Annotated in this window: 49 protein-coding genes (2 of these 49 cut by a window edge); 32 read left to right on the top strand and 17 right to left on the bottom strand. The window is 65.7% G+C overall.

Annotated features, from left to right (window positions below; translation table 11 throughout):
• Positions 1–441, bottom strand: the beginning of a protein-coding gene (gene paaN / locus TQ98_RS15580; protein WP_044874346.1) for a phenylacetic acid degradation protein PaaN. It extends 1242 nt beyond the left edge of the window; 441 of the gene's 1683 nt are visible here — the first part of the coding sequence; its start codon is at positions 439–441; the stop codon falls past the left edge of the window.
• Between the two features lie 407 nt (positions 442–848).
• Here paaN and paaF point away from each other — a divergent pair, with 407 nt between their 5' ends.
• The 7 genes from paaF to TQ98_RS15615 all read left to right on the top strand — a co-directional run bounded on the left by paaF (position 849) and on the right by TQ98_RS15615 (position 7619).
• Positions 849–1622: a 2,3-dehydroadipyl-CoA hydratase PaaF gene (gene paaF / locus TQ98_RS15585; protein WP_044874345.1), complete on the top strand. Its 774-nt coding sequence runs from the start codon at positions 849–851 to the stop codon at positions 1620–1622.
• Between the two features lie 44 nt (positions 1623–1666).
• Entirely contained in the window at positions 1667–2458 is a 792-nt protein-coding gene (gene paaG, locus TQ98_RS15590) for a 2-(1,2-epoxy-1,2-dihydrophenyl)acetyl-CoA isomerase PaaG (protein WP_044874344.1), read from the top strand.
• 4 nt (positions 2459–2462) lie between these two features.
• Positions 2463–3980, top strand: a complete 1518-nt coding sequence (gene paaH / locus TQ98_RS15595; RefSeq protein WP_044874343.1) for a 3-hydroxyacyl-CoA dehydrogenase PaaH — start codon at positions 2463–2465, stop codon at positions 3978–3980.
• Positions 3973–4422 carry a hydroxyphenylacetyl-CoA thioesterase PaaI gene (gene paaI / locus TQ98_RS15600; protein WP_044874342.1) on the top strand — a complete coding sequence of 150 codons (450 nt, stop codon included), beginning with the start codon at positions 3973–3975 and terminating at the stop codon, positions 4420–4422. Before paaH ends, paaI begins: the two co-directional genes overlap by 8 nt.
• Positions 4415–5620 carry a 3-oxoadipyl-CoA thiolase gene (gene pcaF / locus TQ98_RS15605; RefSeq protein ID WP_044874341.1) on the top strand — a complete coding sequence of 402 codons (1206 nt, stop codon included), beginning with the start codon at positions 4415–4417 and terminating at the stop codon, positions 5618–5620. Before paaI ends, pcaF begins: the two co-directional genes overlap by 8 nt.
• Positions 5621–5725: 105 nt before the next feature.
• Positions 5726–7036 (top strand): phenylacetate--CoA ligase PaaK, encoded by a 1311-nt coding sequence (paaK, locus tag TQ98_RS15610; RefSeq protein ID WP_044874340.1) that lies wholly within the window; start codon positions 5726–5728, stop codon positions 7034–7036.
• A 229-nt stretch (positions 7037–7265) separates the two neighbouring features.
• Complete coding sequence (locus TQ98_RS15615; protein WP_044874339.1) at positions 7266–7619, top strand: DUF1428 domain-containing protein; 354 nt, start codon at positions 7266–7268, stop codon at positions 7617–7619.
• A 310-nt stretch (positions 7620–7929) separates the two neighbouring features.
• Here TQ98_RS15615 and tssA read toward each other — a convergent pair whose 3' ends face one another.
• The 5 genes from tssA to TQ98_RS15640 all read right to left on the bottom strand — a co-directional run bounded on the left by tssA (position 7930) and on the right by TQ98_RS15640 (position 15483).
• Positions 7930–9006, bottom strand: coding sequence for a type VI secretion system protein TssA (tssA, locus tag TQ98_RS15620; protein ID WP_044874338.1), 1077 nt, complete (start codon positions 9004–9006; stop codon positions 7930–7932).
• Positions 9003–12824 carry a type VI secretion protein IcmF/TssM N-terminal domain-containing protein gene (locus TQ98_RS15625; protein WP_044874337.1) on the bottom strand — a complete coding sequence of 1274 codons (3822 nt, stop codon included), beginning with the start codon at positions 12822–12824 and terminating at the stop codon, positions 9003–9005. Before TQ98_RS15625 ends, tssA begins: the two co-directional genes overlap by 4 nt.
• A complete protein-coding gene (locus tag TQ98_RS15630; protein ID WP_044874336.1) occupies positions 12821–13591 on the bottom strand; it encodes a DotU/TssL family secretion system protein in 771 nt (256 codons plus the stop codon). Before TQ98_RS15630 ends, TQ98_RS15625 begins: the two co-directional genes overlap by 4 nt.
• 18 nt (positions 13592–13609) lie before the next feature.
• On the bottom strand, positions 13610–14944 hold the full coding sequence (gene tssK, locus TQ98_RS15635) for a type VI secretion system baseplate subunit TssK (protein WP_044874335.1): 1335 nt from the start codon (positions 14942–14944) through the stop codon (positions 13610–13612).
• A gap of 65 nt (positions 14945–15009) precedes the next feature.
• Complete coding sequence (locus tag TQ98_RS15640) at positions 15010–15483, bottom strand: hypothetical protein (RefSeq protein WP_044874334.1); 474 nt, start codon at positions 15481–15483, stop codon at positions 15010–15012.
• 206 nt (positions 15484–15689) lie between these two features.
• Between TQ98_RS15640 and tssB the strand changes: the two genes are divergently transcribed.
• From tssB to TQ98_RS15695, 11 genes are all read left to right on the top strand, one after another.
• Positions 15690–16238: a type VI secretion system contractile sheath small subunit gene (gene tssB / locus TQ98_RS15645; protein WP_044874699.1), complete on the top strand. Its 549-nt coding sequence runs from the start codon at positions 15690–15692 to the stop codon at positions 16236–16238.
• 31 nt (positions 16239–16269) lie between these two features.
• On the top strand, positions 16270–17748 hold the full coding sequence (gene tssC / locus TQ98_RS15650) for a type VI secretion system contractile sheath large subunit (RefSeq protein WP_044874333.1): 1479 nt from the start codon (positions 16270–16272) through the stop codon (positions 17746–17748).
• Positions 17749–17827: 79 nt separating this feature from the next.
• On the top strand, positions 17828–18325 hold the full coding sequence (locus TQ98_RS15655; protein ID WP_044874332.1) for an Hcp family type VI secretion system effector: 498 nt from the start codon (positions 17828–17830) through the stop codon (positions 18323–18325).
• A 15-nt stretch (positions 18326–18340) separates the two neighbouring features.
• Positions 18341–18781 (top strand): type VI secretion system baseplate subunit TssE, encoded by a 441-nt coding sequence (gene tssE, locus TQ98_RS15660; protein WP_044874331.1) that lies wholly within the window; start codon positions 18341–18343, stop codon positions 18779–18781.
• Entirely contained in the window at positions 18765–20564 is a 1800-nt protein-coding gene (tssF, locus tag TQ98_RS15665; RefSeq protein WP_044874330.1) for a type VI secretion system baseplate subunit TssF, read from the top strand. Before tssE ends, tssF begins: the two co-directional genes overlap by 17 nt.
• The gene (gene tssG / locus TQ98_RS15670; RefSeq protein WP_044874329.1) at positions 20528–21544 is read left to right on the top strand and encodes a type VI secretion system baseplate subunit TssG; all 1017 of its coding nucleotides are present in this window, start codon (positions 20528–20530) and stop codon (positions 21542–21544) included. The genes tssF and tssG overlap by 37 nt, the downstream gene beginning before the upstream one ends.
• 2 nt (positions 21545–21546) lie before the next feature.
• Positions 21547–24093, top strand: coding sequence for a type VI secretion system ATPase TssH (gene tssH, locus TQ98_RS15675; RefSeq protein WP_044874328.1), 2547 nt, complete (start codon positions 21547–21549; stop codon positions 24091–24093).
• Between the two features lie 95 nt (positions 24094–24188).
• Entirely contained in the window at positions 24189–25124 is a 936-nt protein-coding gene (locus tag TQ98_RS15680) for an FYVE zinc finger domain-containing protein (RefSeq protein WP_044874327.1), read from the top strand.
• A gap of 44 nt (positions 25125–25168) precedes the next feature.
• Positions 25169–25831 (top strand): endonuclease/exonuclease/phosphatase family protein, encoded by a 663-nt coding sequence (locus TQ98_RS15685; RefSeq protein ID WP_044874326.1) that lies wholly within the window; start codon positions 25169–25171, stop codon positions 25829–25831.
• Positions 25832–25976: 145 nt separating this feature from the next.
• On the top strand, positions 25977–27983 hold the full coding sequence (tssI, locus tag TQ98_RS15690) for a type VI secretion system tip protein VgrG (protein WP_044874325.1): 2007 nt from the start codon (positions 25977–25979) through the stop codon (positions 27981–27983).
• Positions 27984–27985: 2 nt separating this feature from the next.
• Entirely contained in the window at positions 27986–28531 is a 546-nt protein-coding gene (locus TQ98_RS15695; RefSeq protein ID WP_044874324.1) for a toxin-antitoxin system YwqK family antitoxin, read from the top strand.
• Here TQ98_RS15695 and TQ98_RS15700 read toward each other — a convergent pair whose 3' ends face one another.
• Complete coding sequence (locus TQ98_RS15700) at positions 28532–28927, bottom strand: DUF4280 domain-containing protein (RefSeq protein ID WP_044874323.1); 396 nt, start codon at positions 28925–28927, stop codon at positions 28532–28534. It abuts the gene before it with no gap.
• A gap of 253 nt (positions 28928–29180) precedes the next feature.
• Positions 29181–29528 carry an MTH938/NDUFAF3 family protein gene (locus TQ98_RS15705; protein WP_044874322.1) on the bottom strand — a complete coding sequence of 116 codons (348 nt, stop codon included), beginning with the start codon at positions 29526–29528 and terminating at the stop codon, positions 29181–29183.
• Positions 29529–29686: 158 nt separating this feature from the next.
• Between TQ98_RS15705 and TQ98_RS15710 the strand changes: the two genes are divergently transcribed.
• From TQ98_RS15710 to TQ98_RS15765, 12 genes are all read left to right on the top strand, one after another.
• A complete protein-coding gene (locus tag TQ98_RS15710; protein WP_044874321.1) occupies positions 29687–30097 on the top strand; it encodes a hypothetical protein in 411 nt (136 codons plus the stop codon).
• A gap of 426 nt (positions 30098–30523) precedes the next feature.
• Complete coding sequence (paaA, locus tag TQ98_RS15715; RefSeq protein WP_044874320.1) at positions 30524–31516, top strand: 1,2-phenylacetyl-CoA epoxidase subunit PaaA; 993 nt, start codon at positions 30524–30526, stop codon at positions 31514–31516.
• A gap of 24 nt (positions 31517–31540) precedes the next feature.
• The gene (paaB, locus tag TQ98_RS15720) at positions 31541–31822 is read left to right on the top strand and encodes a 1,2-phenylacetyl-CoA epoxidase subunit PaaB (RefSeq protein ID WP_103102982.1); all 282 of its coding nucleotides are present in this window, start codon (positions 31541–31543) and stop codon (positions 31820–31822) included.
• Between the two features lie 10 nt (positions 31823–31832).
• The gene (paaC, locus tag TQ98_RS15725; protein WP_044874317.1) at positions 31833–32594 is read left to right on the top strand and encodes a 1,2-phenylacetyl-CoA epoxidase subunit PaaC; all 762 of its coding nucleotides are present in this window, start codon (positions 31833–31835) and stop codon (positions 32592–32594) included.
• The gene (gene paaD / locus TQ98_RS15730) at positions 32581–33114 is read left to right on the top strand and encodes a 1,2-phenylacetyl-CoA epoxidase subunit PaaD (protein ID WP_044874316.1); all 534 of its coding nucleotides are present in this window, start codon (positions 32581–32583) and stop codon (positions 33112–33114) included. The genes paaC and paaD overlap by 14 nt, the downstream gene beginning before the upstream one ends.
• 26 nt (positions 33115–33140) lie before the next feature.
• On the top strand, positions 33141–34217 hold the full coding sequence (gene paaE, locus TQ98_RS15735; protein WP_044874315.1) for a 1,2-phenylacetyl-CoA epoxidase subunit PaaE: 1077 nt from the start codon (positions 33141–33143) through the stop codon (positions 34215–34217).
• A gap of 189 nt (positions 34218–34406) precedes the next feature.
• On the top strand, positions 34407–34715 hold the full coding sequence (locus TQ98_RS15740; protein ID WP_044874314.1) for a DUF485 domain-containing protein: 309 nt from the start codon (positions 34407–34409) through the stop codon (positions 34713–34715).
• Entirely contained in the window at positions 34712–36358 is a 1647-nt protein-coding gene (locus TQ98_RS15745; RefSeq protein WP_103102983.1) for a cation acetate symporter, read from the top strand. The genes TQ98_RS15740 and TQ98_RS15745 overlap by 4 nt, the downstream gene beginning before the upstream one ends.
• 40 nt (positions 36359–36398) lie before the next feature.
• Positions 36399–38459: a phenylacetic acid degradation bifunctional protein PaaZ gene (paaZ, locus tag TQ98_RS15750; RefSeq protein WP_044874313.1), complete on the top strand. Its 2061-nt coding sequence runs from the start codon at positions 36399–36401 to the stop codon at positions 38457–38459.
• Positions 38460–38827: 368 nt separating this feature from the next.
• Entirely contained in the window at positions 38828–40153 is a 1326-nt protein-coding gene (locus TQ98_RS15755; RefSeq protein ID WP_044874312.1) for a hypothetical protein, read from the top strand.
• Positions 40154–40195: 42 nt separating this feature from the next.
• The gene (locus TQ98_RS15760; protein WP_044874311.1) at positions 40196–42340 is read left to right on the top strand and encodes a methyl-accepting chemotaxis protein; all 2145 of its coding nucleotides are present in this window, start codon (positions 40196–40198) and stop codon (positions 42338–42340) included.
• 179 nt (positions 42341–42519) lie between these two features.
• Positions 42520–43749, top strand: coding sequence for a DUF3422 domain-containing protein (locus TQ98_RS15765; RefSeq protein WP_103102984.1), 1230 nt, complete (start codon positions 42520–42522; stop codon positions 43747–43749).
• A gap of 386 nt (positions 43750–44135) precedes the next feature.
• Here the strand turns inward: TQ98_RS15765 and TQ98_RS15770 are convergent, their stop codons facing one another.
• Positions 44136–44846, bottom strand: coding sequence for a lipoate--protein ligase (locus tag TQ98_RS15770; RefSeq protein ID WP_044874308.1), 711 nt, complete (start codon positions 44844–44846; stop codon positions 44136–44138).
• Between the two features lie 323 nt (positions 44847–45169).
• Between TQ98_RS15770 and TQ98_RS15775 the strand changes: the two genes are divergently transcribed.
• A complete protein-coding gene (locus tag TQ98_RS15775; RefSeq protein WP_103102985.1) occupies positions 45170–47056 on the top strand; it encodes a multicopper oxidase domain-containing protein in 1887 nt (628 codons plus the stop codon).
• 37 nt (positions 47057–47093) lie between these two features.
• Complete coding sequence (locus tag TQ98_RS15780; RefSeq protein WP_044874307.1) at positions 47094–47762, top strand: SCO family protein; 669 nt, start codon at positions 47094–47096, stop codon at positions 47760–47762.
• A gap of 133 nt (positions 47763–47895) precedes the next feature.
• On the opposite strand, the gene TQ98_RS15785 is transcribed toward TQ98_RS15780, so the two are convergent.
• From TQ98_RS15785 to TQ98_RS15820, 8 genes are all read right to left on the bottom strand, one after another.
• Positions 47896–48645 carry a class I SAM-dependent methyltransferase gene (locus TQ98_RS15785; RefSeq protein WP_044874306.1) on the bottom strand — a complete coding sequence of 250 codons (750 nt, stop codon included), beginning with the start codon at positions 48643–48645 and terminating at the stop codon, positions 47896–47898.
• 119 nt (positions 48646–48764) lie between these two features.
• Complete coding sequence (locus tag TQ98_RS15790) at positions 48765–49919, bottom strand: MalM family protein (RefSeq protein WP_044874305.1); 1155 nt, start codon at positions 49917–49919, stop codon at positions 48765–48767.
• A complete protein-coding gene (locus TQ98_RS15795; RefSeq protein WP_082073280.1) occupies positions 49919–51511 on the bottom strand; it encodes an outer membrane protein transport protein in 1593 nt (530 codons plus the stop codon). The genes TQ98_RS15790 and TQ98_RS15795 overlap by 1 nt, the downstream gene beginning before the upstream one ends.
• An 18-nt stretch (positions 51512–51529) precedes the next feature.
• Entirely contained in the window at positions 51530–52504 is a 975-nt protein-coding gene (locus tag TQ98_RS15800) for a flagellar protein FilC (protein WP_103102986.1), read from the bottom strand.
• Between the two features lie 68 nt (positions 52505–52572).
• Positions 52573–53334 carry a C39 family peptidase gene (locus TQ98_RS15805; RefSeq protein ID WP_044874303.1) on the bottom strand — a complete coding sequence of 254 codons (762 nt, stop codon included), beginning with the start codon at positions 53332–53334 and terminating at the stop codon, positions 52573–52575.
• A gap of 84 nt (positions 53335–53418) precedes the next feature.
• Positions 53419–53871 (bottom strand): DUF6160 family protein, encoded by a 453-nt coding sequence (locus TQ98_RS15810; protein ID WP_044874302.1) that lies wholly within the window; start codon positions 53869–53871, stop codon positions 53419–53421.
• Between the two features lie 229 nt (positions 53872–54100).
• Positions 54101–56812 carry a LuxR C-terminal-related transcriptional regulator gene (locus TQ98_RS15815; RefSeq protein ID WP_044874301.1) on the bottom strand — a complete coding sequence of 904 codons (2712 nt, stop codon included), beginning with the start codon at positions 56810–56812 and terminating at the stop codon, positions 54101–54103.
• Positions 56809–57671: the final stretch of a LuxR C-terminal-related transcriptional regulator gene (locus TQ98_RS15820; protein ID WP_103102987.1), read on the bottom strand. It continues 1852 nt past the right edge of the window; the window shows 863 of its 2715 coding nt (coding positions 1853–2715); its start codon lies off the right edge, out of view; the stop codon is at positions 56809–56811. Before TQ98_RS15820 ends, TQ98_RS15815 begins: the two co-directional genes overlap by 4 nt.

The following is a 57671-nucleotide window of genomic DNA, read 5'->3' on the forward strand; positions in this document are numbered from 1 at the left end:
CATGTAGGCCTGGCCGCTGGTGTGCATCACCGCGTGGGCCAGAGTCGGGCTGAGGGCATTGAGGCGCTGGAGGATTTCCAGGCAAACACCAACCCGCGCCTGGGGACCGGCGTCGCGCCAAGCCGGCAGCGCCGCCTGCATGCGCGACAACAGCGAATCCGCGTCGTACTGGTCGTAACTCACCTTCAGATCGAAGCCGTAGGGCGAACGCTCGGCACCGGCACGGCCTACCGGCTGCGGGCCGGCCAGCGAGAAGTGCTGTCCCAGCAGCGCCTCGAACGCCGCCTGGGCGCCCTTTACCGCGTCTTCCGGGTACTGCTTGAGGCTCTCCGGGAACGGCGACCAGTAACCGCGCTCGCTGATCGCCTGCACGGCGCGCTCAAGGGTGCCGCGATGATGCTCGAACAGTTCCAGGGCGGCGGCACGGGCGTTAGTGGACATGGGGGAATTCCTCAGCAGGACGGGTGAGGCCACGACGTGGCGCAAAGTGATTCGATCAATGGATTATTTTGTATCACATCATTCTGAAACACGAAAGAACCACAGGCTGTATCAGATGACGGACGGCAAGACACCCTGTTCACGGGACCAACGGCGGCGTTCAAGAGCAGCATCCTCAGGCCTTCCACGGATCATGACGGGAATCGCCACGCCGTATTTTGGTAGTAAAGAAACAACATATGAGACACATAAATCATATTTGTCATGGTTGTTTTGTATCGCTTTGTGGGTATACTCCGGCCGAAGTCGCCCCGCCAATGCCTCGGGGAGACACAGGAAGGGGTCCACCCCGCCCCCACTAATAAGAGTGGCCATCGAGGCCGCGCGTGCACCTGAGGACAATCGACATGCCTCGAACCCTTGCTGTCCTGCCGCCCGAGCAGGGTGTCCGTCTGATCACCCTCCAGCGCCCGGAAGCACTGAACGCCCTGAATACCGAATTGCTGGGCGAACTGGCTGCCGAACTGGACGCCGCCGAGCAGGACGCCGAGACCCGTGTCGTGGTCATCACCGGCAGCCGCAAGGCTTTTGCCGCTGGCGCCGATATCAAGGAAATGGCCGAGCGCGACCTGGTAGGCATCCTCAATGACCCGCGTCTGGCCCATTGGCAGCGTATTACCCGCTTCAGCAAGCCGCTGATCGCCGCCATCAATGGTTTCTGCCTGGGCGGCGGCTGCGAACTGGCCATGCACGCCGACATCCTCATCGCCGGTGAAGACGCCCGCTTCGGCCAGCCGGAAATCAATCTCGGGATCATGCCCGGCGCCGGCGGCACCCAGCGCCTGCTGCGCGCCGTCGGCAAATCCCTGGCCATGCAGATGGTGCTCACCGGCGAAGCCATCGACGCCCGCCATGCCCAGCGCTCCGGCCTGGTCAGCGAAGTGACCCAGCCGGAGTTCACCGTCGAGCGGGCGGTGGCCATTGCCCGCGTCATCGCCCAGAAGGCGCCGCTGGCCGTACGACTGGCCAAGGAAGCGCTACTGAAAGCCGAGGACACGGACCTCGCCAGCGGCCTGCGCTTCGAGCGCCACGCCTTCACCCTGCTGGCCGGCACCCGCGACCGCGAGGAAGGCATTCGTGCCTTCCAGGAAAAGCGCCGCCCCGATTTCACCGGCCAGTAATCGCTGACCGTCCGCCCCTTCGAACTCCATAGAGCGCCAAAGCCATGAATTTCGAGCACATCCTGTTTTCCATCGAGGCTGGCGTCGCCACCCTCAGCCTCAACCGCCCGGAGCAACTGAACAGCTTCAACGCCAAGATGCATGGCGAGGTCCGCGAAGCCCTCAAGCTGGTGCGCCAGAATCCGGACGTGCGCGTGCTGCTGCTGACCGGTGAAGGCCGTGGTTTCTGCGCCGGTCAGGATCTGGCCGACCGCAACGTCGCCCCTGGCGCTGCCGCGCCGGACCTGGGCGAGTCCATCGAGAAGTTCTACAACCCGCTGATCCGCGCCCTGCGCGACCTGCCGCTGCCGGTGATCTGCGCGGTGAACGGCGTGGCCGCCGGTGCCGGCGCCAACATCCCGCTGGCCTGCGACCTGGTCCTGGCTGCCCGCTCCGCCAGCTTCATCCAGGCCTTCTGCAAGATCGGCCTGATCCCGGACTCCGGCGGCACCTGGACCCTCCCCCGCCTCGTCGGCATGGCCCGCGCCAAGGCCCTGACCCTGCTGGGCGACCGCCTGACCGCCGAGCAAGCCGAACAGTGGGGCCTGATCTACCGCGTGGTGGACGACGCCGCGCTGCGCGAAGAAGCCCTGAAGCTGGCCCGCCACCTGGCCACCCAGCCGACCTACGGCCTGGCCCTGATCAAGCGCAGCCTCAACGCCAGCCTGAACAACAGCTTCGACGAGCAGCTGGACCTGGAGCGCGACCTGCAGCGCCTGGCCGGCCGCAGCGAGGATTACCGCGAGGGCGTCAGCGCCTTCATGGAAAAGCGCACCCCCGCCTTCAAAGGACGCTGATCCCATGCCCGCCCTGAACCTTTCCGTCCCCGTTGCCGTGATCGGCGCCGGCGCCATGGGTGCCGGCATCGCCCAGGTGGCCGCCCAGGCGGGTCACCCGGTCAAGCTCTATGACAACCGCCCCGGCGCCGCCGCCCAGGCCATCGACGGCATCGACCGCCAACTGGGCCGTGTGGTGGAGAAAGGCAAGCTCTGCGCCGAAGCCCGCGCCGCCATCGTCGCCCGCCTGCAGCCGGCGGAGTCCATCGACGCCCTGGCCGATTCCGGCCTGGTGATCGAGGCCATCGTCGAGAACCTGGAGGTCAAGCGCGGCCTGCTGCGCCAACTGGAAGCGCTGTGCGGCAAGGACTGCATCCTCGCCAGCAACACCTCGTCGCTCTCCATCACCAGCCTCGCGGCCGGCCTGGAACATCCGGGCCGCGTGGTGGGCATGCACTTCTTCAACCCGGCGCCGCTGATGGCCCTGGTGGAGATCGTTTCGGGCCTGGCCACTGATCCGTCCCTGGCCGAGTGCCTGTACGAGACCGCCAACGCCTGGGGCAAGCAGCCGGTGCACACCAAGTCCACGCCCGGCTTCATCGTCAACCGCGTGGCCCGTCCCTTCTACGCCGAAAGCCTGCGCCTGCTGCAGGAAGGTGCTGCCGACTGCGCCACCCTGGACGCACTGATGCGCGACGCCGGCGGCTTCCGCATGGGCGCCTTCGAACTGACCGACCTGATCGGCCATGACGTCAACTACGCCGTGACCTGCTCGGTGTTCGACGCCTACTACGGTGATTTCCGCTTCCAGCCGTCGCTGATCCAGAAGGAACTGGTGGACGCGGGCCGCCTTGGCCGCAAGACCGGTCGCGGTTTCTACGACTACGCCGAAGGCGCCGAGCGCCCGCAGCCGGTCGAGCTGGCCAGTACCGCCATCGTGGACACCTGCGTGGTGGAAGGCAGCCTCGGCGTGGCGGAAGCCCTGGTGCAGCGCCTGGCCGACGCTGGCGTGACGATCGTGCGCCGCGATGGCAACGGCCTGCTGCGCGTCGGCGATGCGGTGCTCGCGCTGTCCGATGGCCGCCTGGCCAGCCAGCGCGCCGGCGAAGACGGTCTCGCCAACCTGGTGCTGCTGGACCTCGCCCTCGACTACGCCAAGGCCACTCGCCTGGGCGTCAGCTGGGCGGCGCACACCTCCGACGTTGCACGGGATCAGGCGGTGGCGCTGCTTCAGCGCGCCGGCCTCAACGTCAGCCCCCTGGCCGACATTCCCGGCCTCGCCGTGCTGCGCACCGTGGCCATGCTGGCCAACGAAGGCGCCGACGCCGTGCTGCAGGGCGTGGGCACCGCCGCCGACATCGACCTCGCCATGCGCGCAGGCGTGAATTACCCGCAAGGCCCGCTGGCCTGGGCCGACGCCATCGGCCTGCCGGCGGTGCTGCGCACCCTGGACAACCTGCAGGCCGCCTACGGCGAAGAGCGCTACCGCCCTTCCCTGCTGCTGCGCCGCCGCGTCGCCGAAGGGAGGAACTTCCATGACTAACCACGAAGCCCTGTCACTGGCCGAAGCCTGCGGCAGCGCACTGTTCGAGCGCGACGCCGCCAGCCAGGCCATGGGCATGCGCCTGCTCTCCGTGGCGCCGGGCCAGGCCCGCGTCGGCATGAGCGTGCGTTCGGACATGGTCCAGGGCCACGGCACCTGCCATGGCGGCTACCTGTTCGCCCTGGCGGACTCGGCCTTCGCCTTCGCCTGCAACAGCTACAACGAGGCCACCGTGGCCATCGGCTGCAGCATCGACTACGTGGCGCCGGCACGCCTGGGCGACACCCTTACCGCCCAGGCCACCGAGCAGAGCCGCAGCGGGCGCACCGGCAACTACGACGTGCGCATCGAGAACCAGAACGGGCAACTGATCGCCCTCTTCCACGGCAAGTCCTACAAAGTGCGCGGCCCGGTACTCGCGCAGGAGACCCCCAATGAATGACGCCCTGATCATCGATGCCGTGCGCACGCCCATCGGCCGCTACGCCGGCGCCCTGTCCGGCGTGCGCGCCGACGACCTCGGCGCCGTGCCGATCCGCGCCCTGATCCAGCGCAACCCGGAGCTGGACTGGAGCGCCATCGACGATGTGATCTACGGCTGCGCCAACCAGGCCGGCGAGGACAACCGCAACGTCGCGCGCATGTCTTCCCTGCTCGCCGGCCTGCCGATGACCGTGCCGGGCACCACCCTGAACCGCCTCTGCGGCTCCGGGCTGGACGCCATCGGCAACGCCGCCCGCGCCCTGCGCTGCGGCGAGGCCGGGCTGATGATCGCCGGCGGCGTGGAATCCATGTCCCGTGCACCGTTCGTGATGGGCAAGGCGGAGTCCGCCTTCTCCCGCCAGGCGGAAATCTTCGACACCACCATCGGCTGGCGCTTCGTGAATCCGCTGCTGAAGGCGGAGTTCGGCATCGACTCCATGCCGGAAACCGCCGAGAACGTCGCCGAGCAGTTCAATATTTCCCGCGAAGACCAAGACGCGTTCGCCCTGCGCAGCCAGCAGCGGGCCGCCGCTGCCCAGGCCAACGGCCGGCTGGCGAAGGAAATCGTCCCGGTGGAAATTCCCCAGCGCAAAGGCCCGCCCAAGGTCGTCGCCCTGGATGAACATCCGCGCGGCGACACCACCCTGGAACAGCTGGCCAAGCTGGGCACACCCTTCCGCCAGGGTGGCAGCGTCACCGCTGGCAACGCCTCGGGCGTCAACGACGGCGCCTGCGCCCTGCTCCTGGCCAGCCCCGAAGCGGCCAAGCGCCACGGCCTCAAGGCCCGCGCCCGAGTGGTCGGCATGGCCACCGCCGGCGTCGAGCCGCGCATCATGGGGATCGGCCCGGTGCCGGCCACCCGCAAGGTGCTGGAGCTGACCGGCCTGTCCCTGGCGGACATGGACGTGATCGAACTGAACGAAGCCTTCGCCGCCCAGGGCCTGGCCGTGCTGCGCGAGCTGGGTCTGGCCGACGACGATCCCCGCGTGAATTCCAACGGCGGCGCCATCGCCCTCGGCCACCCGCTGGGCATGAGCGGCGCGCGCCTGGTGACCACCGCATTGCACGAACTGGAAGAACGCCAGGGCCGCTACGCCCTTTGCACCATGTGCATCGGTGTCGGCCAGGGCATCGCCCTGATCATCGAAAGGCTCTGAAACGGATCGCCAGAGTTCGTACGAACGGATGGGGAGTATGCTGCTCCCCAGCACTCACAGCCTTTGACGCTGGCTGTTGACGACAAAAACAATTCGAGTGAAACCATGAACATGATTGCCAATACCGCCTTGCTTGACCCGATGGAAACCGCCAGCGTCGACGAACTGCGCCAGCACCAGCTGGAGCGCCTGCGCTGGAGCCTGAAGCACGCCTACGACAACGTCCCGCTGTACCGCCAGCGCTTCGATGAAAAAGGCGTGCATCCGGATGATCTGAAATCCCTGGAAGACCTGGCCAAGTTCCCCTTCACCGGCAAGTCGGACCTGCGCGACAACTACCCCTTCGGCATGTTTGCCGTGCCCCAGAGCGAGATCGTCCGCATCCACGCCTCCAGCGGTACCACCGGCAAGCCCACCGTGGTCGGCTACACCCAGAACGACATCGACACCTGGGCCAATGTGGTGGCGCGCTCGATCCGCGCCGCCGGCGGTCGCAAGGGCGACAAGGTGCACATCTCCTACGGCTACGGCCTGTTCACCGGCGGCCTGGGCGCCCACTACGGCGCCGAGCGCCTGGGCTGCACCGTGATCCCGATGTCCGGCGGCCAGACCGAGAAGCAGGTCCAACTGATCCGCGACTTCCAGCCGGACATCATCATGGTCACCCCGTCCTACATGCTGAACCTGGCTGACGAGATCGAGCGCCAGGGCATCGACCCGCACAAACTGGCCCTGCGCCTCGGTATCTTCGGCGCCGAACCCTGGACCGCCGAGCTGCGCCGTGCCATCGAGGAGCGCATGGGCATCACCGCCCTGGACATCTACGGTCTGTCGGAAATCATGGGACCGGGCGTCGCCATGGAATGCGCCGAGACCAAGGACGGCCCGACCATCTGGGAAGACCACTTCTACCCCGAGATCATCGACCCGGTGACCGGCGAAGTGCTGCCGGACGGCCAACTCGGCGAGCTGGTGTTCACTTCGCTGTCCAAGGAAGCGCTGCCGATGATCCGCTACCGCACCCGCGACCTGACCCGCCTGCTGCCGGGCACCGCGCGGCCCATGCGGCGCATGGACAAGATCACCGGCCGCAGCGACGACATGCTGATCATCCGTGGCGTCAATGTGTTCCCGACCCAGATCGAAGAGCAGGTGTTGAAGGTCAGGCAGCTCTCCGAGAACTACGAGATCCACCTTTTCCGCAACGGCAACCTGGACAGCATCGAGGTGCACGTCGAGCTCAAGCACGAGCACGACGGCCTGGGCGAACAGCAGCAACAGGCGCTGTGCAACGAGCTGGGCAAGTACATCAAGACCTACATCGGCATCAGCTCGCGCATCGTCCTGCGCCCCTGCTACTCGCTGAAGCGCTCGGAAGGCAAGGCCTGCCACGTCTACGACAACCGCAACAAATAAGGCCAGCGCCGCATCACAAAAGCCCCGCACATGCGGGGCTTTTGCATTGGCTGTACGCGGGCACCGGCTTCCCATCCGGCGGGCTATGACCGTTGGTCGGGCTGGACAGCGCCACGGGGGCAGGTTTGTCGAATGCCGGCTACCTCTATCGACTCTTAGGCAGATCGGCCGGATGGCTCTGTCCGGCCGACTCCAATCGACAGAACGGAATCCAGGCAGGAGATCGATCATGACCTATGTAGATGGCTTCGTAGTGCCCGTCCCCACCGCCAACCGCGAGGCCTACCGCAAAGTGGCCGAGATGGCCGCTGGTGTCTTCAAGGAGTGCGGCGCCCTCAGCGTCGTCGAGTGCTGGGGCGACGACGTGCCCGAAGGCAAGGTAACGTCCTTCCCGATGGCGGTGAAGTTGAAGGAAGGCGAAACCGTGGTCTTCTCCTGGATCACCTGGCCCTCGAAGCAGGTGCGGGACGCCGGCATGAAGAAAGCGATGGAAGACCCGCGCATGCAGCCCAATCCGAGCAATATGCCCTTCGATGGTCAGCGGATGATCTTTGGCGGGTTCGAGGTCTTGGTGAAAGGCTGATCGGCCGTGAGGCAGGAGGCCGCCCCTTTCGCCGGTCTGGACTGTAGGGTGCGCTGTGCGCACCGGTTCCGGGATCGGCTTCGGCGCTACGCCAAACCGCCGGTGCGCACGGCGCACCCTACCGAATCGACTTCATCCTGCTAGCCCGAGTAGTCGAATCGTCACAGAAAAGCCGGGCCTGGACCGTAGGGTGCGCTGTGCGCACCGATCCGGGGTCGGCCTTGGCACTCCGTCTAACTGTAGGGGCGATTTCAATCGCCAAGCGGACCGCAGGTTCGCCATTCGAGCCTACAAGGAATATCAAGGCCGCCTACTTCAGTACGCCGAGCAGCTTCCACAACCGGCGCGCTTCGGCGTCGGCGCTGATCAACTCTTCCAGCAACTCACCCAGCGGCTGGTTGCCCCATTCAACCGCGCGGCGGATCACGTAGGGCACCGGACTATGGGGCTCGGTACGGGCCAGGTAGTCGGCAATCAGCGCCAGTTGGCGATAGGCATCTTCCCGGCTGCCGGGGGCGCCCGTGAAGGCCGGTGGCATCTCCGCCTCGCTGGGCCCGGGATCTGCCTCGACTTCGGGTTTTGGCGCGGGCACAGGCGGAGTCTGGGATGGCATGGGAATGAACTCCTGCATGAGCGAGCGAATGGCGTTCAGGGTCTGCTGCAGTGGCGCGAAGCTCGGAGCCAGGTCCCCCAGCCAGCCGTCGCACCAGGCGTCCAGGCGATTCAGCTCGACCAGGCTCGTCTCCATGCCGTGGCGAACACGCTCGAAGCTGGCCGTGGGCAGCTGCCTGAGGATTTCGGCCAGCTTGCGCTGTTCCAACCGCGCCGCTTCGGCGGCGGCCTTGTCCGCTTTGCTGTCACTGGCCTGCACCTGGCGCTGCTGAAGTTGCTGCCAACCATGCAGGGTCACGTGGGCAAGGTCGGCCTGTTCGTCGCCGAACAGCGCGCAACGGGTCAGGACGATCTCGCCGTAGCGACGCACCATCCATTCCAGCGGTGCTACGCGCCAGGATCGGTCGCCGTCTTCCGGCTGGGGGTGGAGCGCCTCCGGGTAGCATTCGCAGAGTCCGGCCAGCAGCCCCAGCGCCGGAGCCAGGCCGTCGAGACCACTGCGCAGCAGCCAGGCCTCACCCAGCCAGGCGGCCAGCATCAGGTCCTTGCTGCGTTCGCGCAGCAGCTTGCCTGCCAGTCGCTCCACCGCGGCCCAGTCACCCCGTTTCAGCTCCGCCTGCCAGACCCCGGTGGGCAGGCTGGAATCGTCCTCCCGACGCAAATCGCGCAATTGGTCCCAGGCCGGGTCGTAGCGCAGGCTGGGGCCGCAGGGTTCAGGGCCGGGAATGGGTTCCAGCAGATCGCTGGCGGGGCTGTCGGTCATCGGCAGGCTCATGGCGTCACCTCGGTGCTGACCAGTGAAGCGGCGTGGCTATTGGTGAACGGCGAGCGCGGCGCCTTCACCGGCAATGGCTGGATCGACAACGGCAGCTTGCCGCCCTGGGTCATCAGCGACAGGCGCATGAACATCAGCGCCGGCGGGCTGCCGCCGGGGGCGCCGCTCACCGGTACCTGCAGGGTCAGCGGAAAGTCGGTGTAATCCATGCTCGGCTGGCGCTGCAGGACCACATGGGCGCGCATCAGCCGCAGCAGTGCCCAAGGGCCGCGATACTCCCAGCCCGCCTCCAGGTCGGACACCGCCATGCTTGGTTGCAGGGGGTCGATGCTTGGCCGCTGGTCGCCGTCCTTGGCCCAGCGCAACAGCAACTGCACCGGGTCACCCACGTTCCAGTGCAGGCGCTGCACGTCGCCGGGATACCCCACCTGCTTGTCGCCGGCGTGCAGACCCCAGGCGATCACCTGGTCGGCACCACGCTCGTCTTCGCGGTCGGTGCGCCAGCGCACGTCCAGTTCGACACCCAAGGCGCCTGAGGGGTCGCGTACGAACAGCGGCCCCAGCCAGGTGCGCGCCTGTTTCAGCCGGGCGAGGAAGTCTTCCGCCGCCAGACGGTCATTGGGCTGGCTCCATTTCAGGCCCTCTTCGGCCTGGGCCAGTCGGCTATCGATCAGCTCCACCAGGTGCTGTACGCGGGCCGGGTCGGCGTCGTCAGCCTCCAGGCTGTAGGCAAAGGGAAAGCGATCCGACAGATACTGGTTGAAGTAGTCCGCCAGATCATTCCAGGCCGTGGCCGCCCGCTGCTGCTGGAGCTGGCTGCAGCGCTGCGACGCCTGGTCCCTGAGCACGTGGGTGCGCCGTGCCAGGTCGCCGGCGCCCTGAGACAGGTTGGCAGTGGCCAGGACCTGGGTGCAGGAACCCAGGTCCATTTCGATGAAGTCGCGGCTGACCAATTGCTCGAACAGCGCCGGCGAACTGGTGGGGTTCTGGGCCTTGTATTTGGCCATCTCCTCGCTCAGCCCGGCCAGGCGCGCCACCCTGTCCCGTTCGGCGACAGAGAGGCCGGGCTGCTCGCGGAGCCAAGTCAGGGCCGGTGCCGCCCCTTCGCTGGTGTCGAGGATGACCGTGAACTGCTGGCCGAGGCTGCTCTTCAGATCCTGCACGTCACTGGAGCGGAACAGTTGCAGGCCGAGGTTGCGGCTTCCGTCCCACTGGGAGATGTCGAAACGCTGGGTGAACACCGGCAAGGCATCGATGCTGGCCAGGGCCGCGTTGGTGTCGGCCATGGCCATGCGGGTCAGTTGGCTGCGCAGGGCACCGGCGAGGTCTGCGCGGTCCAGCTCAGCCAGGGCGTTCAACACCAGTCCGGCCTGGTCCACCGGCACGTCGAAGGACTTGCCGGTACTGCCCGGCGGACGCACATCGGAGGCGCTCAGGCTGGCCCAGATCGCCCGTGCGGCGGCCTCTCCGGCGGCCTTGAGCATGCCCTCGCGGTAGTCCGGCGGGATTTTCGCCAGCTCTTGCGAGACGAATGCGTGATAGCTGTCGGCGAAGCCCTGCGCTTGCGCCAACGCGCGGGCATCGACGTTTCGCAGTGTCCGGGTATCCGGCTCGGTGGCGTCCTGGCGCAGGGCCACCACCACGAAATCGCGCTTGAGCAGGCCCTTGATCGCCTTGGCCAGGGCGCCAACGTGGTCCTGCAGCATCAGGGTGCCGCCGGCCTGTCGCTGCAACAGGTTGGTGCGGGTGCCGGCGCCGGCAATCCACTGGCTATGAAAGCCCTTGCGCAGGCGCTCCGCTTCGGTGTCGAGGTTCTGCTCCACCGCAACCCCCAGCAGGCTGCTCTGGCGCACGGTTTCCATCAGGTTGCGATACCCCGGCACCAGCTCCTCGCCATTGCTGTGGCTCCAGGCGGAGTTGGTCAGGGCAATCAGGTCTTCCAGGTTGCCGACCAGGCTGTTGATCTCTTCCAGCTCGGCCAAGGTGTTGCCCTGCCCCGCCTGCAGGTTGTCGAGGTGCACTTTGAGATAGCCCGCCGGGCGCACGAAGTTGTCGGCGAGAAAGTACTGGGTCAGCCAGAGCTTCATCAGCACCTGGAACTGTTCGGTCAGCGCCTGGCGCTGGGCCGGCAGGTCAAGGGGCGCCAGCCCCGGACCACCCAGGCCGCGCAGCGCACGGTCGTAATAGGCACGGTGACGCTGGTCGGCGGTGTTCAGCTCCAGGCCCGCCGCGCTGTTGGCCAGCTGCGTCAGGGGTTCCAGCACACCCTTGTTCCCCGACAGGACATCGGCGAACAGGCGGTTCTGCTGCTCCAGCCGGGCCGCGCCAAAGGCCAGGTTGCGCGCCTTGACGTAGTTCGGCCATTCCTCAGGCTGCTCGCCTTCGACATTGGTGCGCCGGTCACCGACCCGGATCGCCAGCAGCTTGTCCAGCTCCACTCGCTGGAGCTGGACCAGGGGATGCAGCGCCTCGCTACGGGCCATGGAGCGGAGTACGTCATCCATGCGCCCATCCAGGGACGAGAACCAGGACGTGGGATAGACGAGGGATGCGAAATGCCAGCGCGGGGCGTCCTGCAACAGGCGCCAGAAGCCCTGCAGATTGCGCCGCGCCTGCTCTTCGCTGCGTGTCGGGTCCTTGAGCGTCACATGGTTGTTCTGTGCCACTTGCAGCACGCGGGTCAGTTCGCGGGCGTCGCGCTGGCCTTCGTGCCAGACCCAGAGCATCCCCAGCAACCAGAAGGCGCCGATCACCGCCGCCGTACCGGCGATCACCTTTTGCCAGCGCTGGCGCAAACGAAGAATGCGCGGAACGGCCTGGGCCAGCCCCTGCTCGGCGAGGAAGCGTTGGCGCCAGAGCGCACGCGAAAACACCCCCTGTGCCGGCGGCTGGTCCTGGGCCGAGAGCTCCCAGGGGTCGGCATCACGGGTGAAGGCCTGCACTGAACTGAAGTAGAGGCCCCGCAGGCGCGGCGCCTCCCCTTGGGCATTGCCCTGGAACACGGGTTCGAGCAGGGCCCGCAGGTTGCCCCGCAGGCCATCCAACTGGCCCGGCAAACGATAGAGGTCCTCTCCCAACTCACCTTTGAGCGCGCCGACCTCCAGGATCGCCGCCTGTATCGCCTGCACCACCTGGTCCAGGGCGTCATCCAGCCAGTACCCCTGCCAGCCCGCTTCCAGAGCGAAAGGCGAGGACCAGCCCAGCGCATGCTCGCGACCCTCTTCCGGCAGTGCGGCTACCAGCTCCTGGAACCCCGGCAGCTCCTCCAGCCCCGTGATCAGCACATTTACAGGCAGGCTCAGCCCCAGGCGCTGCAGCATTTCCCCGAAACGGCGGCGCGCGGCAAGGGCATCCGCCGCCAGTTGGGCGTCGTCCAGCAGGCGCGATAGCGGGACGGTCCAGATGACACCATCCAGCGGCCGCTGCCCACGTAGACGCAGCAACATGCCGAGCAGCCGGCGCCAGGCAAACGCAGGTGCGGTACCGCCGCCCTCCGGCAGGAACAGGCCCTGAGGCACCACCAGCAGCGCGCCATCCGGGTCGGCCCACCAACGACCGAACCAGGCCGGGCGATCTGCCGGTGCCAGTTGCCAGTCGACGCAGAGCTGGCTGCCTTCCCGCGGATCGCCCACCAGCAACAGCCAGGGCGTCAGGTAGCGTTCCTGGCTCCCCTGGTCATGCTCCATCTTGCGGACAGCGGCGTAAAAGCTGCGGATGGCCGAACCGGACTGGGTACGCAGCCACCAATAGAGCGCTGCCAGGGCAAGCAGGATCAGCAGAACGGCGAGAACGATCAGGGCGATGGCGAAGCCACTCATTCCGACTGCTCCCCGTCATCCAGGGTGGCCGCCAGGTGCAGGACGGGCTCCAGTTCGGACTTGATTTCGCTCCACATCCAATGCCCCGCGCCGGTCAGCACCAGCGCAACGCCGACGATCGCCAGGGCCAGGCGCAGGCCATCAGGCAGCGCCCGCCGCAACGGCAGGCGCATCGGTGCGGCGCGGGTCGGGCGTTCAAGGCTCTGCAAGGCACCGTCGAGAGCCGGTTCGCGCTGCCAGGCGAAGGTGAACAGCGCCTGCCGCCAGCGTTCGTGCATGGCCTGGCCGCGCTCACCGCGCAGCTGGCCATGGAAGCCGAGCACCAGGCATTGGAGGTAGACATTGGCCAGGTCGCGGGTGGCCGGGGCCCGCTCTTTCAGCAGCACACGAATGGCCATCGGCAGCCGTTCGCCAGCATTGCGCGAACCGTACAGGCGCATTTCCAGCGGTCGCGCCTGCCAGGCCAATTGACCGCTCCAACTGCCGAACAGCAGGGACTCATCGAGCAGGGCAACGAACGCATAGACCATCGCCTTGACCTGGGCAGAGCCCGAGTCGCCGACGCTGGCGAACGCGCCACGCCAGAGACGCCGGACGATGCGGGTGGCGGTTTCGGCGGTGCGTTCCACCCGTTGGCCGTCACTGTCGTCAGCGTCTTCCAGTTCGTCCCACGCGCCGCGCCACTCCAGCCAGGCCTGGCGGAATGCAAGGCTTAGGGGTGCCTCGCCAAACTCCGGTGGATACAGGGCCACACTCCTTTCCGGCATTTGCGCGTCCTTAGCGGGTCAGGCGAATTCATGTGCATTGGCGACGAACAGCACCACCTGCCAGGGCCCGACCAATGCCGCCTGGCCGGGCACGACGATGGAGAGCTTCTGCTCGGGATCGAACCACTCACCGGCGGCCTGGACCACGAACAGCCGGGTGTCCTCCCCGACCCCGTAGGCAACCTGCTCGGCACGGCTCATGGACTGCTGCGCCAGACCACTCATGCGCTGGCGAGCGAGGGTGGGCACGTGGCCCTGGGAAGCGACGATGGCCTGCCCCAGCCAGTGGAAGGCCGCCTGCTCGCCAGTACCGGCCGGCATGCGCAGCCCGATCACCAGGCGCTGGCGGCGGGACTGGGTATCGGGCAACTGGATGGAGAAGCCTTGCTCCACCTGATCGAAGGCCAGGCTGCGGTAGCCGACCCGCACGCGGGTCAGGGCGTTCTCCAGCCATTCGAGCACATCGTCGTACCCGCGCTTGAGGTCGAGGAAATCCAGGGGCACGAAAGCTGGCACGCCGGCAACCGGGTCCAGGGCGCACCAGGAGCCGGCCATGCCCACCAGCAGACCGTGCAGGCGGTCCGCTGCGGCCACTCGGCTGTTGAGCGCCGCCTCCACTTCCGGCAGGCGCGCCCAGAGCGCGGCGAGCTGTCGACGGATTTCGTTCATGTCATCACGGTTGCCCGCCTGTTCGGCCTGGCGCAGACGACCGGCGAGGAACAGGCATTTCTCCCGCGCACGGGCGCAGAGTGCCGCCACAGCGCGGCCGAGAACGGATTCGGGAAGGATTCGCGGAGTCGGCGCCACATAGGGCTGGCGGACAAAACCGCCCCCTTCCTTGGCGACACGCAGCAGCGGCAGGCAGACCGAATCGGCGCGGCCGGTGTCCGTCACCAGACGCGCCGCCGGGCGCCAGACCAGGATGGGCTCGGGATGCTCGCCACTGGCCAGGTCCGGCACCGCGTCGCCCACCGCCGATTGCAGGCGCCCACGCAGGGGCAGCACCTGGCCGCCACGACCCAGCGGATTGACGGCGAGGAAGACGGTGACGCTGGAAGTTGCGGACTGCGCGATGGCGGCGCTGACATCCAGCTCCAGCACGGCGCCTTCGCCGGGCCTGACGCTGACCGGCAGACCGTCCGGAAGAATGGCTTCGAGGGCGAGTACGCGCACCAGGCCTGCGCTGAGGGCGGCGGGGTCGAGTTCGAGCTGGGAGACGCCCCAGAACCAGGGATTGCCGGCGTGGGCGAAATGAGCGGCGAGCACTTCCGCGCGCAACCCTTGCAACTGGAAATGCTGGGGCAGCAACTGCATCCCCTCATGCCAGCACACCGCGTCAGGCAGAACTTTCATACCACTCCCCTTCGACGTTCCACGTTGTCGCGAGCTCGACGCCCTGCAGCTTCAGGGGCCTTTCGTCATCGCTCGTTCTCGCTCAGCAAGCGCATTTCCCTGCTATCGAACCGGAGCCAGGCACGGCTCTGCTCATCCAGCCTCAGGCGGTGAGCACCGGGTGTGTTATAGCCGGCGAAGACCAAAAGTCCAGCCGCGCTCTCGCCCGCCAACGGGAACTCCCGCGCCTCCATGAATTGCCCGGGAACCAGCTCCAGGCTCCAGACGGAAAACTGCTGGCGATAGTCGCGGCGGTACTGCTCGCGATCGGTGAACCATTGCTGCGCGGTGATGCCGGAAAGCACCTTGAGCAGCTCGGGATCGCGCACGGCGATGAAGTCGACGGCGATGGGGGTGTCGTCGTTGGCGCGCTTGGCGACGTCCAGGGTCAGGTTGTCGAGTTGGACCCGCGGACCGAGAAGATCGGAGCAGCCTCCCAGCAGCATCGCGGCGGCTAACAAGACGATTTTGGAGGCGGAAATGAAACGTCCGTGCTTCATGGTGGTCAGATTCCGGTTTGCGTTTGCAAATTTATAGACCTGTTCTAGCGTGTCTGAGTAGTTCGTCGGACTGACGAATTAGAGGGATCGCCAAGGACAGGCTTGCGTGTAGTTTCCCCCTGTCGACTCGTGATCCAGCAATGGAGTGCGATGACAGGACATGTCCGATGCATTGCGCTCTCAGCAATGCACCGGAGCCCACCAACATGGCCGAAAGCACGCAGCACAAACTGGATCGCGTACGCCCGCCCCGGGTACAGATCACCTACGACGTCGAGATCGGCGACGCCATAGAGAAAAAGGAACTGCCGCTCGTCGTCGGCATCCTCGCCGACCTCTCGGGTAAGCCCGAACAGCCCCTGCCGAAGCTCATCGAGCGTCGCTTCACCGAGATCGATCGCGACAACTTCAACCAGGTCCTCGCGTCCATCGCGCCGCGTTCCACCCTGCAGGTGGACAACACCATCACCGGCGACGGCAGCAAGCTCAACGTCGAGCTGCGCTTCAAGGACATGGACGATTTCGATCCGGTCAACATCGTCAAGCAGATCACTCCGCTGCGCCGCCTGTTCGAAGCCCGCCAGCGCCTGCGCGACCTGCTCACCAAGCTGGATGGCAACGACGACCTCGACAAGCTGCTGCAGGAAGTGGTGAGCAACACCGATGGCCTGCAGGAGATCAAGTCGGCGCGTCCCGAAGCCGAATCCGCCGCGCCCGAGGGCGAAGGCGAAGCACCGGCCGAACCCCAGGCCTGATCCCTAGCCCGACTTCCAGGAGGAATCGCCCATGGCAACAGAAGCCGGTGCGAACAGCGAGAGCACCACTCAGACCCTGACCCTGCTCGACCGCATCATCGCCGAGGGCCGCATGGCCCATGACGACAGCCAGCAGGACTACGCCCGCGACATGCTCGCGGAATTCGCCACCCAGGTCCTCGACGAAGGCATGGCCATCGACAAGGACACCGTGGCCATGATCAACGACCGCATCAGCCAGATCGACGAACTGATCAGCGCCCAGCTCAACGAAGTCCTGCATCACCCCGAGTTGCAGAAGCTGGAAGCCTCCTGGCGCGGCCTGCACCTGCTGGTGCAGAACACCGAGACCAGCACCCGTCTGAAACTGCGCCTGCTCAACGTCAGCCAGAAGGAACTGCAGACCGACCTGGAGAAGGCCGTCGAGTTCGACCAGAGCGCGCTGTTCAAGAAGATCTACGAAGAGGAATACGGCACCTTCGGCGGCCATCCCTTCAGCCTGCTGGTGGGCGACTACAGCTTTGGCCGTCATCCCCAGGACGTGGCCCTGCTGGAGAAACTCTCCAACGTCGCCGCCGCCGCCCACGCGCCCTTCATCGCAGCCGCCAACCCGAAATTGTTCGACATGAACAGCTTCACCGAGCTGGCCGTGCCGCGCGACCTGGCGAAGATCTTCGAGAGCCAGGAGCTGATCAAGTGGCGCAGCTTCCGCGAGAGCGAAGACTCGCGCTACGTCTCCCTGGTGCTGCCGCACTTCCTCCTGCGCCTGCCCTACGGCCCGGACACCCTGCCGGTGGAAGGCATGAACTACGTTGAAGACGTCAACGGCACCGACCACTCCAAATACCTCTGGGGCAACGCCGCCTGGGCACTGGCCCAGCGCATCACCGAGGCGTTCGCCAAGTACGGCTGGTGCGCGGCGATCCGTGGCGCCGAAGGCGGCGGCGCGGTGGAAGGCCTGCCGGCCCACACGTTCCGCACCAGTTCCGGTGACCTGTCGCTGAAATGCCCGACCGAAGTGGCTGTCACCGACCGCCGCGAGAAGGAACTCAACGACCTCGGGTTCATCGCCCTCTGCCACAAGAAGAACAGCGACCTCGCCGTGTTCTTCGGCGGCCAGACCACCAACAAGGCCAAGCTCTACAACACCAACGAGGCCAACGCCAACGCACGCATCTCGGCCATGCTGCCGTATGTGCTCGCGGCCTCGCGCTTCGCCCATTACCTGAAGGTGATCATGCGCGACAAGGTGGGCAGCTTCATGACCCGCGACAACGTGCAGACCTACCTGAACAACTGGATCGCCGACTACGTGCTGATCAACGACAACGCACCGCAGGAAATCAAGGCGCAGTACCCGCTGCGTGAAGCGCGGGTGGACGTGTCGGAAGTGGCCGGCAAGCCGGGCGCCTACCGCGCGACCGTGTTCCTCCGACCGCACTTCCAGCTGGAGGAACTGACCGCCTCGATCCGCCTGGTGGCCAGCCTGCCGCCGCCGGTAGCCGCCTGACCTGCGCCGCCCGCCGGCGACCCCGGCGGGCGGTCACCCCCCTCTTCTCCAGACTTTCCAGATTCAGGAGTTCCATGCGATGGATGCGATCATTCTCGACCTCGGCGACGACATCAAAGGCGACAGCCTGCTCGAGGGCTTTACCGACAAGATCGAGCTGATGTCCTACAGCCACAACGTGGCCATGCAGGTCACCAACGACGTCAGCAACTCGGAACGCACTTCCGGCCGGCCGCACATCGGCGAATTCACCGTCACCAAGTTCATCGACACCTCCACCCCGTCGCTGAACGAGTACTGCTGCGCCGGCAAGCCCATCACCACGGCGAAGATCACCATCGGCCGCAACGCCGCCGAGGGCGACGGCAAGGTCCTGCCCTTCATCGTCTACACCCTGGACAACGTGGTGCTCTCCAACGTCAGCGTGAGCGGCGGCGCCGGTGGCAAACCGGTGGAAACCCTGTCGATGAACTTCACCAAGATTAAATGGGAGCTCACCGCGCAGAAGGACGACGGCACCAAGGAGGGCACCGCAGCGTCCACCTGGGACCTGGCCGCCAACAAGGTGGCCAAGTAAGGACGCCGCCCGGTCATGTCGGAAGCCGGCCTGCTCCCGCCGCTGTTCGAGCGCCTCGCCGCCCAGGCGGAGGAGGCGCCGGCCTTCGACCGCGAGGCCCTGGCGGAGTCCGTCCGCCAGGAACTGGCGCGGCTGCTCAACACCCGTCGCGCCCGTGCTGAAAGCGGCCGCCCCCTGACCATCCTCGACTACGGCATCGGCGACTGGAGCGCCCTGCAAGCGCGCCGCGGAGATGACCGGCGCCAACTGGTGCGGGAAATCCGCGCCGCCGTACAGCACTTCGAACCCCGCCTGCACCTGACTGAAGTGGACGCCGACGCCGTCCCCGGCCAGCACCAGCGCCTACGTATCCGCCTTGGCGGCAGTTTGCGCAGCGGCCAACGCACCTGGCCGGCGGTGTTCATCATCGACAACAGCGACGAGGGCCTCGAGGTGCGCCATGAGCGACTCGATTGACCCGGAGCTGCTGGACTACTACCAGCGCGAACTCACCTGGTTGCGCCATGCCGGTGCCAGCTTCGCCGCCCGCTACCCCAAGGTCGCCCGACGCCTGGAACTGGCGCCCGACGAATGCCCGGACCCGCACGTGGAGCGCCTGCTGGAAGGCTTCTCCCTGCTGACTGCACGCCTGCAACGGCGCCTCGACGACGACTACGCCGAGTTCAGCGACGCCCTGCTGGAACAGCTCTACCCCCTGGCCCTCCGTCCCCTGCCCTCCTGCGCCATCGTCGAGTTCGAGCCCGACCCGACCCAGGGCAGCCTGGCCGAGGGTTACCGGATGCCGCGTGACACCCCCCTGTTCGTCACCACCAGCCAGGGCGCCAGCGTACATTTCCGCACCACGGCCGACGCAGTGCTCTGGCCCATCCGAATCGGCCAGGCGACGTTGCTGGACGGCGACGAGGCGGTGGCACTGACCGGACGGCCGGACGCCCGCGCAGCCCTGCGCCTGGAGCTGCACTGCCTGGGCGAGTTCGACTGGGCGCAGTTGCCCATCCGCCAACTGCGCCTGCACCTGGCTGCCTCGCCGGTCACCAGTGCCGCCCTGTACGACCTGCTCGGCGCCCACGTCCTCGGCATTCATTGCGGTGTACCCGGTCAGCCACTGCTCCCCTGCCCAGGCGAGCCACAACTGGTGGGCTTTGCCGACGACCAGGCGCTGCTGCCCGAAGAAGACGGCCAGCATCCCGGTCTGCGCCTGCTGGCCGAGTACTTCACGTTTCCGGACAAATTCGCCTTTTTCGACATCCCGATCCGGCCGCCGGCGCACGGCGGGCGCGAGTGCCTGCTGGTGATCCCCTTCGACCGCGCCCCGGCGGGTCGCCTGCACCTGCAACCCGGTGATCTGCGCCTGGGCTGCGCGCCAGCCATCAACCTGTTCCCGCGCACCTCGGAGCCGCTACGCCCAGACGGGACCCGCAGCGAATACCGCCTGGTGGCCGACGCCCACCGCGAAAGCAGCGTGGAAATTCACAGCATCCGCACCCTGCGTGCCGTCTCGCCCCGTGGCGTGAGCCCGGTAGCGGCCTACTACGGTCATGCCCATGGTGCGCGTGCCGCCGGTGCGCGCCTCTACTGGCATGCCCGCAGGGTGCAGGGCATGACACCCAATCGCCTGGGCACCGACCTGCTCCTGAGCCTGGTGGACACCGGCTTCGATCCACTGCAGGACGCCCCCGAATACAGCCTGACCGCCGAGCTGCTCTGCACCAATCGGCACCTGGCGGAAAACCTGCCGGCCGGCACCCGTCTCGGCTTCGAGCGCCCCGGCCCCATCGCCCGAGCCAGCCTGCGCAATCCACCCACGCCGCAAAGCCTGCCGCGTCTCTCCGGTGAATCGCGCTGGCGCATGGTGTCGCAGCTCACCCTCAATCACCTTTCCCTGGTTGAAGGGCCGCAGGCGCTTAACGCGCTGCGCGAACTGCTCCACCTGCACAACCTGCGCGACGAAGGCGGCGTCCACCGGCAGATCGAAGGCATCGACCAACTGACCTGCGAGCGGGTGGTGGCACGAGTCGGCGACGACGCCTGGCGCGGCTGGCGCAATGGGCTGGAGGTGCGCCTCAGCCTCGATCCGCAACACTTCGCCGGCGCCAGCGCGGTGCTCTTCTCCGCCGTGCTGGCGCAGTTCTTTTCTCTCTACGCGACCGCCAACCGCTTCGTGCGGACGGTGCTGGTCGATGCCGACAAGGAGGTCAGGACGTGGCAGCCCCAGGCCGGAATGCCCCTCTCCCTCTGAGCCGGCGCCTGCGCGACGAGCCGCAGGCCTTCGAACTCCTGCAAGCACTCCTGTTGCTGGAGCGCGAGCGACCGGGTGCCGAACCCCTCGGCCAGGGCAGCGCGCCTCAAGGCGAAGCCATGCGCCTGCGCGGTCCGCTGACGCCGACCTTTGCCGCCAGCCAGGTGGAGCGCCTGGATGAAGAGCCCGGCCAACCGCCCACCCTGACCACACCCGTCTTCGGCCTCGGCGGCCCCGACGGACCACTGCCCTACGCCTATCAGGAATGGCTGCAACAGCGGGCGAAGCAGAAGGACCACGCCCCGGCGGAATTCCTCGACCTGTTCCAGCACCGCCTGCTCAGCCTGCTTTACCGGGTCCTGGGCAAGCATCGCCTGGCCCTGGGTTTTTGCGCGCCGGAAGACTCGCCAGCGCAGGACCAGCTACTGGCGCTCTGCGGCCTGCTGCCGGAAGCCCTGCAGAACCGCCTTGCCCTGCCCGACTCCGCCGTGACCGCGCGCACCGCCCTGTTTGCCGGAGGACGGCGTTCCCTGGCCGGCTTCGCCACGCTGGTCCGCCACCAGTTCAACGTTGCGGTGCGCTACGAGGCCTACCAGGGCGGCTGGCGAGACATCCCGCCCGCCAGCCGCAGCGTGCTGCAGCGCAGGGGCCGCAACCTGGGCCTGGGCCGCAATGCGATTGCCGGCACCCGGGTGTGGGATGAACACGCCGGCATCCGCCTGACCCTCGGCCCGCTGGCCAACGACCGCGTACAGGATTTCCTCCCGGACGGCACTGAACACGCCCGCCTCGCCAGCCTGGCCGCGCTCTACTTCGGCCCGGACCTGGAATGCGCGCTTCGCCTGCTGGTCCGCCCCGGCCCGCCGCTGCGCCTGGATCGCACGCAACCGCCGCGCCTGCGCTGGAGCGGCGGCCTGCAACTTCGCGGCGAACAGCTGCAGCAAATCGACACGCGTTTGCGCCAGACGGAGGTGGCCTGACCATGGAACTCGGCAGCCTGATCGGACGCCTCAACGGAGAAAGCCGCCGCGCCCTGGAACGGGCCGCGCAACGCTGCCTGCAGCGCACCCATCACTACGTGGAAATCGAGCACCTGCTGCTGGAGCTGATGGACATCGAAGGTGGCGACCTCGCCTACCTGCTGCCGCGCTTCGGCCTGGAGCGCGATGTGCTGGCGGCGGAGATCAATCAGGCCCTGGAGCTGTTCAAGGCCGGCAACACCCGCACACCAGCCCTTTCCGCCCAGACAGTCGGCCTGCTGGAAGACGCCGTGGTGCAGGCCAGCGTGCTGGGCCAGCAAAGCATCCGCTCCGGCCTGCTGCTGCTCGCCCTGCTCGACCGCGACGAGCGCCGCACCCTGCTGCTGAACAGCGCCTCGTCGCTGTTGCGCATCCCCCGCGAGGCCCTGCGCAGCAATCTGCAGGAGTGGACCCAGGCGTCCCGCGAACAGCCGGCGTCGACCCAGACCGCCAAGGGCAAGGCCGCCCCGGCCAGCGCCCAGGATTCCATCCTCGACCAGTACACCCAGGACCTCACCGCCGACGCCCACGCCGGGCGCATCGACCCCATCGTCGGACGCGACAGCGAGATCAGGCAGAGCATCGACATTCTCCTGCGCCGCCGACAGAACAACCCGATCCTCGTCGGCGCGCCAGGCGTGGGCAAGACCGCCGTGGTCGAGGGCCTGGCCCTGCGCATTGCCGCCGGTGATGTGCCGCCGCCCTTGCAGGACGTCAGCCTGCGGGTGCTCGACCTCGGCCTGTTGCAGGCGGGCGCCGGGGTCAAGGGCGAGTTCGAACAGCGCCTCAAGGGCGTGATCGACGGCGTCCGCAATGCCGAGAAGCCGGTCATCCTGTTCATCGACGAAGCCCATACCCTGATCGGTGCCGGCGCCGCCGAAGGCCAGAGCGACGCCGCCAACCTGCTCAAGCCGGCCCTGGCCCGTGGCGAACTGCGCACCCTGGCCGCCACCACCTGGCTGGAATACAAGAAATACTTCGAGAAGGACCCGGCCCTGGCCCGGCGCTTCCAACTGGTGCAGGTGGAGGAGCCTGACGAGGCGACGGCCGTGGAGATGCTCCGCGGCGTCGCCGCCAAGCTGGAACAGCACCATGGCGTGCAGGTGCTGGACGCCGCCATCCATGACGCGGTGAAGCTCTCCCACCGCTACATCTCCGGCCGCCAGCTACCGGACAAAGCCATCAGCGTGCTGGACACCGCCTGCGCCCGTGTCGCCCTGGGCCAGCATGACGTGCCGCCGCCGCTGGAAAGCCTGCGCCACCGTGAACAGGCTCTGGAAGAAGAACTGCAACGCCTGCGCCGCGAACAGGCCACCGGCCTCGATCATCGCGAGCGCATCACCGCGCTGGAAACCGAATCCGCCAGCAATGTCGTCGCCATCCGCGAGCTGGAAAGCCGCTGGGGCGAGGAACGCGAGGCGGTGCGCGAGCTGCTGGAGGCCCGCCGCGAACTGCTGGCCCTTTCCGACAGCGTCGACGCCCGCAAGCCCAACGAAGAGCTGGACGACCGCATCGATCACCTGGCTGCCGAACTGGCACGCCTGGAAGCCGGGCTGGACGCCATCCGCCAGGACGATCCGCTGGTGCCCGAGCAGGTGGACTCGAAGACGGTCGCTGCCGTGATCGCTGGCTGGACCGGCATCCCCATCGGCAAGATGCTCGCCGACGAAGCCCACGCCGTGCGCACCCTCGGCCAGCGCATGGCGCAACGGGTCATGGGTCAGGACACGGCCCTGGCCACCATCGCCCAACGCATCCAGGCCTACCGCGCCGGTCTCACCGACCCGCAGAAACCGGTGGGCGTGTTCCTGCTGGTGGGCCCGACCGGCGTCGGCAAGACCGAAACCGCGTACGCCCTGGCCGACGCCCTTTATGGCGGCGAGCGCAACCTCATCAGCATCAACCTGTCCGAGTACCAGGAAGCCCACACCGTCAGCCAGCTCAAGGGCGCCCCGCCCGGCTACGTGGGCTACGGCTCCGGGGGCGTGCTCACCGAAGCGGTACGCCGCCGCCCCTACTCCGTGGTGCTGCTGGACGAAATCGAAAAAGCCCACCCGGACGTGCTGGAGGCCTTCTACAACGTCTTCGACAAGGGCGTGATGGAAGACGGCACCGGCCTGGTGGTGGACTTCAAGAACACCGTGATGCTCGCCACCAGCAACGTCGGCGCCGAACTGGTCCTCGACACCCCGGCTGACCAGCTCGGCAGCGACATCTTCAACGAACGCCTGCGCAAGGTTCTGCTGCAAGCCTTCCGCCCCGCCTTCCTCGCCCGCATGACCGTGGTGCCCTACCGCCCGCTGGACGAAGCGACCCTGGAGGGCATCGTCATCGCCAAGCTGGAAAAGCTCCAGGGCCGCTACAAGGCCGCCACCGGCAAACACTTCGACTTCGACCCGGCCATCGTGAAAGCGGTATTGGCCAAGTGCAGTTCAGCGGGAGCGCGGGATATCGAGAATGTGCTGATGGCGCAGGTGACGGGGAAGTTGGCGGAGTGGGTGTTGGAGTAGCAACTTGCACGTGGTTCTCAATCTCGCCACGACGCGCTCACCTCACCCTTTGTTTAAGCGGGCACGAACCATGGAGCTGAAGGAGTGAAGCACGGATGAACTGGGATGAATATCAATCAGCCAAACTGAAACTGATTGGCGGCAGTTCGCGCCCCATTCTGATGATGTCGGGTGTGATGTTCGACAATGGCACCCGATACCTTGAGAAGCGTAAAGGCATCACCCGCCAGAATACTGAGAACGGTCTGCTCAATGACCAGTTTGATGGCAGGGATTTCGTCTGGAACGGTCGCACGGTCCAGGTAATGGGTGATTACGAATCCGGCGGGCATCCCGCTTTGGCCGGCTTCGATACCGTGCATTGCGCCGGTCGAATCATGGGCTCCTATTTTTTCTTTCACAGTGGGCATTACCACCCCAAGCAAGAGCACGCCGTCCACTTCTTGTGCGACTTCATCGACAACACATGCAGAGCACTCGCAGGACTCCCACGCGATGCAAAGGTGGACGAACTCTCGAAAATCAGGCTCCGCCTGTACAGGGACAACTCCGAAACCGACACCTATTGGACGACATTCGCCCAGATTGCCGCAGGAGATGAGCCCGAAGAACCGATCGTTTTCTCTTCTTCCGGTATCAAACGTAGCGCGCCCATCAAGATCGGCGGACCACTTTATTCAGTCCAGAAGCAGGAAAAGAAACCGATAGTTGAATCCTCTGTACCCAGCATCCTGGAAACTGGCATAACGGCGCATGGGCGCCATCTGAAAACATACAGAATCAATCGGACTCCGAACTGGATACCCGATTCGGAACGGACGCGCTGTGCCGGATGCAACAACGAATTCGGCATGTTCCGCTGGAAGCACCATTGTCGTCAGTGCGGCGATATCTTTTGTGACGATTGTTCAAAGAAGAAGAAGCATTTGAAGCATCCGGCGAGAAGAGACTCCAACGATAACAGTGAGGGGCCGCACCGGGTATGCAACAACTGCTTCTCCAGCGTGGATCTGAGATACATGGAAATCTGATGAGAGCCTGCTGAGTCAGACAGCCCACCCGGAAGGTCCCAACAATGAGAATTGCAAGCTTCAATCTCGAAAAAAATGGAAAGTCCTCCACCCTGAACAAAAGAACTCAAGTCGATGAATTTATTGCCTACTGCAATCAGATAGAGGTCGACCTCATCTTTCTTTGCGAAGTCCATTCCGCACAGGAAGACAACTATGAAGACAATCTTGGCGCCATATACAGAAACTACAATGTCGAGTGCCACCACGGCGGATACTCAAACAGCTATATCGTGATGACAAGGAAATCTGCCAATCTGACTGTCACCAGCCAGGGAAACCTTAAAAACCTGAACAGAGACCTGATTGCCGTAGAAGCAAAAGGCGTAAACAATTACAGCGGATATGTTTTTCTGGCCCACTTCAAGTCAGGACAAAATGGACAAACCAAGTCCCAGTTGAATGCCTGCACATCACTTGGTGGAAACTGGGTCGTCACTGGCGACCTTAATCTTGATATAAGTCGAGTTGGTGAGCTCGAAACTGCGGGAGTTGCCTACGATTGCTGGAAGGGCCTGCCGACCCACCACAGCGGAGGGATACTGGATTGGGTACTCGCATCAGCCTTCGTGAGAATAGAAGCTGTTGATCTCACCGGTCATGCGAACTTTTTCGACATGAGCGGCCCCGATCATCGCCCCATTATCTTCGATGCCTATGCCAATTGACTGGCTGGGACTTTTCCACCGACTTGCCGAATGAAGATCAAGACTGGCGCAATGCCTCTCTTCCATCGCGCAGGCCTGCCTCATACAGATCATGAAGCGGCCTGACTGATACGACTTGCTGCAGGATTTCACCAAGAGGTTCCGGATGCCCCGCCCTACAGACGCCTCGGCCAGTTTCTCCCTCGCTGCTACGTCAGTGGCTGACCTCTACCCGGAAAACCTGTCCGGGAAGGAATCCCTGAACGATCTTGGCAATCTGACCCTGCATGGCTACAGCGCCACAGCCCTCCCCCTGACCAGCGCAGTGGCCTCCCACGTCACCGCCACGCTCCACAACGACGCCAACCAGCGCCCGCTCGACGCCCTGGTCGCCGAAATTCACCAACTCCCCGCCGACGCCACCGCCGAGCGCTATCAACTGGTACTGCGCCCCTGGCTCTGGTGGCTGACCCTGGCCCGCAACAACCGGGTGTTCCAGAACAAGACGACCAGCGACATCGTCACCGGCATCTTCTCGGATCACGGCTTTACCGATTACCAGTTGAAGCTCAGCGGCAGCTACAGCCCGCGTGAGTACTGCGTGCAGTACGGCGAGACCGACTTCGCCTTCGTTTCGCGGCTGCTGGAGGAAGAAGGCATCTTCTGGTTCTTCACCCATGCGGACGGCAAGCACACGCTGGTGCTGGGCGACAGCAACGATGCCTTCCCGCAGATTCCCAATGGCCCGACTGTGCCTTACCTGGGCCAGGGCATCGGCGTACGGGAGTTGCACGGCGTGCGTTCCGGGCAGCTGTGCCTGCAGGCGGTGGCTGGGGTGTACAGCGCCACGGACTACGCATTCACCACGCCCACCACCTCGCTCTACAGCCAGGCCGAGGCGGTGGCCGGGCCACGGTCGATGTACGAGCATCCCGGCGGCTATACCGCCAAGGCGCGCGGCGATGCGCTGTCCAAGCAGCGGGTGGACGAGCTGCGCAGCCAGGAGAAGCGCCTCATCGGCGAGAGCGACTGCCGCTGGCTGGTGCCGGGGCACTGGTTCACTTTGAGCGGCCATGACGACGAGTCGCTCAACATCGACTGGGTGGTGACCGCGGTCACCCATGAGGCCAGCCACGAGCATTACCGCAACCGCTTCGAAGCCATTCCCAAAGCCACCCACTACCGCCCGCCGCGCGCCACACCCAAGCCGCGCATGCATACCCAGACAGCGGTGGTGGTCGGCAAGAGCGGCGAGGAAATCTGGACCGACCAGTACGGCCGAATCAAGATCCAGTTCCCGTGGGACCGTGACGGCAAGAATGACGAGACCGCCTCCTGCTGGGTGCGCGTGGTGCTGCCCTGGAGCGGCAAGGGCTTCGGCATGCAGTTCATTCCGCGCATCGGCCAGGAAGTGATCGTCACCTTCATCGACGGCGACCCGGACCGCCCGCTGGTCACCGGCTGCGTCTACAACGGCGACAACACCCTGCCCTACGCCCTGCCGGACAACCAGACACAGTCGGGGATCAAGACCCAGTCATCCAAGGGTGGCGGCGGCTTCAACGAGTTGCGCTTCGAAGACAAGAAGGACGCCGAAGAGGTGTTCCTCCAGGCGCAGAAAGACCTGAAGGTGAACGTGCTCAACGACAGCACCGCCACCATCGGCCATGACGAAACCCTCACCGTGCAAAACGCCCGCACCCGCACGGTCAAGGAAGGCGACGAGACCATCACCCTGGAGAAGGGCAAGCGCAGCGTCACCATCCAGACCGGCAGCGATACCCTGGACGTGAAGGACAGCCGCACCGTAAAGGTGGGCGCCGACCAGACCCACAGCACCGGCGGCAACTACAGCCATAGCGTCAGCGGCAACTACGAGCTGACCGTGGACGGCAACCTGACCATCAAGGTCAGCGGCACCCTCACCCTGCAGAGCGGCGGCAGCCTGACGATCAAGAGCGACGCCGACCTCGCCGCCCAGGCCGGTACGTCCATCACGCACAAGGCCGGCACGTCGCTGACCAATCAGGCGGGCACATCCCTCGACAACAAGGCCGGCACCACCCTGACCAACGATGCCGGGGTGAGCCTGACCAACAAGGCCAGCGCCGAGCAGACCGTGGATGGCGGCGGCATGCTGACCATCAAGGGCGGCCTGGTGAAGGTGAACTGAACATGGCGCAATCCGGCAAGCTCGACCTCACCCGCGGCGACAGCCGTATGCAAGGCCAGCTCCAGGGCGGCCAACTGGAAGGCCCGGTGCGCATTGAAGAGGCTGGCCGCCCCCAGGCTCAGCTCAGCTACAGCGAGGGTGAGCTGAACGGCCCGGTCACCCTCTTCCACCCCAACAGCAAGGTCTCGGCGCAAATGCCCTACGTGCGCGGCAAGCTGCACGGGGTGGCCACCTTTCATGCCCCCGAGGGCTGGCTGCAACGCAAGGTGAGCTACCGCCTGGGTCTGATGCATGGCGAGGCGAGCAGCTATTACCCGGACGGTCGCCTGGCCGAAGTCGAGCACTATCGCGATGGGGTGCGGGACGGCCCCTACCAGCGCTTCCACAGCAACGGTCAACTGGCGCTGTGCAGCCACTACCTCAAGGGGCAGTTGCTGGAGCCGGGCCAGCCCTACGCGGAGGACGGCAGACCGCTGGATGGCGAGGGCAAGCCCATGTCCCGGCTGCGCTGGTGGTGGAAACGCTGGACCGAACCGGCGCAAGCCTGATCAGGGAATCTGCATCTGCACCTGACCGGGCATCTGGATCTTGATCACACCGCCCCAGGTGCACATCAGCGTGCTGTTGGAATCCAGCGCCGGCATGTTGCCCAGCAGCACGGTAGGTGCGCCGCCCGGAATCCAGGGCGCCGCCGTGGCGGGGATGCAGGGCATGGGAGTCAGCGCACCGAGTGCGGCGGCAGTGGCCGCGGCCACCGTTGGGTTGGCCAGGCTCTGGCACATGCCGAAGGTGGGAATATTCACCAGCGGGATGTAATCCATGATATTCGCCGCGGGCATCCCGCTCGTCAGGGTGCGGTTCACCGGCAGCACGTTCAACACCGCTGGCGCCACACCGAAACTGCATTGCAGCGTCGCGCCACTGCAGACCTGCGGACATCCCAAGATCGCTACTCCTCCGTGCGTCGCCTGGAACTCTAGACGAGCCGGACAGTTCCCGCCCCTCAAGGACGAAAGCAGGCTGCCCGAGGGCAAATCCTCCCCCCGCACAAGGCCGACCCCTTTCGCCGGGTCTAGACCGGAGGGTGCGCTGTGCGCACCGATTCCGGGGTCGGCTTCGGCACTCCGTCAAACCGCCGGTGCGCACGGCGCACCCTACCGGGGAATTCACCCCAACCAGGAAGAGCGCCGCAACGAGCTAACAGGTGAGATGCAGAATCGCATGGGTATGCCCCAGCCGCTCCTGCAATTGCTCGATGGCCTCCGCCGTCGGCACCACGATCAGTTCGATGCCCCGCCGCTCCGCTTCGCGCCTGACTTCGGGCATGACCGGCAGCGCGCCGGTGCCGGTACCGATCACCAGGCGCCGGCAGTCCCAGGGAATGTCTTCCTCGATCGACAGCGGGGTGTGGCCATAGGCATCGCGATACTTCTTCGACGGTTTCTTGCGGCGCTTGCTGACCTGCCCATGGGCGATCACCACATCGTGGGGATAGGTGACTCCATCGATGGTGATGGAGCCGAAGGAAAAGGCTTCGAAGCGCATACCCACCTCCGCCCGAGCCACAAGGCCCGTAATATCCAGTATGGCGCCCTCATACACGACACCGGTCCGTCGCCCCACGTCGGGGTGCACCCCGTCGAAAACTATAATCAGGGTACTGGGGGTAAATTCCTGGGGGATTTGAGAGTGGAGGGTTCGCCATGCGTATCCTCAAACTTCTGGTCCTGCTCCTCGCCTGCTTTGGCGGAAGCCAGACAATCGCCGGGCAACCCTGGCCCAGCAACGACACCAACGGCGCCATGATGCTGGCCGGCGGACGCGGCGGCAGTCACTTCGGAGGTTTCCACCACCGCAGCCACATGGGCTTCAGGCATCACCATCACGGTTTCATGTTCCATAACCACGGGTTCAGGCATCACCACCATCATTTCCACGGATTCCACCGGAGTAATGGCTTTGGCAGGACGAACTCGCGGTTCTTCATCACTGATCCGCGCTTTGACCATCGCTTTGACCACCGTTTTGACCACCGCATCCAGAATCGCGGGGTGGTGATCCACTTCAATGATCCGAACTCCGTGATGTTCACGAATCCTGGCTTCCGTCAGTGATTCGTTGCGAAGCCGCCTCGCAGGCACCGAACCTGCGAGACAGGGGAACTGCGTCCGGCCCCAGCCCCCGGGAGGCGCAGAGGCATCCCTGGCCGCCTCACAAACAGAACACTCTCATCACACATTTTCAAATTCTGCGTATCACTTTTCAGCGTTAGCCTGAATCCACTGCCCTCGCCCACCGCAGCACCCCGACGCAAGCCCCGCGCCCAGGCATTGCGCCGCGTTATTCCTGCCATCAAACCTCCCCCGCAGACCAGCTCGCTCAGTCCGTCTCTTATGCACGGACACCCCCCAACCGGTCGTCAATCCGATACAAAAACTCTATTCGATACACGTTTTATTGTTTGATATTTGTTTTCGTATCATTTAAAAATAGCGCCATGGCCAAGCCACCCCACGAACCCTGCATGGCTGGAGAACGGCATGTACGCACAATTGGTTGAGACCGGCGTGAAGCGCGTGAAGGCGCTGGAGGAGATGACCTCCGAAGAACGCGCCTTCCAGGAAAAGATCGACGCGGAAATCAAGATCGAGGCGAAGAACTGGATGCCGGATGCCTACCGGCAGACCCTGATCCGCCAGATTTCCCAGCACGCCCATTCCGAAATCGTCGGCATGCTGCCGGAAGGCAATTGGGTGACCCGCGCCCCCACGCTGAAGCGCAAGCTGCAGCTGATGGCCAAGATCCAGGACGAAGCCGGCCACGGCCTGTACCTCTACAGCGCCATGGAAACCCTGGGCGCCGACCGCGACGAGGAAGTCGCCAAGCTGCACAGCGGCAAGGCGAAGTACTCCAGCATCTTCAACTACCCGACCCTGAACTGGGCCGACATGGGCGCGGTGGGCTGGCTGGTGGATGGCGCCGCCATCGTCAACCAGGTGGTGCTGCAGCGCACCTCCTACGGCCCCTACTCCCGCGCGATGATCCGTATCTGCAAGGAAGAGTCCTTCCACCAGCGCCAGGGCTACGAAATCCTCCTGCACATGATGCGTCACGGTACCCAGGCCCAGAAGGACATGGTTCAGGACGCCATCAACCGCCTCTGGTGGCCCTCGCTGATGATGTTCGGTCCCAGCGACGCCGACTCCCCCAACAGCGCCCAGTCCATGGCCTGGAAGATCAAGCGCCAGAGCAACGACGAGCTGCGCCAGCGCTTCATCGACCAGACCGTTCCGCAGCTGGAGCTGCTGGGCTGCACCGCGCCCGACCCGCACCTGAAGTGGAACGAAGAGCGCGGCCACTACGACTTCGGCGATATCGACTGGAGCGAGTTCTACGAAGTGCTGAAGGGCAACGGCCCCTGCAACCACGAGCGCATCGCCACCCGCCGCAAGGCCATCGAAGACGGCGCCTGGGTCCGCGAAGCCGCAGTAGCCCATGCCCGCAAACAACAACAGAAACGCGACGCCGCGTAAGCCGCCTTTCCCGAGGAGATCATCATGTCCGAGTGGACCCTTTTCGAAGTCTTCGTGCGCAGCAAGCACGGCCTGAACCACAAGCATGTCGGCAGCGTGCATGCCGCCGACGCCCGCATGGCCATCGAGAACGCCCGCGAGCTCTACACCCGCCGCAACGAAGGCGTGAGCCTCTGGGTGGTGCCCTCTGCGCTGATCACCGCCTCCTCCCCGGACGAGAAGGAGCCGCTGTTCGACCCGGCCCAGGACAAGGTCTACCGCCACGCCAGCTTCTACGAGCTGCCGGCTGAAGTCGGCCACATGTGAGGCGCCTGCCATGACTGCCAAGCAAGACCTCATCGAATACCTGCTGCATCTGGGCGACAGCGCCCTGATCCAGGGCCAGCGCCTGTGCGAATGGTGCGGCCGTGCCCCGGCGCTGGAAGAAGAACTGGCGCTGATGAACGTCGGCCTCGACCTGGTGGGCCAGGCCCGCAATTGGCTGGACTACGCCGCCGAGCTGCTGGACGACGGCCGTGACGCCGACCACCTGGCCTTCCGCCGTGACGAGCGCGCTTACCGCAACCTGCTGATGGTGGAGCAGCCCAACGGCGACTACGCCGTGACCATCACCAAGCAGTTCCTTTACGACGCCTGGCACGTCCAGGTGCTGCACGGCCTCACCGCCTCCAGCGACGAGCGCGTCGCTGGCATCGCCGCCAAGGCCCTGAAGGAAGTCACCTATCACCTGCGCCGCTCCGGCGAGTGGGTGGAGCGCCTGGGCGACGGCACCGAGGAGAGCCACAAGCGCATGCTGGCGGCCGTTCGCGAAGTCTGGCGCTTCACCGTCGAAATGGTGAACGGCGACGACGTGGCGCAGCGCCTGTGCGACGCCGGCATCGCCCCGAATCCAGAGGAAATCGCCGCCGCCTGGAAGTCCAAGGTGGCCGACATCTTCGCCAGCGCCACCCTGCCGCTGCCGGAACCGGCCAGCTACTTCTACCTGTCCGGCCGCCGTGGCCTGCACACCGAGCACCTGGGCCTGCTCCTGGCCGAGATGCAGTTCCTTCAGCGGGCCTACCCCGATGCGTCCTGGTGAGCTGATTACCAGCGACCGCGGCGCCAGGCCCGGCGCGCCGGATGATCTGGCGCGCGCCTGGTCGGTGCTGGGCGAGGTGATGGACCCGGAAGTTCCGGTGGTCAGCGTGGTCGACCTCGGCATCGTCCGTGGCCTCGACTGGCAGGACGGCCACCTGCACGTGGTGGTCACGCCGACTTACTCCGGCTGCCCGGCCACCGAGGTGATCGAGCACGACATCGAGCAGGCGCTGGAAGGCGCCGGCTTTGCCGCGCCGCAGCTGGAGCGCCGCCTGAGCCCGGCCTGGACAACGGACTGGATCAGCGAGGACGGCCGCGAGCGCCTGCGCGCCTACGGCATCGCCCCGCCGGCCGGCAGCACCAGCAAGCGCAGCCTGCTGGGCGATTCCGGTGACGTCTGCTGCCCCCAATGCGGCAGCGCGCACACCGAGCTGCTCAGCCAGTTCGGCTCCACGGCTTGCAAGGCGCTGTACCGCTGCCGCGACTGCCGCGAGCCCTTCGACTATTTCAAGTGCATCTGAGTGGCCAGCCACCGGAGACGACGACAATGAGCAAGTTCCATAGCCTGACGATCAAGGAAGTGCGCCCGGAAACCCGTGATGCGGTCTCCATCGCCTTCGACATTCCCGCCGACCTGGCTGAATCCTTCCGTTTCACCCAGGGCCAGCACCTGGTGATGCGCACCCAGTTGGACGGCGAAGAAGTGCGCCGCTCCTACTCCATCTGCACCGGCGTCAACGACGGCGAGCTGCGGGTGGCGATCAAGCGCGTCGCCGGTGGCCGTTTCTCCGCCTACGCCAACGAAAGCCTGAAGGCCGGCCATAGCCTGGAAGTGATGCCGCCGTCCGGCCACTTCTTCGTGGAACTGGACGCCGCGCGCCACGGCAACTACCTGGCGGTGGCCGCCGGCAGCGGCATCACGCCGATCCTGTCGATCATCAAGACCACCCTGGAAACCGAGCCCCACAGCCGTTTCACCCTGATCTACGGCAACCGCTCCAGCGGCTCCGCGCTGTTCCGCGAGCAGCTGGAAGACCTGAAGAACCGTTACCTGCAGCGCCTGAACCTGATCTTCGTGTTCAGCCGCGAGCAGCAGGACGTGGACCTCTACAACGGTCGCATCGACGCCGACAAGTGCGGCCAGCTGTTCGGCCGCTGGATCGACGCCAAGGCCCTGGACGCCGCCTTCATCTGCGGCCCCCAGGCGATGACCGAGACCGTCCGCGACCAGTTGAAAGCCAACGGCATGCCCGCCGAGCGCATCCACTTCGAACTGTTCGCCGCCGCCGGCAGCAGCGCCAGGCGCGAAGCCCGCGAGGCCGCCCGTGCCACCGACAGCGCCACCAGCCACATCACCGTGATCAGCGATGGCCGCGAGCTGACCTTCGAACTGCCGCGCAACAGCGTCAGCGTGCTGGATGCGGGCAACGCCCAGGGCGCCGAGCTGCCCTACTCCTGCAAGGCCGGCGTGTGCTCCACCTGCAAGTGCAAGGTGGTCGAAGGCGAGGTGGAGATGGACAGCAACTTCGCCCTGGAGGACTACGAGGTGGCGGCTGGCTACGTGCTGTCCTGCCAGACCTTCCCCATCAGCGAAAAAGTGGTCCTGGATTTCGACCAGCTCTAAGCGGATCACGTAGGAGCGAGGGGGACGCCCAGTTCTCTGCTCGCGAAGCCTTTGTCGCGCGTGCATTCGCGAGCAGAGCTCGCTCCTACGACAAAAAAAGCAGTGCCAGCAGTACCCCATTCGACCCAGCAAGCCTTGCCGTCGGCCGTCGAACGGGCGCCTCAACAATCACAACAAGAGAGAGCAACCATGACCCCGCAAGACCTCGATCGTATCCGGGAGAACCCGGACTTCATCCAGCTGGTCCGCCGCAAGCAGCGCCTGACCTGGTCCCTGACCGCCGCCATGCTGGTGATCTACTACGGTTTCGTGCTGCTGGTGGCCTTCGCCCCCGGCGTGCTCGGTCAATCCCTCAACGGAGGCGTCACCAGCGTCGGCATGCTGGTGGGCGTGGTCATCATCCTGCTCTCCTTCGCCCTCACCGGCATCTATGTGAAGCACACCAACAGCGTGCTCGATCCGCTGAACGACAAGGTCAAGGAGGAGTGCGGCCAATGAAAGCCCTCGCCTCCATGCTGCTCGCCACCGGCCTGCTGGCCTCCGAAAGCACCTTCGCCGCCGATGCAGCCGCGCGTCCGCTGAACTGGAACGCCATCTACATGTTCCTGGCGTTCGTCCTGTTCACCCTCGGCATCACCCGCTGGGCCGCCCTGCGCACCCGTTCGACCGCCGACTTCTACACCGCCGGCGGCGGCCTCACCGGCTTCCAGAATGGCCTGGCCATCGCCGGCGACATGATCAGCGCGGCCTCGTTCCTCGGCATCTCCGCGATGATGTTCATGAACGGCTACGACGGCCTGCTCTACGCCCTGGGCGTGCTCGCCGGCTGGCCGATCATTCTGTTCCTGATCGCCGAACGCCTGCGCAACCTCGGCAAGTACACCTTCGCTGACGTGGTGTCCTACCGCCTGGAGCAGAGCCCGATCCGCATCACCGCCGCCTTCGGCACCCTGACCGTGGCGCTGATGTACCTGGTGGCGCAGATGGTCGGTGCCGGCAAGCTGATCGAGCTGCTGTTCGGCCTGTCCTACCTCCAGGCCGTGCTGCTGGTGGGCGTGCTGATGGTCTTCTACGTGACCTTCGGCGGCATGCTGGCCACCACCTGGGTGCAGATCATCAAGGCGATCCTGCTGCTGTCGGGCACCAGCTTCATGGCCTTCATGGTGCTCAAGCACTTCGGTTTCAGCACCGAAGCCATGTTCGCCGCCGCCACCGCCGTGCATACCAAGGGCGCGGCCATCATGGCGCCGGGCGGACTGCTGTCGAACCCCATCGATGCGATTTCCCTCGGGCTCGGCATGATGTTCGGCACCGCCGGCCTGCCGCACATCCTCATGCGCTTCTTCACCGTCAGCAATGCCAAGGAAGCCCGTAAATCGGTGTTCTTCGCCACCGGCTTCATCGGCTACTTCTACCTGCTGCTGATCGTGGTGGGCTTCGGTTCCATCGTGATGGTGGGCACCAACCCGGAATTCCGCGACGCGGCCGGCGCCATCATCGGCGGCGGCAACATGGTGGCGGTGCACCTGTCCCACGCGGTGGGCGGCAGCCTGTTCCTCGGCTTCATTTCCGCCGTGGCCTTCGCCACCATTCTGGCGGTGGTTGCGGGCCTGGCGCTGTCCGGCGCCTCGGCGGTGTCCCATGACCTCTACGCCTGCGTGATCCGCAAGGGCAAAGCCAGCGAGCGCGAGGAAATGCGCGTGTCGCGTATGGCCACCCTCGGCATCGGCGTGCTGGCGGTGATCCTCGGCATCCTCTTCGAGTCGCAGAACATCGCCTTCCTCTCCGGCCTGGTGCTGGCCATCGCCGCCTCGGTCAACTTCCCGGTGCTGTTCCTCTCCATGTTCTGGAAAGGCCTGACCACCCGTGGCGCCGTCGCCGGCAGCGTAGCCGGCCTGCTCTCGGCCATCGTCCTGCTGGTGCTGAGCCCGGCGGTCTGGGTCAACGTGCTGCACCACGACAAGGCGCTGTTCCCGTACTCCAACCCGGCGCTGTTCTCCATGGGCCTGGCCTTCTTCAGTGCCTGGCTGCTCTCGATGACCGACGCTTCCGAGCGCGCCAGGCAGGAACGCGGCCGCTACCTGGCCCAGTTCATCCGTTCCATGACCGGCATCGGCGCCGCCGGGGCCGCGCGCCATTGAGCGCGGCCCTTCCACTCACTTTTTTCGCAGAGAACATCCGATGACCCAAGCCACTACCCTGCAAAGCTTCATCGCCGGCCGCTGGATCGGCCAGCAAGGCGCCCAGGCACTGCGCAGTGCCATCGACGGCAGCACGATCGCCCGCACCCACGAGGAGGCCCTGGACTTCTCCGAGGCCGTCGAATTCGGCCGCAAGCGTGGCATCGCCAGCCTCATGGCCATGGACTTCCAACAGCGCGCGGCGCGCCTCAAGGCCCTGGCGCTCTACCTGAACGAGCGCAAGGAACAGCTCTACACCCTGTCCCGCCACAGCGGCGCCACCCGTGCCGACAGCTGGATCGACATCGAGGGCGGCACCGCCACCCTGTTCAGCTACGCCGGTGTCGGCGCGCGTGAACTGCCCTCCGGCAACATCGTCCACGAAGGCCCCTCCATGCCGCTGGGCAAGCAGGGCACCTTCGCCGGCACCCATATCCTGGTGCCGCGCGGCGGCCTCGCCGTGCATATCAACGCCTTCAACTTCCCCATCTGGGGGATGCTGGAAAAGTTCGCCCCGACGTTCCTCGCCGGCATGCCCTGCATCGTCAAACCGGCCACCGCCACCAGCTACCTGACGGAAGCCACCGTGCGCCTGATGCACGAGTCCGGCCTGCTCCCGGAAGGCAGCCTGCAGCTGATTATCGGCAGCACCGGCGACCTGCTGGACCGCCTCCAGGGCCAGGACGTGGTGACCTTCACCGGCTCGGCCGACACCGCCGCCAAGCTGCGGGTGAACGCCAATCTGGTGCGCAATTCCGTTCCCTTCAACGCCGAAGCGGACTCGCTGAACTGCGCCATCCTCGCCCCGGAAATCACCCCGGACGATCCGGAGTTCGACCTCTTCGTCAAGGAAGTGGCCCGGGAAATGACCGTCAAGGCCGGCCAGAAGTGCACCGCCATCCGCCGCGCCATCGTTCCGGCCAAGCACATCGACGCCGTGGCCGAACGCCTGCGCGATCGCCTTGCCAAGGTCGTGGTCGGTGACCCCGCCGTGGAGGGTGTGAAGATGGGCGCCCTGGCCTCCCACGCCCAGCAGGCCGACGTCACCGAGCGTCTGGACGCCCTGCTGCAGAGCAGCGAGCTGCTGTTCGGCGCCCGCGATGGCTTCGCCCCGCGCGGCGAAGGCGTCAACGAAGGCGCCTTCTTCGCCCCGACCCTGCTGCGCGCCCGCGATCCGCACGCCGAAGGCGGCGCCCATGACATCGAGGCCTTCGGCCCGGTGAGCACCCTGATGGCCTACGACGACCTCGACGAAGCCATCGCCCTGGCCGCCCGTGGCAAGGGAAGCCTGGTGGCCAGCCTGGTCACCAAGGACCCGCAAGTGGCGGCCCGCGTGGTACCGCAAGCCGCCGCCCTGCACGGCCGCCTGCATATCCTCGACCGCGAATCCGCTGCCGAATCCACCGGCCACGGCTCGCCGCTGCCGGTGCTCAAGCACGGCGGCCCCGGTCGCGCCGGTGGCGGCGAAGAACTGGGTGGCCTGCGCGCGGTGACGCACTACCTGCAGCGCGCCGCCGTCCAGGGCTCGCCCACCATGCTGGCCGCCGTGACCCGCGAACACGTGCGCGGCGCCAAGGTGATCGAGACCGAGGTTCACCCGTTCCGCCGCTACTTCGACGAGCTGCAGATCGGCGAATCCCTGCTGACCCACCGCCGCACCGTCACCGAGGCCGACATCGTCAACTTCGGCTGCCTGTCCGGCGACCACTTCTACATGCACTTCGATGAGCTGGCCGCCAAGGAATCCCAGTTCGGCAAGCGCATCGCCCACGGCTACTTCGTGCTGTCGGCCGCTGCCGGCCTGTTCGTCTCCCCGGCCCCCGGCCCGGTACTGGCCAACTACGGCCTGGACACCCTGCGCTTCATCAATCCGGTGGGCATCGGCGACACCATCCAGGCGCGCCTGACCTGCAAGCGCAAGATCGACCAGGGCAAGAAGAGCCCGAAGGGCGAGCCCCAAGGCGTGGTGGCCTGGGACGTGGAAGTCACCAACCAGAACGGCGAGCTGGTCGCCAGTTACGACATCCTCACCCTGGTGCTGAAACGCCCCGAGGCTGCGTAAACCGAGTCGCTGCGTGAGTTTATGACCGGCCTTCGGGCCGGTTTTTTTTGCCTGCTGCCCACGCGGGAAATCCGGTGTGCACGGCGCACCCTACGCGGCCCGGCAACACGCAGCCGGTGGATGGATGTGGGGGCGATTTCAATCGCCAAGCGGACCGCAGGTTCGCCCTGCCAGAGGCGAAGGGGGCGGCTGCGCCGCCCTTGGCGAATGAATTCGCCCCCACAGGGACTTTCTTCACCGGCCATTCCGAATCTGGCACGCAGGCTCAAGCCCTTGGCAAGCACGCACAAGGCCAGCCGTCGGCAACTCCTTAGTATCCGGTCGCAGACACGCAGCCCTGCCAATACCTACAAAAAGGAAGCCTTGCGATGAAGCGGTCCGCCCTGTTCCGAATCTCCACCCTTGCCCTGCTGGTGGGTGCCGCCAGCCAGGCGGGTGCCTACGAGCTGTACGCCGACGACGACACCCACCTGAACGCCGACCTGGAGGCCGTGTTCGGCCTGTTCCACAGCCAGGAGAACTACGCCATCACCGGTTCCAAGAGCGAGGGTTCCTCGTCCTGGCGCGAGGGCTATGCCAAGTACGGCATCAGCTTCGACCAGGGCCTGGCCGGCGCCGGCACCGGCTACGGCAAGTTCAACCTGCTCAGCTCCGGCACCTGGGGCGATGGTGACGCGGCGGGCTTCACCGACGGTTCCGAGCGCACCACCAAGATCGAGGACGCCTACCTCGGCTGGCGTTCCGGCCAGCTGTTCGAGGCCCTGGGCGAAGACGGCGTGGACGTTTCCTTCGGCCGGCAGAACCTGATGATCGGCGACGGCTTCCTCATCAACGGCGACGCCCTGAACCTCGGCAAGGGCCTTGCCGATGGCGAGTTCAACCGGGGTGGCGCCTACTGGCTGGCCGCACGCAAGGCGTTCGACCAGACCGCCGTGCTGCGCCTGGGCGGCAAGGATGGCCTGCGCGGCGACCTGATGTGGCTCAAGTCCGACAACCGTGCCCAGGCCAAGCCCGAGATGTGGGTGGGCAATCTGGAGCACGTATCCGAAGCCGGCACCCTGGGCCTGACCGCCATTGATATCCGCGATATCGATGAAGAGTTCGCTTCGCCCTTCCAGGCCGAGCGCGACGGCATGAAGACCTACAGCGTGCGCGGCCAGGGCAACGCCGGCGTGGAGAACCTGTTCCTCTCCGGCGAGTACGCCTGGCAGGACAAGAAGGAGGTCGACGACGAGAACGCCTGGTACCTGGAAGCCGGCTGGACCTTCTCCGATGTGGCCTGGAGCCCCTACGTCAGCTACCGCTACAGCCGCTTCTCGGAAGGTTACGACGCACTGTTCACCGGCTTCAGCCGTGGTTACGGCACCTGGTTCCAGGGCGAGGTGGCGGCCAACTACGCCGGCCCGTTCAACACCAATACCCAGGTCCACCATGTCGCCTTCAAGGTGTCGCCGCTGGAGAACCTGAGCCTCGGCGCCCTGTGGTTCGACTTCAACACACTGGACCGCGACCTGGGCAACACCGACGGCCGCGAGCTGGACCTCTACGCCGAATGGGCGGTGAGCGACAACCTGATCGTCATGCCCCTGGTGGGCCTCTACAAGCCGGACAAGAGTGCAGCCGAAGGCGGTACCCAGATCGGCAGCGACGACCAGAACCTCTACAGCCAACTGGTGTTCGTCACCACCTTCTGACCCCGTCCGGGGCGGCGACGCCCCGGCTTTTCGAAGCGACGAATCGCCATGCCCAGCCTCAGCATCCAAAGCAAGATCACCCTGCTGGCCAGCCTCTGCCTGATCCTGGTAGTGGGGCTGCTGGTGGGGCTGTCCCTTTATCAGACCCGCACCAGCACGGAACGGGTCAAGCACTCCAGCGGCGAGATGCTGGCGGCCGCCGCACGCCTCAACCTGCAAGCCCAGGGCAAGGCCCAGGCGCTGCAGATCCAGCGCAGTTTCACCCGCACCCATGAGTACGGCCTGGGGCTGGCACGGCACCTGCTCTACCTGCGCGAACGCGCCGTCCGTGGCGAGATGAGCGCCGAAACCCTGCGCGCCGAACTGGCCGGCGAGCTGCGCAAGGCGGTGGAGCAGCGTCCGGACCTGCTGGGCCTGTTCCTGATCTTCCAGCCCGACGCTCTGGATGGACGCGACGCCGAATTCCAGGGCCGCAGCGAACTCGGCAGCAATGATGCCGGACGATTCGCCCTCTACTGGCTGCAGGCCAAACCGGGCGAGCTCCAGGCGGTGCCAGGCGACGAGAAGCTGCTGGCCGACACCTCTCCCGGCCCCAGCGGCGCCCCCTTCAATGCCTTCTTCACATGCCCGCGCGACAGCGGGCAATTGTGTCTGCTGGAGCCTTACTTCGATGAGTCATCCGGCACGCGCAAGCTGGTCACCAGCATTGCCTTCCCCTTGCTGGAGAACGGCAAGGTCCTGGCGGTGATCGGTCTGGACATCAGCCTCGACAGCCTGCAGCAGGATGCCCTCGCCGGCAGCCGCGAGCTGTACGAGGGAAATGGCGCCATCAGCATCCTCAGTCCGTCCGGGGTGGTCGCCGGCCACAGCCAGGATGCCGCTCAGTTGGGCAAGCGCCTGCAGGACGTGCTGCCGGACCAGGCGGGCGACGTACTCGGCTACCTGGGCAGGAACGAGCCCCACGCCTTCGCCGAACAGGGGCGGATCAGCGTGCTCGAACCGCTCTCGCCCATTGCCGGGACAAAATCCTGGGGGGTGTTGCTGGGAGTGCCGCAACAGGTGCTGATGGCGCCAGTCGAAGCCCTGAAGGTGCAGATGGACGAGCAGCGCCTGCGCAGCTCCGCGCTGGAGTTCGGCCTGGGATCGGCGGCCGCCCTGCTCGGGGTCGCGTTGATCTGGCTGACCGCCCGAGGCGTGACCCGGCCGTTGCTGCGCCTGACCGCCATGCTGGAGGACATCGCCCAGGGCGAAGGCGATCTCACCCGCCGTCTGGCCCACCTGCGACGTGATGAGCTTGGCCGCCTGGCACTCGCCTTCAATCGCTTTCTCGACAAGCTGCAACCGGTGATCGCCAAGGTCCAGGGCTCGGTGCGCGATGCCCGCGACACCGCCGATCAGTCGGCCGTGATCGCCCGCCAGACCAGCGAGGGCATGCAGCAGCAGTTCCGCGAGATCGACCAGGTCGCCACCGCCCTGCACGAGATGTCCGCCACCGCCAACGCGTCCGCCCAGAGCGCGGCCCAGGCCGCCGACGCCGCGCGTCACGCCGACCAGGCCAGCCGCGAAGGCCTGGTGGTGATTTCCCGCACCACCCGCGCCATCCAGGCCCAGGCCCGGGACATGAGCGAGGCCATGGCGCAGCTCCATGTCCTCTCACAGAACAGCGAACAGATCGGCTCGGTGCTGGAGGTGATCCTCGCCATCGCCGGGCAGACCAACCTGCTGGCCCTCAATGCCGCCATCGAGGCAGCCCGTGCCGGCGAGGCCGGGCGCGGGTTCGCGGTGGTGGCGGATGAGGTGCGCAGCCTGGCCCGTCGCACCCAGGACTCGGTGGAGGAAATCCGCCAGGTCATCGACAACCTGCAGAGCGGCACCCGCGACGTGACGCAGGCCATGGAAGGCAGTCATGGCCTGGCCCAGGAAAACGTCAATGAGGCGCAACAGGCCGTGGCGGCTCTGGAGCGGATCGGCCAGGCGGTCAATCTGATCACCGAAATGAATTTGCAAATCGCAAGTGCCGCGGAGGAGCAAAGCAGCGTCGCAGAAGAGATCAATCGAAACGTCGAGGCCATCCGCGACGTGACCGAATCGCTGTCCGGCCAGGCCGAGCAGTCGGCCCAGGTCAGTCGCCAGCTCAATGAACTGGCCAATCATCAGCAAGGGCTGATGCAGCAATTTCGCGCTTAGTGGCCCAAAAGGCTCAAGTGCGTTCCTAGGCGGTTCCACCGCCGACTCCCGTCGCCACCGGCTTGAAGGGCTACCCGCCCCGACTGGCCGGTGGCCCCCCTGACTTGTGCGATTGATCGTGTGACCGGCGCCCGGGGCGCTCGCGTCATCACCAGAAACCTACCTGCGCAGAAGTCTCCATGCATCCACTTCGCAAAGCCCTGCACAACGAGCTGCACTCGCGCCCGTCGATCTACTTCCGTGATCCGGCCCACGTCTATCACTTCGCCTTCTCCGATGCCGAGGATGTCTGCGACGCGCTCGTGGAGCGCCTCAATCAGGCGGCCGATGCGCCGCTCTCCCGTAACGGTTCCCAGGGCCTGCTGCGGATGGGCGAGAACACCCTGAAGTGGGAGCGCCACACCGAGTTCTTCACCCTCACCCTGGTGGTGCCGCGCACGGCCGGCGGCGATTACTGGCCGCCCTTGCCCGAGGCCCTGGAGCGCCTGGTGGCCGAGCACCGCCACCTGCTGATCAATGCCGACCAGGTGCTGGTGGAATCCGAAGCGGACTGGGCTGGCGACACGGCGGCCTACGGCTTCAAGGACCCGTCCGGGTCCAACCTGGGGGGTGGCGATGCGGTTGCGTGGTCGGACTTCCGCCTGACCGAGGACGGGGTGAATCGCATCCTCCTGGTCAACCGCCGGCTCAACGCCTATCGCCTGGGCCGGATGATCCGCCGCCTGCTGGAGATCGAGACCTACCGCATGATGGCCTCCCTCACCCTGCCGGTGGCCCAGGCGGTGAGCCTGCAGTTGAAGGAATACGACAAGGAGCTGGCGAGCCTGTCCGACCGCAACGCCGAAGGCAAGAGCAGCGCCAAGGTGCTGTCGACGGATATCGCCGCCCTGTCGGCGCGCATCGTGCGCAGCACCGCCCGCACCCGCCAGCGCTTCAGCGCCACCGAGGCCTACGCGCAGATCGTGTTCGAGCGCATCAACGAACTGAGGGAATCCCATGTGGGCGACTGCCAGCGCCTCGGGGTTTTCATCGAGCGGCGCTTCCGCCCCACGGTGCGTTACTGCGCCGCCACCGACCAGCGCCTGGTGCGCCTGGGCCAGAGCGTGGCCAACCTGGGCGACTTGCTGCAGGCACGGGTGCAGGTGGAAGTGGAGGAGCAGAACTCGGAAATCCTGCGCAGCCTGAATGCCCGCGCGGATACCCAGATCAAGATCCAGAAGGCGGTGGAAGGCCTGTCCATCATCGCCATCAGCTACTACCTGCTGAGCCTGTTCAAGCTGTTCTACAGCGGCCTGCACACCATCGGCCTGGATATCTCGGCGAAGACCGCGATTCTGGTGATGGCGCCGGTTGTCGCGCTGATCCTGGCGGGGATTCTCCGCAGCATCAAAAAGGCGAAGGGGCATTGATCGCTGCCGTTTGAGGTGACAACTGCCGTAGGGTGGATGTCGCTTTTCACATCCACCTGCGGGTCCGGGCCCGGCACCGACGGTGGATCGATGAAGCGTGATCCACCCTACAGGTGCGCACCACCTCGGGGCTGGGTCTAGCCGGCGAACTTCGGACAAAAAACGCAGGCAAAAAAAGACCCGGCAATTTGCCGGGTCAATAACCGTGATTAGCCTGATGAGGAGATAATCTGATGAGTCCGAAATCTGGGCTTGTCAGCTTATCCAGCTGGCCGCGAGGCCAGTGATTTGGATAATAATGATTCTCATTTTTCAGTCAAGCGATTTATGTTCGCAGATGTGAATAAATTCCATTTGCCGCCCCCCACTGCAACTCCCCTCCCCGTTCATCCCAGTTCCAACCCGGCCTCGGCCAGGGTGCGTCGATAGCAATCCCGCAACGGATCCAGCCGACTCCAGACCTCACCCACGCATTCATCCAGGGCAATGTGGCTGCTGGCGCGGCAACGCTTGTCCAGGCTGCAGCCCTCATAAAAAGCGTTCACCACCGCAACCATGGGCTCGCGCTCGTTTTCCATCAGCACCGCGGCGTGAGCCAGGACCACATGGCGGCTGTCGTCGCGACGACGGCGCCAGCGCTGGGCGGTCCCCACCAGCTTGCGTGCGTCCAGGGTGACGTTGTAGCGGCCGTCGCAGAACGCGCCGTCCACCTCCCCCAGGCCGCCGTCCAGGCCCATACCGGCCAGCCAGTCGAGCATGGGTTGGCAAAGGCGCAGGTAGGCATGCTCGATGCGGGTCAGTTCACTTTCCCGAGGTGGCAAGGCGTAGACCAGGGCCACGTTGAGCACGGCTGGCGATTGCGGAACCGGCTCGCCACCACTGTCCCGCAGGGCGATGGGCCAGCCCAGTGCCGCGCATTCGGCCTCGGCCGCAGCGAAGCCGGCCAGGCGGCTCATCCGCTGTGGCATCACCAGCGCCGCCTCGGTCGGTCGCCAGAGCAGCAGCCCGCACTCCTGCTCGCCTTGCTGGACACGGTCCAGAAGCTGCCGCTCCGCATCCAGCCCTTCGGTCGCGGTAAAACGTGAAATCCGGTGCATGGGGCCTCCCGCACAGTGTCAAATTCCCAGCAATCCTCAATAACCCAGGATTTGCCTCAATAACCCATTAATCTGCTTGCGCTTTCCTACCGTTCATTACCCTGCTTGCACCGCCAGTCCGCCAGAGCGGTTTTTCATCCGGGTGAATGATGGCACCTGGACCTCAGGTCCTATAGGTTTGTGCCTACCTGTTTCGCGAGTGTGGTACAGGCTTGCACCGGCATTCATTCCAGAGCCAGAAAGGCCGACCGGTGCGAGCTGCTCCCGAGGCGGTTAGAGCGATCGAAATCTCACTGCTAATCAAGCTGTGGAGGACCGCAGCCGTGAAGACCTATCGCTCGATTTTCAGGGGAACTCTGCTCGTCGCCAGGAAAGCCGCAGACGGGCAACACCAACAACCAGAACAGTCCCTCGCCAACGCCAACCGCCGCACCTTCCTCAAATGGTCCGCTGCTGCCAGCGCCGTGCCGCTGCTGCTCGACGACCGTACCAGCCTGGCCAAGGACAGCGCTGATCCCTCGGACGTGCCCAGCCCGCGCACCACACCCTGGAAGGAATTCCTTCCCAACCAGATGACCCCGCTCAACCCGGTCAGCGTGTTGCACGGCGCCGACGGCGTCCAGGCCGTCACTCCCACCCTCACGGCAGACGCCGAGCACGGCGAGTGCGGGCGCAAGCCGCACCAGCGCTACGACCAGTTGGGCCTCGACCCGACCTTCTACGAAATCAATGTGGTGGAGCGTAGCTGGAAGGCCCACCCCGACCTGCCGGAAACCAAGGTCTGGAGCTACCGGGCCGATGACTCCACCCCCGAAAGCTTCAGCCCGGTGATCTTCGCCCGCTATGGCCAGCCGCTGGTTTGCCGCTTTCACTGCAAGCTGCCGAAGGACCACAAGGGCGTGGGCGTCCCTTACATTTCGGTGCACCTGCACAACCTGCACACCCCTTCGGAAAGCGACGGCTTTCCTGGCGACTTCTTCAGCGCCGAGAAGCAGGGCGTGACCCTGGACTTCAAGGGCGAGTACAAGGATCACTTCTACCCCAACGTCTACGCCGGCCTGGACGACATGCAGAACGGTGTCGGCGACTACCGCGAGGCCCTGGGCACCCTGTGGTTCCACGACCACACCTGGCAGGCCACCTCGCAGAACGTGGTGCGCGGGATGTTCGGCTTCTACATCCTCTTCGACCACCTGGACTCGGGCGACGAGAAGGACCCGAACCCCGACGCCCTGCGCCTGCCCAGCTACCCGTACGACTACATGCTGAGCTTCAACGACATGCGCTTCGACGCGAAGGGCCAACTGGTCTTCGACCGCTTCAGCCCCGACGGCACCCTGGGCGACAAGATTCTGGTCAACGGCAAGATCGAGCCGGTGCTGCGGGTGGCCCGGCGTAAATATCGCCTTCGCCTGCTGAACGCCGGCCCGTCGCGCTTCTACGAGTTCTACCTGAACGACAGCAAGGGCAAGGCGCAGACCTTCACTTACATCGCCAACGACGGCAACCTGCTGCCGGCGCCCATCCGCAACATGGGCAAGGTGCGCCTGGGCGTCGCCGAACGGGCGGACCTGGTGGTGGACTTCTCGAATTACCCCATCGGCACCGAGCTGTTCCTCACCAACCGCCTGGTGCAGGACGACACCCGCGGGCCGGACAAGGTGGACGGTGCCGGTACCCGGGTGCTCAAGCTGCTGGTGGACCGCGATCCTCCGGAGCAGGACCTGAGCCACGTGCCCGACGTGCTGCGGCCGTTGCGCCCGCTGTGCGACGCCGAGATCGCCAAGGCCAAGGTCCGTCGCTGGGTGTTCGACCGCAAGGGTGGAGAGTGGTCGGTCAATGGCAAGCCGGAAGACATCCTTGAGAGCAGCGCCAAGATCAAACGAGGTGAGTCGGAGATCTGGGAGCTGGTCAACGAGAGTGGCGGATGGCAGCACCCGGTGCACATCCACTTCGAGGAAGGCCGCATCCTCAGCAAGGCGGTCAAGGGCATACCGGTAGCGATTCCGGTACACGAACGAGGGCGAAAGGACGTCTTTGTGCTCGGCAAGGACGAAACGGTCAGGGTGTTCCTGCGTTTCCGCGACTTCACCGGCAAGTACGTCATGCACTGCCACAACGTGATCCACGAGGACCACGGCATGATGCTGCGCTGGGACATCGAGGACGACACCCCGCCGGAGCCGCCAGCCGGGTGCAGCGTCAGCTGAGCCGGAACCCACCCTCGATCGTTACTGGAGATGCCAGATGAACACTCGCAGAAACCTGCTGTTCGGCGCCGGTGTGGCTGCCGCGGGCCTGGCTACGCTGGGCACCGGCCTCTTGGGCCGCAACTGGAGCGCCCCGGAACCCGAATACGCCGAAGGCGACAGCGTTGGCGCCCGTCACTTCCCCAACGTCACGCTGTACACCCACCTGGGCAGGCGCGTGAAGCTCTACGACGACCTGGTGCGCGACAAGGTGGTGGCCTTCAACATGATGTACACCCTGTGCGGCGGCCTCTGCCCCACCATGACCGCCAACCTGCGCGGCACCCAGAAGCTCCTGGGCGACCGCGCGGGCCGGAATGTCTTCATGTACTCCCTCACCCTGCAGCCGGAACTGGATACCCCGGAAATCCTTCGGGAATACGCCGAGTCCCATCATGTCGGGCCGGGCTGGCTGTTCCTCACCGGCGATCCGGCCGACCTGGACAAGCTGCGCCGCCGGCTGGGCTTCTACGACCCGGACCCGGCCATCGATGCCGACCGCACCACCCATATCCGCATGGTGCGCATCGGCAACGACAGGTTCGACCAGTGGACCATGGCTTCCGCCCGCTCCCATCCCGAGCAGCTGGTGGCCGCGATCAACATGGTGGATCGGTCGGTGGACTTCACCTCATGGAATGGCAAGGACGGGAGCTGGCCAGCGTAGACCGATGCCCATGAAAAGCCTTGTCGGAGCGATTTCCATCGCGAAGGGCCGCAGCGCGGTCCCCATTGGCGGGACAGGACTGCGTGCCTGAATCGCGAATGAATTCGCTCCCACAGCTAGCTGATTTACGGCCTCAGGCAACCCGCCCCAGATTCACTGTCAGCGGCCAGCTCACCCGCCGGGTGCTGGCCGGATCGCCCCAGGCTCGCTGGAACCGGTCGCGAAGCGGGTCGATGGGGTTCTTGCCGTGGGTCGCCAGGTAGGTGGCCGTGGCCGACCAGCTCTCCAGGTAGCCCAGCAGCCGCGTGAGGTCCCAGTCGGCGTCCAGGGTGAAAGGTGGCACCTCGATGCGCTCGAACGGGAATGGCAGGGTGCGATAGCCCTGCTCCACGTGCCTGCGCTCCTCGGCCCAATAGGGGCCGAGGATGTCGTGGTAGAGATAGTCGACCAGCGCATCCACCTCGGGGGAGATGTTCGAGTTGTTGTACGAGATCACCGCCAGCAGTCCACCCGGCCGGCTCACCCGCCGCACTTCCGCGTAGAAGCGGTCCAGGTCGAACCAGTGCAGGGCCTGGGCCACCAGGGTCAGGGCGACGCTGCCGCCGGCCAGGGAGGTCTGCTCCGCCGGTTCGCAACGGTAGTCGATATTGGGCGCCGGCTCGACCCTGGCCAGTTGCTGGGCGCTGATGTCGGTGCCCACCACCTGTTGGAAATGCCGCGCCAGGTCCTGGGTAGCTTGCCCGGTGCCGCAACCGCAGTCCCAGGCCAGGGAGAGGTCCGGCGCCTGCTCGCTGAGCCAGGTGATCAGTGCGGGATCGTAGGTGGGACGGCTGGCGCGGTAGGCGTCGGACTGGCGGGTGAAGAGCGCTCGGGTATCGGACATGGTGGGCAATCCGCTTCTGGTCGCTGGGGTTGCCAGCATAGCGCGGCCTGAAGTTGTGGGGCTTCCTGTGGGGCAAATTCAGTCGCCCCCACAGGAAGCCCCCGGCGATTCGGCGTCGCTCACTTCACGATCGCCAGCTCGAACGAGCCCTGGTCGCTGTGTTCATGCACCTGCATGCCCGCATCGCTCAGGGCCAGGTCCTGCAGGGGGCGTTTGTAGGGTTTGTTGTCCAGCGTGTGCAGGCTGCGGTCTTCGTCGGTGGTGAGCAGCAGCACGTAGCGCTCCCCCTGGTTGGCGCGGACCTGCACGGTGCCTTCGATGTAGGCGTAGCGGTACCAGGTTTCGCCGTGCAGCTGGTAGACGGCATCGCTCACCAGACGCGTTGGGCGCTTGGCTTCGTCGAGGAACAGCAGCGAGGGATAGACCACCTGCTGGTTGGCGAAGCTGCGGATGCGCAGGCCGTAGCTGTGCTGTGACCTCGGCAGCTTCAGGGCGCTGTAATAGCTGCGCCCCATGGGGAACTCGAAACTGGGGGACAGCTTGTTCAGCTCCTCGTAGCGCGGCTCGGCCGCGGACACCTCGGTGAAGGCGTCGTCCGGCAACTGGCCGCAGCACTGGTCCACCAGGTTCTGGTAAAGCGCCTCAACCGGCTCCTCGCTGCCCTCCAGCAGTGCCTTCATCGCGGCAGTGGGCTGGCCGTCCAGGGACGGTAGCTGCGCCGCCTTGCGCTTGAACTCCATCTCGCGGGACTCGGTGTAGGCGATGGGGCCGGGGGCTTCTTCGCCCGGCTCTTGCTTGCCCCGCGCCGGCACGGGTGAGTTGTGGGTGCGGCCCTGCTCGTCCACCCAGGTGAAGTAGGCCGCCCCTTGCTCCGGACGCGAGTAGCCACGCCCCTGGAGCACGTCCGAATCGATGTATTCCGAGGAGTTCTGGCCATTGGGCAGGACGAACTGCCGTTCCCCGGAAGGCACCTGGCCGCCCGCGTAGAAGCTGTTCTGCAGGTTGCCGCTGGCATCCACCCAGGTGAAGTAGCGACGCTTGCTTTCACCGGCCTTGGCGCTGCCGGGCCATTGGGTGCCGTCAGTGTCCCGCAGGCGCGCCTGGTCGCTCTGGACAATGCGTTTGGCCGCCTGGCGCTGCTGCTCGCTGTAGCGGCTGTCGACGAAGGTGTTGTGCACCCTGCCCTGGTCGTCGATCCAGGTCAGGTAGCGGCCATTGCTGGCGTGGGCGGCGCCAGCGAGGCTCAGGGCGATCAGGAGGATGGGCGCTTTCATCAGAAGGTCGTCTGGTAGGTCATGGCCAGGATGTAGGCCTTCACCGAGGTCTCCACGTTCAGCCCCGCGTAGGGGTTGTAGACCAGGTTGTCGATGCCGGTGCAGTTGAGGTTGCAGCTGGTGTCGGCCTTGGTGCTCTGCTTCGTGGTGAAGTAGTTGAAGCCCACATCGATATTGGTGTCCTTGTCCCAGCGATAGCCCAGGCCAAGGCCGTAGAGATGGGCGTCGCCGATGGGCGCCAGGACGTCGGCCCGGTCATCGGGAATCGCCGACGGGCGCCACTCGTAGCCCGCACGCAGGGCGAGGCGGTCGTTCCACTGGTACTGCATGCCCAGGGCCCAGCTCCAGGTATCGCGGTAGCCACGGTCAAGGATGATGCTGTGGTTGGTGGCCTTGCCGCCGCCGAAGTTCTTGGCGATGCGCAGCAGGTCCAGCTCGCGGTCGAACTCGATCTCGAATTCGTTCCAGTCGCTGTAGCCGCTCCATTTCAGGTCGACGTTGAACTGCCAGCGCTCGAAGGGCTTGATCTTGATGCCGGTGGAGAAGTTGTCCGGGTAGGTCATGTCGAGGGAGGCGTTGCCCATCTCTTCGTCGACGTTGCCCAGCGGGAACAGCGGACTGAGGACCTGGCCGAACAGGGATGACTGCATGCCGGACCAGAAGCCCTGCCATTCCTTGCTGTAGTCCACCCGGTACTTGCCCTGCAGGTGCATCCGCGCCTCGCTCTGGTAGGTCGCCCCCCAGGCGAACCAGTCGGTGGGCTCCCAGAGGACGCCGATGTTGTAGGTGGGCGACAGCGACTGCTGCAGGTCCAGGTCCATGTTGGCCAGGGTGTCGAAGGGGCCGATCTTGCCGCCGCAGACGTTGATCAGCCCGGAGATCACCTCTCCCATTCCGGGCAGGCAGAGGAACTCGTTGAACAGCCGGGTCAGGCCCGTGAGGAAGCCAGGGTTGCGGAAGTCCTGGTTCAGCGCCATGGCCTGGTGGGAGAAGCCGATGGACAGCCCCAACGCCAGTTGGTCGTTCATCTGGTAGCCGACGGAGGGCGAGAAGTAGGTGATGCGCTGCAGGGCCACTTCGCGCCCCTGGTAGCGCGCCGGATCGCTGTCGGAATCCCGCGAGTAGCCCAGCGCCATGGGCGCATAGACGTTGGTGGCGAAGGTGAACTTGGAGCCCGGCGGATTGATCGACAGCCCGGCCAGTGGCGCGAACAGCACCGGCACTTCCGTCATGCCGCCCATGCCCGGCAGGTACATGGCGGGGGTCAGGGTGCGGCTGCTGGAGTTCTTCACCGGGTCGTCGTCAAAACCGAGGAAGCCGTAATCCTCCGGCGCCTCGAACTTGGCGCGGATATCCATCACCCCAGTGAGAAACTTCACCGTGGTCTGGCGGCCCTTGAGCTTGGTCAGGGCGGCCGGGTTGTAGTGCACGGCGTCGATCCCGGAGGAGTCGGCGGTGATGGCATTGGCCATGGCCATGGCCTTGGGGTTGCCGATGGTCAGGTCGTTGGCCAGTTGTGCCTGGGCCAGCCCCGCCCAGCACAGACCGACCCCGACAATCGCCCGCACAAGCGGCGACAGATGAATGCTCATGAGGTGCTCTCTCGCCGGTTACTGGGCCTTGAGGCCTTTGATATCGAGGGGAAGTGAGAGTCCCAGGAGCACGTCCGGCGAGTCCTCGGTCATGCCGAAGCCGGCGTTGACGTTGACGATGTAGTCCGGTGACGTTCGCAAGCCGAGGGAGAAGTTCATCACCGCGCTGGTCTGCTCGGTGCCTTCCAGTTCGGTGTCGCTGAACTGGTAGGTCGGTTTCATCGTGTAGGCCATCTGGTAGGAGGTGGCGAGGGAGACGTCGTAGGACAGCGCGTAGGCGAAGCCCATGCTGAAGCTGAGGGTGTCGCCCGGCTCCACGTCCTCCAGCAGGCGCCCGCCGCGCACCTGATGAATGTCGTGCACCGGCAGGTTCCAGGTGTAGCCGAGGGAGCCGAAGAGCACGACCGGGTCGATCACATAGGACGTGTTGGCGCCCACGCCCAAGCTGTAATAGCCGTTACCGGTGGACAGGTCGTTGTCGGAGTTGATGTCGTACGGGCTTTCGCCGGTGGGCAGGCCAAGGGTGGCGAAAAGCGTGGTGACCGGCCGCCCGCGCGTGGAGGACCAGGGCTGCCAGCGCAGGGACGCGGAGACGTCGCCGAGGCTGTAGACGTTCATGTCGCGCTCGGTGTCGTACTTGGCGACGAAGGGCAGGCGCACGCTGAAGGTCAGGTTGTCCCACACCCCGTAGTCGAAGGTGAAGGAGTTGGTGAATGTGTGCTGCGCCTCGCTCTGGCCGACCACGCTGAAGACGTTGTTGCCGGTGCGGATGGTCTCGATCTGGGTGTCGCGCACCAGTGAGTAGTCGAACCCGTAGGTGAGCGTGCGCTCGCCCTTCTTCAGCAGGGTGTAGCTCTTCTCGGAAGCCTGGAAGACTTCTTCCAGCGCCTTGGCGCTGTCGGCGTCATCGTCCTTTTTGCTCAGCGCGTCACGCGCGTCGTCCACCGAGTTCTCCTCGGCCTGCAGCGGCAGACTGGTACAGAGCACCAGCATGGCCAGCCATGCGTATTCCCTTGGTCCCATGGTGCAATCCCCAGGTCTTTTCTTGTTATGTGCGGGTGTCACTTGCGACGGATGTAGCGGATGTCGCCTCCCGAGCTGAGTTCATCGAGTTCGTTTTCGGTGAACTTGGTGATCTGCGGAAACTCCTTGAACGCCAGCAGGCTGACGACGCGGTCATCCACCAGGCGCAGGTCGCGCTCGGTAAGGGCCATGGCGTTCTGTGGTTCGTTGCCCGTGGGGTAGATCACGAAGAGGACGTTCTGGTCCCAGACTTCCTCGAAGCGGGCACGGGTGAAGCTGATGTTGCCGAGGGCGGGGTCTGCGACGAACACGTGGTCGTTGTAGACGTCGCGCACCACCACGAAATGCTTGAAGCCGCCATAGTGGATCGGAACGATGGCCGGGTGCTCCAGGGCGTCGAGGTCGGCGAACTCGGCACGGAAGCCGCCGCTCTTGTAGCCCAGCGCGCCGACGAAGCGCTTCATGTCCAGCAGCGAGAAGCCCCGCCGTTCAACGATCTTGTCGGCCTCGCCGTAGCGCAGCAGGCCTTCCATCACCTGGCGTTCTTCCAGGTTCCGGCCGAGGTAATAGTCCAGCAGGCTGGTCAGGGCGGCCGAGCCGCAGCTGTAGTCGTAGGCCTGGCGGATGACGTTGCGGAACTGCAACTGGCTCATGGGCTCCACCACCGCCGTCTCGCGGTAGGGGCCATTGGGCACGAGCGGCTGGCTGATATTCACCGCCCCTTGCGGTTGCGGCTTGGTATCCACCGCCTGGGTGAAGCCGACCAGGCCCAGCAAACTGCCAACCAGGATTTCGATCATTGCCGTTCCGACTACAGGGCTTGCGGGAAAGGCCCCGTCAGCAGGGCTGACGGAGCTTTCCGGGTTGCGGGTTGAAGGCGTCTGTCAGTGACCCCAGACCTTGATGGTGGAGCCGGACATGTTCATGTTGTTGACGGCCAGGGAGCCGATGCTGGCGGAGCTGGCGTCGCCTACGCGGATGGCGCCGACCGCGAGCTGGCCGGTCATGGACGGCAGGCTGATCTGCAGTTTGTCGGTGCCGCCGGCGCCACCGTCGATGACGTCGATCTTCAGCGGGTCGCTGTCGAGGATGTCGAAGCCGGTGAAGGAGATGGTCTCCAGGCGCAGGGTACCGGTGGTGGTGGTGCCGCCGCTGGTTTCGGAGTCGGTGTAGACGACGCTGCCGATGCTGCCGTTGAAGCTACCGGAGATGCTGATGCCGTCCTGACCGGTCACGCCGGACAGAGCGGAATCGTCCATGGCCTTGAGGTCGGCCTGGGCCATGAACGGTGCAGCGAGCACAGCAGCGGCCAGAGCCAGTTGTTTGAAGGTTTTCATTCTTTTTATCTCCAAAGTTCACAGGTGGGTTTGCCCCAGGGCCTGCCGCCGACTCCTGTCGGCGGCAGTTGGACCGGCTCACGCCGATCTCCAGGCCGGACGCTGCTTCCCTAGGCGCACCCGGCGAGGATTCGCGAAGCACCGTGCTTCTCGACCTGGGAACAAAGCTACTGACCCCCTCCCCCGCTGCCAGCCCATCCAAGGGATGGAGGCAGAGGGGCACCCCACCTCAGGCCTCGCTCAGGAGGCCCAGACTCTTGCCCTTCAGAACGGCCTGCGTCCGGCTGCGTACGCCGAGCTTGGCGAACAGGTTGTGCAGGTGCCACTTGATGGTGGCTTCGGACAGGTGCACGGCCTGGGCGATGTCTCGGTTGGACAGGCCCGCCGCCACATAGCGCAGGATTTCCCGTTCGCGGTGGCTAACATCTTGATTTTCATCGAAAGTTTCAGGGTCCATGGCCAGCCGGCGGCATTGCTCGCGCAAGGCCTCGGCCACGCCTTCCCAGGCGCTTGCGCGCTTGGGCTCGGCAGCGCGCCAGGCATCCCACATCGGCAGCAGCCAGAGCGCATCGTCCTGGAACAGGCGGCGATAGCCACGATGCCAGGCTTCTTCCAGCGTGTTCTGGAACAGGGTGAAGGCCTTTTCGCTGTTACCTTTGCGCCAGTACGCCACAGAAAGTAACAACGACAGGCGCAGGCGGCGGTCGCGCTGATGCGCGTCCTGCTGCCGTGCCAGGCAATTCTCCAGGCTGGCCTGGGCCCGCTCCGGGCGGCGTTCGGTCAGGGCCAGGCGCGCCTCGGTCAGGGCCAGCACCGTGTGGGCATCGGAGTAGCGCTCCAGCGGCAACACCGCCAGATGCTGCTGCAGTTGCAGGCAGATGCGTTCGGCCTCGTTCGGGCGGCGCAGCCAGAGCAGGAACTGCACCTTGCAGGCCATGCCGTGGGCGAAGACGCGCTCATAACCGGCGCCCTGCAGGCCAGCCAGCCATTCGTCGAGTTGGGCCAGGGCCTGTTCCGGTTCGCCGGCGAAGAAGCGCGCACGCGCCATCACCAACTGGCCGCGACTGATCAGCTCGACCGGCGTCGCCACATCGCGCCAGGTAGTAGCGAGCGGCAGTTCGGCGAGGATGGCGGCCTGGCGATCCTGTTCGTACAGCAGGTCGGCGTAGGCCAGGGCCAGGGGCCCGCCCACCCGGCTGCGCCGGCCGAATACCCGTTCCACCCGCGCCCGGGCGGTCTCGGCGATGGCACGGCCGCGCTCCAGTTCGCCGCTTTCCTTGGAGATCAGTGCCTCGATCAGGCTGGTCATCACGTGCAGGTATTCGCTGTCCACCAATTTCAGGTTGTCGCGGGCCACGGCGATGGCTTTCGACGCCTCGCCGAACTCGCCCATCAGCGCATAGGCCGCCGCCTGCACACAGGCCAGGCTGGCACGGAACACCGGCTGGTTGTCCGGCACCATGGCCAGCCACTGGCGCGCGACCTTCAGGCAGCTTTCCAGCTTGTCCTGGTAGAGCATCACCAGGGCCTTGAGCACCTGGGACGCTGCCAGCAGCTCGCCCAGGCCGAAATGAAGGATCTTGCCGCGCCCTTGCAACAGGCGCGTGTTGACTTCCTCGATCAGCGCCTCGGACTCGGCGAATCGCTGCTCGAAGGCCAGTTGCCAGGCGTAGAAGATCTGGAACACCGGATGTTCCCGGATCACCTCGGCCGGCACGTCCTTGAGCATGGAGAGGATGCCGTAGACCCGGTTGCCGGCGATCAGCCGCGCACCCTGACGCTCCAGCAGCGCAGCGGCGAAAGCGAAGTCGCGGCCACGCAGGGCGTACTTGATGGCGCGGTCGGGCAGGTCGTGCCCCTCGCACCAACGGGCGGCGGCGTGCAACAGCGTGGCCGGATCGGTCCGCCGTGCCAGCCGGCCCTGGAGAAACTCGGCGAACAGGTGGTGGTAGCGGAACCACTCGCCCTGCTCATCCAGGGGAATGACAAAGAGCTGCTCCCGCTGCAGGCGCATGAGCATGTCCAGGCCATCGCGGCGGTCGGTCAGGGCGTTGCACAGGTCGGCGCAGAATTCGTCCAGCACCGACGTCTGTTCGAGGAATTGCTGCAGGGCCTGGGGCAGGCTCTCGAGTACGTCTTCAGTGAGGTAGTCGGCGATATTGCGCTCGGTGCCGCTGAGGCTGGCGAGGAAAGCGGCACGATCAGGGTGCCGCGCGAGGGCGAGGCTGGCCAGGTGCAGGGCGGTGATCCAGCCCTCGGTGCGCCCATGGAGCAGGCGCGCTTCGGCGGCGGTCAGCGGCAGTTGGCGTACCTCGCGGAAGTAAGCTTCGGTTTCCTCGAACGTCAGGCGCAGGTCCTCGGCTTTCAGCAGCAGGGATTCCGATTCGCTGAACAGGATGCGCGGGGTGAAACGGGTGCTGCTGATCAGGTGGACATTGCCCGGCAGGTTCTCGATCAGGTAGCGCGCGCCCTGGTCCAGGGCGACGTGGCGAATACGGTGGAAGTCGTCGAGGATCAGGTAGAGCTTGCCCTCGATGCGCTTGAGGTCGCCGATGAAGGCATCGATCACCGCTTCGATGGGCCAGCTCACATCGCCCTGCAGGAGGCCCACGGTGTTGCTGCCGAAGCCAGGCAGCACCGCATCCACCGCCGCCACCAGGTATTGCAGCAGGCGCTGGGGCTCGCTGTCGGCCTCGTCGCAGGAGAGCCAGGCCACCCGATTGCCTTCGGCCTGCAGCCGCTGGCGGAACAGGCTGAGGGCCGTGCTTTTGCCGAAGCCGGCCGGGGCGCTGAGGACCAGCACCCGAAGGTCGCGGGCGGCATGCATTCGCTCGATCAGGGCGCGGCGCGGCAGCACCGGACGGCCCCCGGCGTCCGCCGGGTACAGCTTGGTGAGCAGCATGGGGGTCTGTTGCGGTCGGATCAGGGAGAGGTCGTTCATGTGTCGAGCAGCCCCAGCTCGCGGGCGCGGCGGATCGCCTGGGTCCGGTTACGCACCTTGAGCTTTTCGTAGATGTTGTGCAGGTGCCATTTCACAGTCCCCAGCGCCAGGGCGAGCTGTTGACCGATCTCTTCGTTGGACATCCCCCGGGCGGCCAGGCAGACGACCTCCCGTTCGCGATCGGTGAGGCCCTCTTCCAGCACGTCCTGCGACTTGCGCGCGTCCTGCCCCGGCCAGAGGGCCAGCAGGTCACGGATAAAGCCCTGCAGTGCCGGCTGGCGTTCCGCCGACTCCAACTGCTGGAGCAACTGGCGAATGGCTTCGCCCTCTTCGATGAAGAGGCTGCGCACCCCTTCCCGCTCGGCGCTGAGCAGGCATTGCACCAGCAGGCTCTGGGCCCGTTCCTGGTAGCCCAGACGCTGGTAGCTGAGGGCCGCCAGCAGGTCCAGACGCAGCCGAGGCAGCCCGTGCCAATTGGGCTGTAGCTTGCCGCGCAGTTGGGTGATCTCGTGCAGCGCCTCGCTGAAATGGCCGCGCGCTTGCTGCAGGCGCACGCGAATCAGCCCCTGCATCCAGATCGCGGAATGGGCGCCGTGCTGACTGCTGCCGTTGGCCAGCTTGTTCCAGTCCACGCCCTTGAAGCGCTGCTCGGCGCGCTTGACGCGGTCGGTGCCGGGCTCCTGCAGGATCAGCGAGATCTCGTCAGCCACCGCCCGCGCGTAGTAGCGCCAGGACTGGTTGCGCGCGGCGAGGTTCTGCATCAGCACCAGGGTGGCCTGGGCTTCCTTGGTCTTGTCGCGCATCCGCTGGATGCGGGCGAGGAAGAGCATCCCCTGGGCATAGATGTCGATGGGGCGAA

Source organism: Pseudomonas sp. LFM046, from assembly GCF_000949385.2.
Lineage (GTDB): Bacteria > Pseudomonadota > Gammaproteobacteria > Pseudomonadales > Pseudomonadaceae > Metapseudomonas.

Bases quoted from the DNA above. Each gene is read 5' to 3' on its own strand.
- paaF (WP_044874345.1), top strand. From the start codon at position 849: ATGCCTCGAACCCTTGCTGTCCTGCCGCCCGAGCAGGGTGTCCGTCTG.
- paaG (WP_044874344.1), top strand. From the start codon at position 1,667: ATGAATTTCGAGCACATCCTGTTTTCCATCGAGGCTGGCGTCGCCACC.
- paaH (WP_044874343.1), top strand. From the start codon at position 2,463: ATGCCCGCCCTGAACCTTTCCGTCCCCGTTGCCGTGATCGGCGCCGGC.
- paaI (WP_044874342.1), top strand. From the start codon at position 3,973: ATGACTAACCACGAAGCCCTGTCACTGGCCGAAGCCTGCGGCAGCGCA.
- pcaF (WP_044874341.1), top strand. From the start codon at position 4,415: ATGAATGACGCCCTGATCATCGATGCCGTGCGCACGCCCATCGGCCGC.
- paaK (WP_044874340.1), top strand. From the start codon at position 5,726: ATGAACATGATTGCCAATACCGCCTTGCTTGACCCGATGGAAACCGCC.
- TQ98_RS15615 (WP_044874339.1), top strand. From the start codon at position 7,266: ATGACCTATGTAGATGGCTTCGTAGTGCCCGTCCCCACCGCCAACCGC.
- tssA (WP_044874338.1), bottom strand. From the start codon at position 9,006: ATGAGCCTGCCGATGACCGACAGCCCCGCCAGCGATCTGCTGGAACCC.
- TQ98_RS15625 (WP_044874337.1), bottom strand. From the start codon at position 12,824: ATGAGTGGCTTCGCCATCGCCCTGATCGTTCTCGCCGTTCTGCTGATC.
- TQ98_RS15630 (WP_044874336.1), bottom strand. From the start codon at position 13,591: ATGCCGGAAAGGAGTGTGGCCCTGTATCCACCGGAGTTTGGCGAGGCA.
- tssK (WP_044874335.1), bottom strand. From the start codon at position 14,944: ATGAAAGTTCTGCCTGACGCGGTGTGCTGGCATGAGGGGATGCAGTTG.
- TQ98_RS15640 (WP_044874334.1), bottom strand. From the start codon at position 15,483: ATGAAGCACGGACGTTTCATTTCCGCCTCCAAAATCGTCTTGTTAGCC.
- tssB (WP_044874699.1), top strand. From the start codon at position 15,690: ATGGCCGAAAGCACGCAGCACAAACTGGATCGCGTACGCCCGCCCCGG.
- tssC (WP_044874333.1), top strand. From the start codon at position 16,270: ATGGCAACAGAAGCCGGTGCGAACAGCGAGAGCACCACTCAGACCCTG.
- TQ98_RS15655 (WP_044874332.1), top strand. From the start codon at position 17,828: ATGGATGCGATCATTCTCGACCTCGGCGACGACATCAAAGGCGACAGC.
- tssE (WP_044874331.1), top strand. From the start codon at position 18,341: ATGTCGGAAGCCGGCCTGCTCCCGCCGCTGTTCGAGCGCCTCGCCGCC.
- tssF (WP_044874330.1), top strand. From the start codon at position 18,765: ATGAGCGACTCGATTGACCCGGAGCTGCTGGACTACTACCAGCGCGAA.
- tssH (WP_044874328.1), top strand. From the start codon at position 21,547: ATGGAACTCGGCAGCCTGATCGGACGCCTCAACGGAGAAAGCCGCCGC.
- TQ98_RS15680 (WP_044874327.1), top strand. From the start codon at position 24,189: ATGAACTGGGATGAATATCAATCAGCCAAACTGAAACTGATTGGCGGC.
- TQ98_RS15685 (WP_044874326.1), top strand. From the start codon at position 25,169: ATGAGAATTGCAAGCTTCAATCTCGAAAAAAATGGAAAGTCCTCCACC.
- tssI (WP_044874325.1), top strand. From the start codon at position 25,977: ATGCCCCGCCCTACAGACGCCTCGGCCAGTTTCTCCCTCGCTGCTACG.
- TQ98_RS15695 (WP_044874324.1), top strand. From the start codon at position 27,986: ATGGCGCAATCCGGCAAGCTCGACCTCACCCGCGGCGACAGCCGTATG.
- TQ98_RS15705 (WP_044874322.1), bottom strand. From the start codon at position 29,528: ATGCGCTTCGAAGCCTTTTCCTTCGGCTCCATCACCATCGATGGAGTC.
- TQ98_RS15710 (WP_044874321.1), top strand. From the start codon at position 29,687: ATGCGTATCCTCAAACTTCTGGTCCTGCTCCTCGCCTGCTTTGGCGGA.
- paaA (WP_044874320.1), top strand. From the start codon at position 30,524: ATGTACGCACAATTGGTTGAGACCGGCGTGAAGCGCGTGAAGGCGCTG.
- paaB (WP_103102982.1), top strand. From the start codon at position 31,541: ATGTCCGAGTGGACCCTTTTCGAAGTCTTCGTGCGCAGCAAGCACGGC.
- paaC (WP_044874317.1), top strand. From the start codon at position 31,833: ATGACTGCCAAGCAAGACCTCATCGAATACCTGCTGCATCTGGGCGAC.
- paaD (WP_044874316.1), top strand. From the start codon at position 32,581: ATGCGTCCTGGTGAGCTGATTACCAGCGACCGCGGCGCCAGGCCCGGC.
- paaE (WP_044874315.1), top strand. From the start codon at position 33,141: ATGAGCAAGTTCCATAGCCTGACGATCAAGGAAGTGCGCCCGGAAACC.
- TQ98_RS15740 (WP_044874314.1), top strand. From the start codon at position 34,407: ATGACCCCGCAAGACCTCGATCGTATCCGGGAGAACCCGGACTTCATC.
- TQ98_RS15745 (WP_103102983.1), top strand. From the start codon at position 34,712: ATGAAAGCCCTCGCCTCCATGCTGCTCGCCACCGGCCTGCTGGCCTCC.
- paaZ (WP_044874313.1), top strand. From the start codon at position 36,399: ATGACCCAAGCCACTACCCTGCAAAGCTTCATCGCCGGCCGCTGGATC.
- TQ98_RS15755 (WP_044874312.1), top strand. From the start codon at position 38,828: ATGAAGCGGTCCGCCCTGTTCCGAATCTCCACCCTTGCCCTGCTGGTG.
- TQ98_RS15765 (WP_103102984.1), top strand. From the start codon at position 42,520: ATGCATCCACTTCGCAAAGCCCTGCACAACGAGCTGCACTCGCGCCCG.
- TQ98_RS15770 (WP_044874308.1), bottom strand. From the start codon at position 44,846: ATGCACCGGATTTCACGTTTTACCGCGACCGAAGGGCTGGATGCGGAG.
- TQ98_RS15780 (WP_044874307.1), top strand. From the start codon at position 47,094: ATGAACACTCGCAGAAACCTGCTGTTCGGCGCCGGTGTGGCTGCCGCG.
- TQ98_RS15785 (WP_044874306.1), bottom strand. From the start codon at position 48,645: ATGTCCGATACCCGAGCGCTCTTCACCCGCCAGTCCGACGCCTACCGC.
- TQ98_RS15790 (WP_044874305.1), bottom strand. From the start codon at position 49,919: ATGAAAGCGCCCATCCTCCTGATCGCCCTGAGCCTCGCTGGCGCCGCC.
- TQ98_RS15795 (WP_082073280.1), bottom strand. From the start codon at position 51,511: ATGAGCATTCATCTGTCGCCGCTTGTGCGGGCGATTGTCGGGGTCGGT.
- TQ98_RS15800 (WP_103102986.1), bottom strand. From the start codon at position 52,504: ATGCTGGTGCTCTGTACCAGTCTGCCGCTGCAGGCCGAGGAGAACTCG.
- TQ98_RS15805 (WP_044874303.1), bottom strand. From the start codon at position 53,334: ATGATCGAAATCCTGGTTGGCAGTTTGCTGGGCCTGGTCGGCTTCACC.
- TQ98_RS15810 (WP_044874302.1), bottom strand. From the start codon at position 53,871: ATGAAAACCTTCAAACAACTGGCTCTGGCCGCTGCTGTGCTCGCTGCA.
- TQ98_RS15815 (WP_044874301.1), bottom strand. From the start codon at position 56,812: ATGAACGACCTCTCCCTGATCCGACCGCAACAGACCCCCATGCTGCTC.